This is a genomic window from Kocuria aegyptia, from assembly GCF_039530085.1.
Taxonomy (GTDB): domain Bacteria; phylum Actinomycetota; class Actinomycetes; order Actinomycetales; family Micrococcaceae; genus Kocuria; species Kocuria aegyptia.
Window position 1 is genome coordinate 219953 of sequence record NZ_BAAAOA010000046.1, and the last position, 55880, is coordinate 275832.

General features: G+C 72.2%; 51 protein-coding genes and 3 riboswitches (2 of these 54 running past the window's edge). Of the genes, 25 read left to right on the forward strand and 26 right to left on the reverse strand.

The features are described from left to right. A protein-coding gene (locus ABD220_RS15340; RefSeq protein ID WP_344124010.1) for a YidH family protein crosses the window boundary here: on the reverse strand, positions 1–117 show its start. Its footprint begins 270 nt before the window's first position; the window shows 117 of its 387 coding nt (coding positions 1–117); it begins with the start codon at positions 115–117; its stop codon lies beyond the left edge, outside the window. A gap of 126 nt (positions 118–243) precedes the next feature. On the opposite strand from ABD220_RS15340, the gene ABD220_RS15345 reads away from it, so the two are divergent. After that, positions 244–1050 carry a carbon-nitrogen hydrolase family protein gene (locus ABD220_RS15345; protein ID WP_344124012.1) on the forward strand — a complete coding sequence of 269 codons (807 nt, stop codon included), beginning with the start codon at positions 244–246 and terminating at the stop codon, positions 1048–1050. Between the two features lies 1 nt (position 1051). Beyond that, complete coding sequence (locus tag ABD220_RS15350) at positions 1052–2587, forward strand: DUF2142 domain-containing protein (RefSeq protein WP_344124014.1); 1536 nt, start codon at positions 1052–1054, stop codon at positions 2585–2587. 81 nt (positions 2588–2668) lie between these two features. Here ABD220_RS15350 and ABD220_RS15355 read toward each other — a convergent pair whose 3' ends face one another. The 7 genes from ABD220_RS15355 to paaA all read right to left on the reverse strand — a co-directional run bounded on the left by ABD220_RS15355 (position 2669) and on the right by paaA (position 9655). Next, positions 2669–4651 (reverse strand): M13 family metallopeptidase, encoded by a 1983-nt coding sequence (locus ABD220_RS15355; RefSeq protein ID WP_344124016.1) that lies wholly within the window; start codon positions 4649–4651, stop codon positions 2669–2671. A gap of 175 nt (positions 4652–4826) precedes the next feature. Further along, positions 4827–5603: an enoyl-CoA hydratase/isomerase family protein gene (locus ABD220_RS15360; protein ID WP_344124018.1), complete on the reverse strand. Its 777-nt coding sequence runs from the start codon at positions 5601–5603 to the stop codon at positions 4827–4829. Positions 5604–5781: 178 nt separating this feature from the next. Then, positions 5782–6942 (reverse strand): 1,2-phenylacetyl-CoA epoxidase subunit PaaE, encoded by a 1161-nt coding sequence (paaE, locus tag ABD220_RS15365; protein ID WP_344124020.1) that lies wholly within the window; start codon positions 6940–6942, stop codon positions 5782–5784. Then, the gene (paaD, locus tag ABD220_RS15370; RefSeq protein WP_344124021.1) at positions 6942–7487 is read right to left on the reverse strand and encodes a 1,2-phenylacetyl-CoA epoxidase subunit PaaD; all 546 of its coding nucleotides are present in this window, start codon (positions 7485–7487) and stop codon (positions 6942–6944) included. The genes paaE and paaD overlap by 1 nt, the downstream gene beginning before the upstream one ends. A gap of 7 nt (positions 7488–7494) precedes the next feature. Further along, positions 7495–8322, reverse strand: a complete 828-nt coding sequence (paaC, locus tag ABD220_RS15375) for a 1,2-phenylacetyl-CoA epoxidase subunit PaaC (protein ID WP_344124023.1) — start codon at positions 8320–8322, stop codon at positions 7495–7497. Continuing rightward, positions 8319–8636: a 1,2-phenylacetyl-CoA epoxidase subunit PaaB gene (gene paaB, locus ABD220_RS15380; RefSeq protein WP_017833090.1), complete on the reverse strand. Its 318-nt coding sequence runs from the start codon at positions 8634–8636 to the stop codon at positions 8319–8321. Before paaB ends, paaC begins: the two co-directional genes overlap by 4 nt. Positions 8637–8638: 2 nt before the next feature. Further along, the gene (paaA, locus tag ABD220_RS15385) at positions 8639–9655 is read right to left on the reverse strand and encodes a 1,2-phenylacetyl-CoA epoxidase subunit PaaA (protein WP_344124030.1); all 1017 of its coding nucleotides are present in this window, start codon (positions 9653–9655) and stop codon (positions 8639–8641) included. A 211-nt stretch (positions 9656–9866) separates the two neighbouring features. Here paaA and ABD220_RS15390 point away from each other — a divergent pair, with 211 nt between their 5' ends. From ABD220_RS15390 to ABD220_RS15400, 3 genes are all read left to right on the forward strand, one after another. Continuing rightward, positions 9867–10358, forward strand: coding sequence for a hotdog fold thioesterase (locus ABD220_RS15390; RefSeq protein WP_344124032.1), 492 nt, complete (start codon positions 9867–9869; stop codon positions 10356–10358). 2 nt (positions 10359–10360) lie between these two features. After that, positions 10361–11704: a phenylacetate--CoA ligase family protein gene (locus ABD220_RS15395; protein ID WP_344124034.1), complete on the forward strand. Its 1344-nt coding sequence runs from the start codon at positions 10361–10363 to the stop codon at positions 11702–11704. Between the two features lie 105 nt (positions 11705–11809). Beyond that, complete coding sequence (locus tag ABD220_RS15400) at positions 11810–12433, forward strand: TetR/AcrR family transcriptional regulator (protein ID WP_344124036.1); 624 nt, start codon at positions 11810–11812, stop codon at positions 12431–12433. 181 nt (positions 12434–12614) lie between these two features. Here ABD220_RS15400 and paaZ read toward each other — a convergent pair whose 3' ends face one another. After that, complete coding sequence (gene paaZ, locus ABD220_RS15405; RefSeq protein WP_344124038.1) at positions 12615–14705, reverse strand: phenylacetic acid degradation bifunctional protein PaaZ; 2091 nt, start codon at positions 14703–14705, stop codon at positions 12615–12617. Positions 14706–14855: 150 nt separating this feature from the next. Here paaZ and ABD220_RS15410 point away from each other — a divergent pair, with 150 nt between their 5' ends. Continuing rightward, a complete protein-coding gene (locus tag ABD220_RS15410) occupies positions 14856–15308 on the forward strand; it encodes a hotdog fold thioesterase (RefSeq protein ID WP_344124040.1) in 453 nt (150 codons plus the stop codon). Positions 15309–15342: 34 nt separating this feature from the next. Here ABD220_RS15410 and ABD220_RS15415 read toward each other — a convergent pair whose 3' ends face one another. The 4 genes from ABD220_RS15415 to ABD220_RS15430 form a co-directional block, all read right to left on the reverse strand. Continuing rightward, entirely contained in the window at positions 15343–15984 is a 642-nt protein-coding gene (locus ABD220_RS15415) for a tyrosine-protein phosphatase (RefSeq protein ID WP_344124041.1), read from the reverse strand. 298 nt (positions 15985–16282) lie between these two features. Next, a complete protein-coding gene (locus ABD220_RS15420; protein WP_344124043.1) occupies positions 16283–17152 on the reverse strand; it encodes a 3-hydroxyacyl-CoA dehydrogenase family protein in 870 nt (289 codons plus the stop codon). A gap of 13 nt (positions 17153–17165) precedes the next feature. Then, entirely contained in the window at positions 17166–17951 is a 786-nt protein-coding gene (locus ABD220_RS15425) for an enoyl-CoA hydratase/isomerase family protein (protein WP_344124045.1), read from the reverse strand. Further along, the gene (locus tag ABD220_RS15430; RefSeq protein WP_344124047.1) at positions 17951–19159 is read right to left on the reverse strand and encodes a thiolase family protein; all 1209 of its coding nucleotides are present in this window, start codon (positions 19157–19159) and stop codon (positions 17951–17953) included. Before ABD220_RS15430 ends, ABD220_RS15425 begins: the two co-directional genes overlap by 1 nt. Positions 19160–19416: 257 nt before the next feature. On the opposite strand from ABD220_RS15430, the gene ABD220_RS15435 reads away from it, so the two are divergent. The 3 genes from ABD220_RS15435 to ABD220_RS15445 all read left to right on the forward strand — a co-directional run bounded on the left by ABD220_RS15435 (position 19417) and on the right by ABD220_RS15445 (position 22670). Next, a complete protein-coding gene (locus ABD220_RS15435) occupies positions 19417–20385 on the forward strand; it encodes an MBL fold metallo-hydrolase (protein WP_344124048.1) in 969 nt (322 codons plus the stop codon). 101 nt (positions 20386–20486) lie between these two features. Next, positions 20487–22211 (forward strand): FAD-dependent monooxygenase, encoded by a 1725-nt coding sequence (locus tag ABD220_RS15440; protein ID WP_344124050.1) that lies wholly within the window; start codon positions 20487–20489, stop codon positions 22209–22211. Between the two features lie 78 nt (positions 22212–22289). Beyond that, a complete protein-coding gene (locus tag ABD220_RS15445) occupies positions 22290–22670 on the forward strand; it encodes a DUF1622 domain-containing protein (RefSeq protein WP_344124051.1) in 381 nt (126 codons plus the stop codon). Between the two features lie 25 nt (positions 22671–22695). Here ABD220_RS15445 and ABD220_RS15450 read toward each other — a convergent pair whose 3' ends face one another. The 5 genes from ABD220_RS15450 to ABD220_RS15470 all read right to left on the reverse strand — a co-directional run bounded on the left by ABD220_RS15450 (position 22696) and on the right by ABD220_RS15470 (position 29304). Next, positions 22696–22968, reverse strand: coding sequence for a hypothetical protein (locus ABD220_RS15450; protein ID WP_344124053.1), 273 nt, complete (start codon positions 22966–22968; stop codon positions 22696–22698). A gap of 348 nt (positions 22969–23316) precedes the next feature. After that, entirely contained in the window at positions 23317–24987 is a 1671-nt protein-coding gene (locus ABD220_RS15455; protein WP_344124054.1) for a thiamine pyrophosphate-binding protein, read from the reverse strand. Positions 24988–25124: 137 nt separating this feature from the next. Continuing rightward, complete coding sequence (locus ABD220_RS15460; protein ID WP_344124056.1) at positions 25125–26534, reverse strand: MFS transporter; 1410 nt, start codon at positions 26532–26534, stop codon at positions 25125–25127. 300 nt (positions 26535–26834) lie between these two features. Beyond that, complete coding sequence (locus ABD220_RS15465) at positions 26835–28052, reverse strand: cobalamin-independent methionine synthase II family protein (protein ID WP_344124058.1); 1218 nt, start codon at positions 28050–28052, stop codon at positions 26835–26837. Between the two features lie 49 nt (positions 28053–28101). Then, positions 28102–29304, reverse strand: coding sequence for a cobalamin-independent methionine synthase II family protein (locus ABD220_RS15470; protein WP_344124060.1), 1203 nt, complete (start codon positions 29302–29304; stop codon positions 28102–28104). Between the two features lie 13 nt (positions 29305–29317). Continuing rightward, positions 29318–29421, reverse strand: a riboswitch (SAM riboswitch). Positions 29422–29591: 170 nt separating this feature from the next. Between ABD220_RS15470 and ABD220_RS15475 the strand changes: the two genes are divergently transcribed. Then, positions 29592–30347, forward strand: coding sequence for a 3-hydroxybutyrate dehydrogenase (locus ABD220_RS15475; RefSeq protein ID WP_344124062.1), 756 nt, complete (start codon positions 29592–29594; stop codon positions 30345–30347). 98 nt (positions 30348–30445) lie between these two features. On the opposite strand, the gene ABD220_RS15480 is transcribed toward ABD220_RS15475, so the two are convergent. Beyond that, positions 30446–31225 (reverse strand): IclR family transcriptional regulator, encoded by a 780-nt coding sequence (locus tag ABD220_RS15480; protein ID WP_344124063.1) that lies wholly within the window; start codon positions 31223–31225, stop codon positions 30446–30448. A 142-nt stretch (positions 31226–31367) separates the two neighbouring features. On the opposite strand from ABD220_RS15480, the gene ABD220_RS15485 reads away from it, so the two are divergent. From ABD220_RS15485 to ABD220_RS15495, 3 genes are read left to right on the forward strand one after another with little or no spacing between them, the layout of a single operon-like run. Next, positions 31368–32105 carry a CoA transferase subunit A gene (locus ABD220_RS15485; RefSeq protein ID WP_344124065.1) on the forward strand — a complete coding sequence of 246 codons (738 nt, stop codon included), beginning with the start codon at positions 31368–31370 and terminating at the stop codon, positions 32103–32105. After that, on the forward strand, positions 32102–32803 hold the full coding sequence (locus tag ABD220_RS15490; RefSeq protein WP_344124067.1) for a CoA transferase subunit B: 702 nt from the start codon (positions 32102–32104) through the stop codon (positions 32801–32803). Before ABD220_RS15485 ends, ABD220_RS15490 begins: the two co-directional genes overlap by 4 nt. Continuing rightward, on the forward strand, positions 32800–33990 hold the full coding sequence (locus ABD220_RS15495; RefSeq protein WP_344124069.1) for an acetyl-CoA C-acetyltransferase: 1191 nt from the start codon (positions 32800–32802) through the stop codon (positions 33988–33990). Before ABD220_RS15490 ends, ABD220_RS15495 begins: the two co-directional genes overlap by 4 nt. A gap of 234 nt (positions 33991–34224) precedes the next feature. Here the strand turns inward: ABD220_RS15495 and ABD220_RS15500 are convergent, their stop codons facing one another. After that, positions 34225–34821: a MarR family winged helix-turn-helix transcriptional regulator gene (locus ABD220_RS15500; RefSeq protein ID WP_344124071.1), complete on the reverse strand. Its 597-nt coding sequence runs from the start codon at positions 34819–34821 to the stop codon at positions 34225–34227. A 98-nt stretch (positions 34822–34919) separates the two neighbouring features. Between ABD220_RS15500 and ABD220_RS15505 the strand changes: the two genes are divergently transcribed. From ABD220_RS15505 to fahA, 3 genes are all read left to right on the forward strand, one after another. Beyond that, entirely contained in the window at positions 34920–36146 is a 1227-nt protein-coding gene (locus ABD220_RS15505) for a homogentisate 1,2-dioxygenase (RefSeq protein WP_344124073.1), read from the forward strand. Then, entirely contained in the window at positions 36143–37015 is an 873-nt protein-coding gene (locus ABD220_RS15510) for a hypothetical protein (RefSeq protein WP_344124075.1), read from the forward strand. The genes ABD220_RS15505 and ABD220_RS15510 overlap by 4 nt, the downstream gene beginning before the upstream one ends. A 102-nt stretch (positions 37016–37117) precedes the next feature. Then, positions 37118–38350 (forward strand): fumarylacetoacetase, encoded by a 1233-nt coding sequence (gene fahA, locus ABD220_RS15515; RefSeq protein ID WP_344124077.1) that lies wholly within the window; start codon positions 37118–37120, stop codon positions 38348–38350. A 117-nt stretch (positions 38351–38467) separates the two neighbouring features. On the opposite strand, the gene ABD220_RS15520 is transcribed toward fahA, so the two are convergent. From ABD220_RS15520 to ABD220_RS15535, 4 genes are all read right to left on the reverse strand, one after another. Beyond that, positions 38468–39070 carry a hypothetical protein gene (locus ABD220_RS15520; RefSeq protein WP_344124079.1) on the reverse strand — a complete coding sequence of 201 codons (603 nt, stop codon included), beginning with the start codon at positions 39068–39070 and terminating at the stop codon, positions 38468–38470. 39 nt (positions 39071–39109) lie between these two features. Further along, entirely contained in the window at positions 39110–40258 is a 1149-nt protein-coding gene (locus ABD220_RS15525; RefSeq protein ID WP_344124081.1) for a zinc-dependent alcohol dehydrogenase, read from the reverse strand. A 109-nt stretch (positions 40259–40367) separates the two neighbouring features. Next, positions 40368–40661: a hypothetical protein gene (locus tag ABD220_RS15530; protein ID WP_344124083.1), complete on the reverse strand. Its 294-nt coding sequence runs from the start codon at positions 40659–40661 to the stop codon at positions 40368–40370. Positions 40662–40951: 290 nt separating this feature from the next. After that, positions 40952–42478, reverse strand: coding sequence for a gluconokinase (locus tag ABD220_RS15535; protein WP_344124085.1), 1527 nt, complete (start codon positions 42476–42478; stop codon positions 40952–40954). Positions 42479–42707: 229 nt separating this feature from the next. Between ABD220_RS15535 and ilvD the strand changes: the two genes are divergently transcribed. From ilvD to ABD220_RS15550, 3 genes are all read left to right on the forward strand, one after another. Beyond that, positions 42708–44540 carry a dihydroxy-acid dehydratase gene (gene ilvD / locus ABD220_RS15540; protein ID WP_344124087.1) on the forward strand — a complete coding sequence of 611 codons (1833 nt, stop codon included), beginning with the start codon at positions 42708–42710 and terminating at the stop codon, positions 44538–44540. A 214-nt stretch (positions 44541–44754) separates the two neighbouring features. Continuing rightward, positions 44755–46233, forward strand: a complete 1479-nt coding sequence (locus ABD220_RS15545) for an alanine/glycine:cation symporter family protein (RefSeq protein WP_344124089.1) — start codon at positions 44755–44757, stop codon at positions 46231–46233. Between the two features lie 79 nt (positions 46234–46312). Beyond that, positions 46313–46816 carry an OsmC family protein gene (locus tag ABD220_RS15550; protein WP_344124090.1) on the forward strand — a complete coding sequence of 168 codons (504 nt, stop codon included), beginning with the start codon at positions 46313–46315 and terminating at the stop codon, positions 46814–46816. A gap of 97 nt (positions 46817–46913) precedes the next feature. On the opposite strand, the gene ABD220_RS15555 is transcribed toward ABD220_RS15550, so the two are convergent. Both ABD220_RS15555 and ABD220_RS15560 read right to left on the reverse strand, forming a co-directional pair. Continuing rightward, a complete protein-coding gene (locus tag ABD220_RS15555; protein ID WP_344124091.1) occupies positions 46914–47408 on the reverse strand; it encodes a CoA-binding protein in 495 nt (164 codons plus the stop codon). Further along, complete coding sequence (locus ABD220_RS15560) at positions 47405–48832, reverse strand: O-acetylhomoserine aminocarboxypropyltransferase/cysteine synthase family protein (protein ID WP_344124093.1); 1428 nt, start codon at positions 48830–48832, stop codon at positions 47405–47407. The genes ABD220_RS15555 and ABD220_RS15560 overlap by 4 nt, the downstream gene beginning before the upstream one ends. Before the next feature lie 82 nt (positions 48833–48914). Next, positions 48915–49013: riboswitch (SAM riboswitch) on the reverse strand. 106 nt (positions 49014–49119) lie between these two features. After that, a riboswitch (SAM riboswitch) is annotated at positions 49120–49234 on the forward strand. An 84-nt stretch (positions 49235–49318) separates the two neighbouring features. Here ABD220_RS15560 and ABD220_RS15565 point away from each other — a divergent pair. The 6 genes from ABD220_RS15565 to ABD220_RS15590 form a co-directional block, all read left to right on the forward strand. Further along, complete coding sequence (locus tag ABD220_RS15565; RefSeq protein WP_344124095.1) at positions 49319–51280, forward strand: acetoacetate--CoA ligase; 1962 nt, start codon at positions 49319–49321, stop codon at positions 51278–51280. Next, positions 51277–52458 carry a thiolase family protein gene (locus tag ABD220_RS15570; protein WP_344124097.1) on the forward strand — a complete coding sequence of 394 codons (1182 nt, stop codon included), beginning with the start codon at positions 51277–51279 and terminating at the stop codon, positions 52456–52458. The genes ABD220_RS15565 and ABD220_RS15570 overlap by 4 nt, the downstream gene beginning before the upstream one ends. After that, positions 52455–52913: a Zn-ribbon domain-containing OB-fold protein gene (locus tag ABD220_RS15575; RefSeq protein WP_344124099.1), complete on the forward strand. Its 459-nt coding sequence runs from the start codon at positions 52455–52457 to the stop codon at positions 52911–52913. The genes ABD220_RS15570 and ABD220_RS15575 overlap by 4 nt, the downstream gene beginning before the upstream one ends. Continuing rightward, positions 52910–54037 (forward strand): thiolase family protein, encoded by a 1128-nt coding sequence (locus ABD220_RS15580; RefSeq protein ID WP_344124101.1) that lies wholly within the window; start codon positions 52910–52912, stop codon positions 54035–54037. Before ABD220_RS15575 ends, ABD220_RS15580 begins: the two co-directional genes overlap by 4 nt. A 38-nt stretch (positions 54038–54075) precedes the next feature. Next, the gene (locus ABD220_RS15585; protein ID WP_344124103.1) at positions 54076–55404 is read left to right on the forward strand and encodes an MFS transporter; all 1329 of its coding nucleotides are present in this window, start codon (positions 54076–54078) and stop codon (positions 55402–55404) included. A 114-nt stretch (positions 55405–55518) separates the two neighbouring features. Then, a protein-coding gene (locus ABD220_RS15590; RefSeq protein WP_344124105.1) for a tartrate dehydrogenase crosses the window boundary here: on the forward strand, positions 55519–55880 show its 5' end (the start). 706 nt of this gene lie beyond the right edge of the window; only the first 362 of its 1068 coding nucleotides appear in the window; its start codon is at positions 55519–55521; the stop codon falls past the right edge of the window.

Consider the following 55880-nt stretch of genomic DNA (forward strand, 5'->3'; position numbering starts at 1 on the left):
CCAGGCGAGGAACGTGCGTTCGTTGGCCAGCGTGAACCGGGGGTCGGGAGGGACCCCGTCACCGAGCACGCGGTCGCTCAGCCGGCGTCGTCCCGGGGTCTCGGACCGCTCGCCCATCGCCTGCCCTTCGCTCGCCCGGTCGTATCGTCCCCATCCTGTCACGGGGCCGAGGTGCGGTCCGCGGCGCGGGCCGGCCGCGGATACAGTGGAAGCCTCAGCCGCGACCCGTCGAGGAGGACACCCGTGAAGATCGCCGTCGGACAGTTCGCGCCCACCGCCGACACGGCCGAGAACCTGCGCACCATGCGCCGGCTGGCCGAGCAGGCCGCGGCCGGCGCGGCGCAGCTGGTCGTGTTCCCGGAGGAGGCCATGTTCTCCGAGCGGCTCATCGGGGAGGACTTCGAGGAACTGGTCCTGCGCGGCTGGTCCGGGTTCGTCCAGCAGCTGTCCTTCCTGGCCGCGGAGACCGGGCTCGCCGTGATCGCGGGCGGCTACGAGGGCTCCGCCGACGGGCGCCCCTACAACACGCTCGTGGCCGTGGACGCGCACGGCGCGATCCTCGGCACGTACCGCAAGCTCCACCTCTACGACGCCTTCAGCCACCGCGAGTCCGACCGGATCCGCCCGGGGGACAAGGGCGTCACGGCGGTGCGGATCGGGGAGCTCACCGTCGGCATGATCACCTGCTACGACCTGCGCTTCCCCGAGATCTGCCGCGCCGTGGTCGACGCCGGGGCGGACCTGCTCACGGTGCCCGCCGCCTGGTTCGCGGGCGAGCACAAGGTGGACCACTGGCAGGCGCTGCTCAAGGCCCGCGCGATCGAGAACACCGTCTGGGTCGCGGCCGCGGACACCTGCTCCGAGCACACGGTGGGCCGCTCCGCGGTCCTCGACCCGCTCGGCGTGGTGGTCGCCGAGGCCGGGGAGGACGAGACCGTGCTGTCCGCCGACGTGACGCGTGAGCGGATCGCCGAGGTGCGGGAGACCGTGCCCGTGCTCGCGAACCGGCGTTTCGGCCCCGGGGAGCTCCTGCCCGCGGACGAGGGCTGAGGTGGCCACCGCTGTCCTGGCGCCCGATCGGGCCCCCGAGCACGTCCACCGCCCGAGCCTGCGCCCCCGCGGCGTGGTGGCCCTGTTCGCGGGGCTGTCCCTGCTCTTCGGGGCGGTCTTCGCCGCCATGGTGCCGGCGGCCTGGGGCCCGGACGAGAGCTCCCACTTCAAGCGCGCCTACCAGGTCTCCCAGGGGGGCTTCGCCCCCGAACGGCTGCCGGACGACGGCCCCTACCCGGTCTACGGCGGGTCCGTCCCGGCTGCCGCGGCGGCGCTCATGTCCGGCCACGGCGGACCGCCCCGGACGAAGGAGCGCGGTTCCGACCCCCTGTTCGTCCCGTCCGAAGCCCGCGAGCAGGCGCTCGCGGCTCCCCTGGGGGACGAGCACGTGCAGACCTCGTTCGCCAACACCGCGGCGTACTCGCCCGTGCCCTATCTGCCCTCGGCGCTCGGGGCGCGGATCGGCACCGCCGCAGACCTCAGCGTGGGCAGCACCTGGGCCCTGATGCGCGTCCTGCAGGTGCTCTCCTACACGGCGGTGGTCGCGGTGGGGCTCTGGGCCCTGCGGCACTCCCGGTTCCTCTGGGTCGGGTTCTGCGTGGCGCTGGTGCCCACCGCGCTCTACCAGTCGGCGGTGATCTCCGCCGACTCCGTGACCAACGCCGTGGTGTTCACCTTCGTCGCGCTCGTGCTGCGGGCCACGGTGCTGAACCGCTCCGAGGAGCCCTTCTCCCGGTTCGAGCTGGCGGCGGTGCTCGCGTGCGCGGGCGCCCTGCCGCTGATGAAGCCGACCTACGTCATCCTCTCGCTGCTGCTGCTGGCGGTCCCGCTGCGGCGGTATCCGCTGCCCTGCCGCGCCGGGGGGCGGCCGGTTGCGGCTGCGCTGGTGCTGGCCGCCTGCCTGCTGCTGACCCTGCTGGGCTTCGCGGTGTGGATGTCGCTGGCCGCGGGCACGACCGAGGCGATGGGCATCCTCCGGGGCCCGGAGGAGCGGCACATGGTGCGCCCCGACGACCAGCTGGCCTTCGTGCTCGGCGAGCCGGTCGCCGTCCTGGGCGTGGCGGCGCGGACGATCCTGACCCTGGACTGGCAGTACGCGGCAGGCGTCGTGGGGCAGATGGGCTACGGGCCGGGCGGGAACATCAACGGGCCGTTCGTCGGCGCGGTGTGCTGGCTCGTCGCCGTGGGCGCGGCCTTCTTCCACGGACCCCGCGGCCGGGCCGCACGCCGGGTCGTCGTCTGGTTCGCGGTGGTGCTGCTGCTCAACGTCGCGGCCGTCTTCGGGACGCTGTACCTGAGCTTCGCCCCCGTGCAGTCCGGGATCGTCAACGGGGTGCAGGGCCGCTACTTCGTGCCGCTCGCCCTGCTGCTGCTGGGCACGCTCGTCCCGCTGGTGAGCGCACGGTTCCCCGCCACCCCGCAGTCGCTGCGCAGGGTGGACACCACCGTGCTCGTGCTCGTGCCGCTCTCGGCCGCGCTGGCCGTGGCCGGCTACGCCACCGTGGTGCACGTGACGGGCCACTACGCGCTGCCCTGACCGGCCCGCCGGCACCCTTCCGGCCGCCGGGACCCGGAGCGCCCGTGGACGGCGGCCGCTCCGGGCGCCCGCCGCGCCGGGTCACCAGATGCTGACGCGCTCCACCTCCGGCAGCCACAGCGCGTCCGACTCCGCGACCCCGAACGCCTCGTAGAAGGCGGGGACGTTGCGCACCACCTGGTTCGCCCGGAACTCGTTGGGGGAGTGCGGGTCGGTGGCGATGCGGTGGCGCAGCGCCTCGTCGCGGGACTTCTGCTGCCACACGTAGGCCCAGGACAGGAAGAGGCGCTGCTCGGGGCTGTAGCCGTCGATCAGTTCCCCGGGGCCGAAGGCGCTGCCGGTCTCGCGGGACATCCGCCACGCCTTGTGGGCGATGGTGAGCCCGCCCAGGTCACCGATGTTCTCGCCCAGGGTGAGCTCGCCGTTGACGTGCGTGCCCTCGTCCGCCAGCTGCTCCGGGACCAGGCGGTCGTACTGGCGCACCAGCTCCGCCGTGCGCTCCTCGAAGGCCCGCCGGTCGGCGTCGGTCCACCAGTTGCGCAGCCGGCCGTCGCCGTCGCACGTCGAGCCCTTGTCGTCGAAGCCGTGGCCGATCTCGTGGCCGATCACGGAGCCGATCGCGCCGTAGTTCACGGCGTCGTCGGCGTCCTCGTCGAAGAACGGGGGCTGCAGGATCGCGGCCGGGAAGACGATCTCGTTGCGCAGTGGGTGGTAGTACGCGTTGACCGTCTGCGGGGTCATGAGCCACTCGTGCTTCTCTACCGGGTTGCCGGCCTTCCGGACCAGCTCGGCCAGCCGGAACCCCGTGGTGCGGACCCGGTTGCCCACCAGGTCCTCGGGGTCGATCCGCAGGGAGGAGTAGTCCTTCCACAGCTCCGGGTAGCCGATCTTCGGGGTGAACTGGGAGAGCTTCTTCAGCGCCTCCTGACGGGTCTCCTCGGTCATCCAGTCCAGGCCCGTGATGGAGACGCGGTAGGCCTCCAGGAGGTTGGCCACGAGCTCGTCCATCCGCTCCTTGGCGGTGGGGGAGAAGTGCGCCGCGACGTAGAGTTCGCCCACGGCCTCGCCGAGGACCCCGTTGACGAGCTCGACCCCGCGCTTCCAGCGGTCCTTGAGCCGCGGGGTCCCCGAGAGCACGGTGCCGTAGAAGGCGAAGTCCTCCTCGACGAACGCGGAGGACAGGTAGGAGGCGCGCGCGGAGACCAGGTGCCAGCGGGCCCAGGACCGCCACGCGGGCAGCAGCTCGTCGACGAGGAGCTCCTCGACCCCGGTGAAGAAGGACGGCTGGGCGTTGACCACGGTGCGCAGCGCCGTCACGGGCAGCTCCGCGCCCTCGGCCAGGAGCCGCCAGTCGAGGACCGTGGTGGAGGCCGCGAGCTCCTCGAAGCCCATGGGGTTGTACATCTTGGTGAGGTCGCGGACCGTGACCTTGTCCCAGTGGTGCGAGGCGATCCGGGTCTCGAGCTCCATCACCGCGCGGGCCTGCTCCTCGGCGTCCTCGAACCCGGCCAGGGACAGCATGGTCCGCACGTGCTCCAGGTACTTCCCGCGGATCTCGGCGTGCTGGTCCTCCCGGTAGTACTCCTCGTCGGGCAGGCCCAGCCCCGACTGCCCCACGAACACGAGCTGGCGCTCGGGGTCGCCCGGGTCCGCGTCGACGTCCACGCCGACGAGCCCGCCCGCACCGCGGCGGATCATCCGGCCCAGGTGGCGCACCAGCCCGGGCACGTCCGCCACGGCCTCGACCTCCGCGAGGTCCGGGGCGAGGGGCGAGGCGCCGAGCGCCTCGATGCGCTCCTCGTCCATGAAGGACGCGTAGAGGTTCGCGATCTTGGACTCGACGGCCTCCGGGTCCCCGGCCCGGGCCCGGGTGATGAGCTCGCGCACCGCGGCCTCCGCCTGGTCCCGCAGCTCGATGAAGGCGCCCACGGACGGCTTGTCGTCGGGGATCTCGGTCCCGCGCAGCCACGAGCCGTTGACGTGGCGGTAGAGGTCGTCCTGGGGGCGGACGGAGCGGTCGAATCCGGAGAGGTCGAACACCGAAGAGGTCACCGTAGATGTCATGCCCACCACATTAACCGGCTGCCGGGGGAGCGGGCGGGCTGTTCCCCGACCGCTTAACCCCTGCCGCCCGGGGGCTCGCTCCCGGCACCGCCCCCGTGGGCGCCGTTCCCGGCGGCACCGTTGCCGACGGGACGGCCCCCGGCGGGACGGCCCCCGGCGGGACGGTGCCGACCGGTCAGCCCCGCGTCCCGGTGAACCGCGGCGTGCGCTTCTGCTGGAACGCGGCGAAGCCCTCGGCGTAGTCGGCGCTGCGGCACAGCTCGCCCTGCACCCGGTTCTCGTTGTCCACGGACTCCCACAGGCCCAGGCGCTCGTCGCGGATCTGGGCCACCAGCTCGCGGGAGGCCAGGAACGCACCGGTCGCGCCCTCGGCCACGGCCGCCGCCTTGGCCCGGGTGAGTTCGAGCAGCTCGCCGGCGGGCACCGAGCGGCTGAACAGGCCGGAGCGCACGGCCTCCTGGCCGCTCATCAGCTCGGCCGTGTAGATGAGGTCCAGGGTCCGGTGGGCGCCGAGCCGCTCGGTGAACAGGGCGTGCCCGCCCGAGTCCAGTGTCGCCCCCAGACTGGCGAATGGGGAGCCGATCCTCGCGCTGTCCGCGACGTAGACCACGTCCGTGGCGATCGCGAGGCCGAGCCCCACGCCCAGGCACGGGCCCTGCACCGCGGCGAAGGTGGGGGCGGGGAATCGGGTCATGGCGCGCAGCAGCGGGGTGACCTTCCCGGCCAGGTAGCCGTGGGCGTCGTCGGTGGCGGGGTCCACGGCGGAGATGTCGCGGCCGGCGCAGAAGCCGCGGCCCTCGCCGCGCAGCACGAGGGCCCGGACGCCGGCTCGTGCGGCCTCGGCGTAGGCGTCGCCGAGCTCGGTCAGCGCGGCCTCGTCCAGGGCGTTCATCCGCTCGGGCGCGTTCAGCACCACTTCGGCCACGGATCCGTCGATGGTCAGGTCGATCACTGCTGCTCCTCGGTGAGCTCGGGGACTGGGTGCGGGACTTGTTGCGGGGACCGGGCGGCCGGGGCCCGTGCCGCGGCCCGGGCGGGACGGCCCTGGACGGCTCGGGGCGGAACGGCTCGGGGCGGAACGGCCCCGGGACCCGGCACCGCGCAGGTGCCGGGCCCCGGGGCCGGGCGGGTCAGGCGTCGAAGTCGACGACGAGCCGCTCCGAGGTGGGACGGGTCTGGCAGGTGAGCACGTAGCCCTTCTCGATCTCGTCCTTCTCGAGGGCGTAGTTCTCCTCCATCACGAACTCCCCGGAGACGACCTTCGCGCGGCACGTGCCGCACACCCCGCCGGCGCACGCGAACGGGACGTCGGGGCGGACCCGCAGGGCGGCGTTGAGGACGGTCTCCTGGGCGTTCTTCGGGGAATTGGTCGAAGAGGAGAGCCCGTCCAGGTTGAATGTGATGTCGTAGCTCTCGCCCGAGGGGTCCGCCGGGACCACGCGTCCCTGCTGCCCCTGCGGGGCCTCGGGGCGGCCGGTGCTGAACAGCTCGAAGCGGATCTTCTCCTCCGGCACGCCCCGCTCGGCGAGGGTGTCCCGGCACAGCTGGACGAGCTCGAACGGCCCGCACAGGAACCATTCGTCCGTCCGGTGCACCTGGAGCACCTCGTCCAGGATGTCCTGGAGCTTGTCGGCGTCGATCCGCCCGGACATCAGCGGGCTGATCCGCTGCTCGCGGGAGAGCACGTGGTGGACCGCCAGGCGGGCCGGGTACTTGTCCTTGAGGTCCCCGAGCTCCTCGGCGAACATCACCTCCATGGCGGAGCGGTTCGCGTAGACCAGGTCGAACGTGGAGGACTCGGAGGCGCGCAGCACGGCCTTGGCGATCGCCATGATCGGGGTGATCCCGGAGCCCGCGGCGAAGGCCACGAGGTGCACCGAGGCGTTCTTCGCGACCTCCTCCGCGGCGAGCTTCTCGGGGTCGTTCATGCTGGTGAGCCCGAGCTTGGAGGTGAACGCGCCCTGCGGGTTCATGACGTCGAGCGTGTCGCCGGCCTTCAGGGAGCTGTTGGCCCAGGTGGAGAACACCCCGCCGATGTCCTGCTTGATCGCCACCCGGATCTCGCCCGGCTTCGGCTCCGCGCAGATCGAGTAGGACCGGCGGACCTCCTGCCCGTCGATCCGGGCGCGCAGCGCCACGTACTGCCCGGGCAGGTAGTCGTAGTCGTCCACGAGCTCGGGGGGCACCGCGAAGGCGACCTCCACGGAGTCCGCGGTGAGCTTGCGGACCTGGGAGACCTCCAGGGTGTTGAACGTGGCCCGGCGGCGGGCCGGGGCGGTGATCTCGGTCATCAGTGCACCTTGAAGTAGTCGAAGGGTTCCAGGCACTCGTTGCAGACGTGGAGCGCCTTGCAGGCGGTGGAGCCGAAGCGGGTCAGCTCGCGGGTGTCCAGCGAGTGGCAGCGCGGGCACTTGACGGTGAGCCCCAGCCGGACGGGGCCCGCGGCGGCCCGGCCGCTGGGCGGGGCGATGCCGTACTCGTCGAGCTTGCGCCTGCCGTCCTCGCTCATCCAGTCCGTGGTCCACGCCGGCTGCAGCACGAGGTCGACCCGCACGTCGTCGTAGCCCTGCGCGTTGAGCGCCCGGGTGACGTCCGTGGTGATGGTCTCCATCGCGGGGCATCCGGAGTAGGTCGGGGTGATGACGACGACGGCGCGCCCGCCCTCGACCCGGGCGTCCCGCAGGATGCCGAGATCGGCGATGGAGAGCACGGGGATCTCCGGGTCGTTCACCTCGGCGGCGACGTCCCAGACGCGGCCGGCGGCCTCGTCCCGGGGGCGCAGCTCCCGGCCGGTCACCCGGGTGGGGCCCGTCTGCTCGTGCCCGGTCATCGTCATCGTCTCCTCACCAGGTGGCGCCGGGGTGCTGACGGGCCAGCACCTGCATCTCGGCGAGGATGTGGCCCCGCTGCTCGCTGAACTGCCCGGAGCGGTCCCCGCCGTAGGCGCCCAGGACCTCGGGGACCGACAGCCCCGCCTCGTCGAGGATCGCCGTGATTCGCCGGTCGAAGTCGGCGCGCAGGGAGGACGGGCGCACGGCGACGTCCCCGAGGGAGTCGATGAGCTCGTCGTCGTGGAACAGCTCGTCCACGTAGGGCCACATGTAGTACAGGCCCGCCTGGACGCGGCGCCTGGACTCCTCCGTGCCGAGGCCCAGGCGCAGGATCCACTGGCTCGCGTGGTCCTGGTGGTACTCGATCTCCTTGAGCGCCTTGTCCGCGACGGCCGCGAGCGTCGGGTCGGCGGAGCGGACCAGGCGGCGGTAGAGCTCGTACTGGTAGTAGGAGAAGATCAGCTGCCGGGCGATGGTCTGCCCGAAGTCGCCGTTCTCCTGCTCCACGAGCCGGCAGGAGCGGAACTCCTCCTCGTCGCGGAAGTAGGCGAGGTCGTCCTCGGTCTTCCCCCACGCGGTGCCCGCGTAGGTGAGGAGGAAGCGGGCGTGCCCGAGCAGGTCCAGGGCGATGTTCGCCAGCGCGATGTCCTCCTCGAGCTCCGGGGCCCGGGCGATCCACCAGCCCAGGCGCTGGGCGAGCATCAGGGCGTCGTCGCCCAGGTACAGGGCGTAGCGGGCCACGTCCTCGGGGGCCTTCGCGCCGCCGGCCTGAATGTCCTCCGCGGTGATCGCCTCGCCGGCGCTGATCCGGGTCGCGGACTCGTGGGATGCGAAGCTCACAGGTGCTTCACCCCTTCGCTCTTGGTGTAGTACGTGGCGTGGCGGTAGCTCTTGCCCTGCGCGGACTCGAAGAACCCGCCCTTGGAGTCGGGGTCCGAGGCGGTGATGGCCGCGGAGGGAACGACCCACACGGAGGTCCCCTCGTTGCGGCGGGTGTAGAGGTCCCGGGCGTTGCGCACGGCCATGGTGGCGTCCGGGGCGTGCAGGGATCCGGCGTGGACGTGGGAGAGCCCGCGCGAGGACCGCACGAACACCTCCCACAGGGGCCACTCGTCCGAGGGCGCGCCGATCGGGCTCACGGTGTTCTCGCTCATGCTCAGGCTCCGATGAGTTCGGCGGAGGCGCGCTCCGCGGCGGTCTTGCGGGCGTAGGCGGCGGCGGCCTCGCGGACCCAGGCGCCGTCCTCGTGCGCGGTGCGGCGGCGCTGCATGCGCTGGAGGTTGCACGGGCCGCGGCCGCCGACGACGGCCTTGAACTCGTCCCAGTCCAGCGGGCCGTAGTCGTAGTGGCCGCGCTCCTCGTTCCACTTCAGCTCCGGGTCCGGCAGGGTCAGGTCCAGGGCCGCGGCCTGCTCGACGATCATGTCCACGAAGCGCTGGCGCAGCTCGTCGTTGGAGAAGCGCTTGATGTTCCAGGACATGGACTGCTTCGAGTTGGGCGAGTCGTCGTCCGGAGGGCCGAACATCTGCAGGGAGGGGCCGTAGAAGCGGTTCACGGCGTCCTGGGCCATCTGCTTCTGGGCGGGCGTGCCGTGGGAGAGCTCGTAGAGGATCTCCCAGCCCTGGCGCTGGTGGAAGGACTCCTCCTTGCAGATGCGCACCATGGCCCGGCCGTAGGGGCCGTAGGAGGCCCGGCACAGCGGGACCTGGTTGGCGATCGCCGCGCCGTCCACGAGCCAGCCGATGGCGCCCATGTCGGCCCAGGTGCGGGCGGGGTAGTTGAAGATCGAGGAGTACTTGGCCCGGCCGTCCAGCAGCTGCTGGTTGAGCTCGGAGCGGGGGGTGCCCAGGGTCTCGGCGGCGGAGTAGAGGTACAGGCCGTGGCCGGCCTCGTCCTGGACCTTGGCCATGAGGATGGCCTTGCGCTTGAGGGACGGCGCCCGGGAGATCCAGTTCCCCTCCGGCTGCATGCCGATGATCTCGGAGTGGGCGTGCTGCGAGATCTGGCGCACCAGCGTCTTGCGGTAGGCGGCGGGCATCCAGTCGCGCGGCTCGATCCGGGAGTCCTCGGCGATGATGCGGTTGAAGTGCTCCTCGCCCGCGCGGTCCAGCTCCGCCTGCTCGGCCGCGTCCGCGGCGGGCACGGCGTGGAGTCCCGTGTTCTGCGTAGTCATGGTGTCCCTCTTCCGACGAGATGGCGCCGCGGTGCGGGGGGACCGCATGCGACTAACTGACCGTTCGTTCAGGATATAAGTCCGCCGGGGTGGCGTCAACAGGCGGCGAGCGGGGTCAACCCGCGCCCTCCGCCGGGTGGCGCGGGTTGACAGGGGCGGCGGAGTGGGATTGTCTACTGAACATTCGGTCGTGAACTGTGAGGAGAGTTACATGTCCCAGGGCCATCCGATCCTCGCGGGAGACCACACCTCGCGCTGGATGGGCATCACGGTGGACCGTGCCGAGTACGGCCACGCCCAGATCCGCATGACGCTGCGGGAGGAGATGCTCAACGGCTTCGGCATCGCCCACGGCGGGATGGTCTTCGCCTTCGCGGACACCTGCTTCGCCCTGGCCTGCAACGACCCCGCCGGTGACGGCAGCACCATCACGGTGGCCGCGGGGGTGGACATCAACTTCCTCGCCTCGGCCTACCGCGGGCAGGAGCTCACCGCCGTGGGGACCGTGCGCGCCCAGGCGGGGCGCAGCGGCGTCTACGACATCCAGGTCCTGGCCGAGGGCCGGCTCATCGCCGAGTTCCGCGGCCGCAGCCGCACCATCCCGAACCCCGCCCTCCGCGCGGCGACGCCCGCGCAGCCGCCGGCCGGCGACCCGGCCGCGCAGCCCGTCCTGCAGCCCGCCCAGCAGCCCGAGGAAGTCTGACAATGACCGAGTGCTCCGTCCAGAACCCCTACACCCCCGCACCCGCCCCCGCGGACCGGTCGCAGCCGGACCCCGAGGAGATGATGAGCCGGGACCAGATCGAGTCCCTGCAGGTCGAGCGGCTGCGCTGGAGCCTGCACCACGCCTACGAGAACGTGCCCGCCTACACGGAGCTCTTCGACGGCCACGGCGTGCACCCCGGTGACTTCAGGGAGCTCGAGGACCTGCGGCTCTTCCCGTACACGGACAAGGAGTTCCTGCGGAAGGCGTACCCGTTCAAGTCCCTCGCGGTGCCGATGAGCGAGGTCCGGCGGATCCACGCCTCCTCGGGCACCACCGGGCAGCCCACCGTGGTGGCCTACACCCAGAACGACATCGACACCTGGGCGGGCCTCGTGGCCCGCTGCTTCCGGCTCTCGGGCGTACGGCCCGGGGACAAGGTGCACAACGCATACGGCTACGGGCTGTTCACGGGCGGACTCGGCGCCCACTACGGCGCCGAGCGCCTGGGCTGCGCCGTGATCCCGATGTCCGGTGGGCAGACCGAGAAGCAGGTCCAGATGATCCGGGACTTCGAGCCCCAGGCCGTCCTCTCGACCCCCACGTACCTGCTGACGATCGCCGACGGCTTCAGGAAGCTCGGCCTGGACCCGCGGGAGACGTCGCTGCGCACCGCGGTGCTCGGGGCCGAGCCCTGGACCGAGCAGATGCGCCGCGAGATCGAGACGGCCTTCGACGTCGACGCGTGCGACATCTACGGTCTGTCGGAGGTGATGGGCCCCGGGGTGGCCGGGGAGTCCGCGGCGTCCAAGGACGGCTCCCACATCTGGGAGGACCACTTCCGCCCCGAGGTGATCGACCCGTTCACGGACGAGGTCCAGGAGACCGGCCGGCCCGGCGAGCTCGTGTTCACGGCGCTCACCAAGGAGGCCCTGCCCATCATCCGCTACCGCACCCACGACCTGACCCGCCTGCTGCCGGGCACGGACCGGCCCGGGCACCGCCGGATGGGCCGGATCACGGGCCGCACCGACGACATGATCATCCTGCGCGGGGTCAACCTGTTCCCCTCCCAGATCGAGGAGCTCGCCCTGCAGGTGCCCGAGCTGAGCCCGCACTTCACGCTCGAGATCACCCGCCCGCACCGGATGGACCAGATGACCATCAACATCGAGCGGCGCGAGCAGGTGAGCGTCGAGGCCGCCGAGGCCGGCGGCCGGCAGCTCCTGCACGCCATCAAGACGAAGATCGGCTCCTCCGCCTCGATCCGGATCGCCGAGCCGGGAACCCTCGCCCGGTCCTCCGGCAAGCTGCGCCGCGTCTACGACCACCGCAAGGACGTGTGACGTCCCGCGCCGACCCGCGTGCCGCGGCCGGCCCCCGACACCGCTGGGGGCCCGTCCCGGCATAAGATCGTTGTCCTGTCCCTCCCCACCCGGATCGAGGTCCCCATGACGCACGCACCGGCGCCCGCTCCCCCGGACGGCGCGGCCCCGCGCCGTGGCCGGCCCGGCTACGACCGCGAGACGCTGCTCGACGTGTGCGTGGAGGTCTTCAACGTCCACGGCTACGACGCCACGTCGATGGGCACGCTGTCCAAGCACCTGGGGATCTCCAAGTCCGCGATCTACCACCACGTGGAGTCCAAGGAGGAGATCCTCAAGCAGGCGCTCAGCCGGGCCCTCGACGCGCTCGAGGCGGTCCTGGGCACCGCCGAGCGGACGGACGCCCCGGCGGTCGAGCGGCTCGAGCAGGTGATCCGCGGGACCGTCCACGTGCTCGTGGAGAAGATGCCGTACGTGACCCTGCTGCTGCGGCTGCGGGGCAACTCGGAGGTCGAGACCCGGGCGCTCGAGCGCCGGCGCACGGTCACCCGCCGGGTGGGCGCGCTCATCGAGCAGGCCCAGGCGGAGGGGGACCTGCGCCGCGACCTCAGCGGCCGCTCCGCCTCACGGCTGCTCCTGGGCATGATCAACTCGATCGTCGACTGGTACCGGCCGGACCCGGAGAAGACCGACGACGGGCTGGCCGACACCGTGGTGGCGCTCGCCTTCTCGGGGCTGCGAGCCCCCTGACCCGCCGGCCGGTCCTCCATCGAGTCCCCATCGTTGGGGTCGGCAGCCCGTCGAGTCCCCAGGGCGTACGCGATCCCCCACGCCGTTGCGTGGGGGATCGCGCCGTTGCTGGGGACTCGAGCGGGGCCCTGCGGGACCCGGGGCCCTGCGGGGTCGGGGGACCATCGAGTCGGCCAGGTGGTCAGGCGGCGGGCCAGGTCTTCGCGACGAGGGTCAGCACGTCGTAGGTGGCGACGACCTCGTCGTGCTGGTTGTGCAGGATCGCGTCCCAGCAGACCTCGCCGTACTCGTCGGTCACCCGCGGGGTGACCTGCTTGGCGGTGAGGGTCACGCGGATGCGGTCGTCGTAGGTCACCGGCGTGAGAAAGCGCAGGTTCTCCAGCCCGTAGTTCGCCAGGACGGGTCCGGGGGCCGGCTCCACGAACAGACCGGCGGCCCAGGAGACCAGCAGGTAGCCGTGGGCCACCCGGCGCGGGAAGAACGGGTTGGCCGTGGCGGCCTCCTCGTCGGTGTGCGCGTAGAAGGTGTCGCCGGTCTTCTCGGCGAACTCGGCGATGTCCTCGAGGGTCACGGTGCGCAGCTCGGAGGCGAACTGGTCGCCGATCCGCAGGGTCTCCAGGGACTTGCGGAACGGGTGCTCGGCGGTGCCGTTCTCGACGGCCTCGCGGGTCACGGTGTTCGCGGCCGCGCCCCGGTGCCACACGCCGGTCACCGCCGTGAGGATGTCCGGGGGTCCCTGGATCGCCGTGCGCTGCATGTAGTGCTTGACGCCGCGCACGCCGCCCAGCTCCTCCCCGCCGCCGGCGCGGCCGGGGCCGCCGTGGACCAGGTGCGGCATGGGGGAGCCGTGGCCGGTCGAGGTGCGGGCGTCCTGGCGGTTGAGGAAGTGCACGCGCCCGTGGTGGGAGCCGATGCCGGCCGTGAACCGGGCGGCGGTCGCGCCGTCGTTCGTGCACACGGTCGCCACGAGCGAGCCGCCGCCGAGCGCTGCGAGCCGCACGGCGTCGTCGACGTCGCTGTAGCCCAGCACGGAGGTCACGGGGCCGAAGGCCTCGACGAAGTGCACCTCGGGGGTGTCCGGGTCGTCGAAGGACAGCACGGTGACGGGGAAGAACGCGCCGGCCTCGGTGTCGGCGTCCCCCACGGGGGCGTCCGGACCGCCCAGGCGGACGGTGCCGCCGGCGGCGACCAGGCGCTCCACGGCCTTGCGCACCTCGCCCTGCTGCTCCTTGGAGGCCAGGGCTCCCATGGTGACGCCCTCGGTGCGGGGGTCGCCGATGACCACGCGCTGCTGCACGCGCTCGGCGACGGCCGCCACGACGTCCTCCACGCGCTCCTGCGGGACGATGACGCGCCGGATGGCCGTGCACTTCTGCCCGGCCTTGGACGTGATCTCGACGAACACCGCCTTCACGAACGCCTCGAACTCCGGGGTGTCCGGGGTGGCGTCGGGGCCGAGGATCGCGGCGTTGAGGGAGTCCGTCTCGGCGGTGAAGCGCACACCGCCGTTGATCACGTTGTCGTGCTGGCGCAGCGACCGGGCGGTGTCGGCGGAGCCGGTGAAGGCCACGTGGTCGCGGTAGTCGAGGTGGTCGAGGAGGTCCCGGGCGGAGCCGGAGACCAGCTGGAGGGAGCCCTCGGGCAGGATGCCGGAGTCGAGCATGAGGCGCACGCAGGCGGCCGTGACGTAGCCGGTCGGCGTGGCCGGCTTCACCACGGTCGGCATGCCCGCGAGGAACGCGGGGGCGAACTTCTCGAGCATGCCCCACACCGGGAAGTTGAACGCGTTGATCTGCACGGCGACGCCGGGCATGCGGGTGTAGATGTGCTCGCCCAGGAAGGACCCGTCCTTGGAGAGCTGCTCCACCGCGCCGTCCACGATGACGTTGGCGTTGGGCAGCTCGCGCCGGCCCTTGGAGGAGAACGTGAAGAGGGTGCCGATGCCGCCGTCCACGTCGAAGAAGTGGTCCTTCAGAGTGGCTCCGGTGGAGTAGGAGACGTCGTAGAGCTCCTGCTTGTGCTCGGTGAGGTACTGGGCGAGCTCCTTGAGCTTGAGCGCGCGCTGGTGGATGGTGAGCTCCCCGAGGGAGCGCTGGCCCACGGTCCGGCCGTGGTCCACGGCGGAGGCGATGTCGATGCCGTCCGTGGACACGAGCGCCACGACCTCGCCGGTCGAGGCGTCGGCGACCTCCGTCACCTTCTGCGGGTTCTCCGGCGCCCACCACCGGCCGCTCAGGTAGCTGGGGAGGATGGTCCGGGTCTGTGCTGCCACGGTGCGTGGTCCTTTCGCTCGGGTGCGTGCGGGTGGTCCGTCACCCGCATCCTGACCGATCGTTCGGTATTATGACCACGATAACCTACGTCACACCCCGGGACCACTGCCCCACGGTGGTCCCCTCACGCAGAGTTCCCGAGGAGTGCCATGACCACGTCCGATACCCATAGGCCCGGGTCCCATGAGACCTGGCGCATCGTCCTGGGCGAGCTCGACGAGAAGATGGGCGTCACCGTGCTCGAGGAGTCGGCGGAGCGCGTGGTCGCCTCGATGCCCGTCGAGGGCAACCGCCAGTCGCTGGGCCTGCTCCACGGCGGCGCCATGGTGGCCCTCGGCGAGGCCGTGGGCTCCTGGGCCGCGGTGATCCACGCGTCCACGATGGGCAAGGTCGCCGTGGGCGTGGACGTCAACGCCACCCACCACCGGTCCTGCCGTACCGGCACCGTGACCGCTACGGCCACCGCCCTGCAGCTCGGCCGGTCCCTCACGTGTCACGAGGTGGTCCTCGAGCACGAGGACGGCGCCCGGCTGTGCACCGTGCGGATCACGAACTTCCTCAAGGACGAGCCGCGGCAGGCGGGGACCCCGACCGCGAGCTAGACCGGTGCCGGACCGGGAGGCCGGCCGGGACGGATCAGGACGGGTGGGCGAGCCGCCGGCGCAGCGCGGCCAGCTCCGCGGGCGTCAGCCCGGCGTCCACGAGCCAGCGCTCGGCGTCGAAGCCGGTCAGCAGCTCCTCGAGGGCCGCGCGGCGCTCCGCGAGCAGTGCGGTGAACTCGACCTCGGGGTGGTGGCGCTCCACCGGATGGGGGACGGGGGAGACGCGGTGCCACTCGTTGATCCCGCGTGCAGCGGCCTCGTCCTCCGCGACGAGGCGCTCCGGGGGTGCTCCGGTCAGGCCCAGGAGCAGCAGGGCGAGCACCCCGGTGCGGTCGCGCCCGGCCGAGCAGTGCACGACCACGGCGCCCTCGGCGGCCGCCACCGCTCGCACCGCCTCCGCCAGGAATCCCGGGAACAGCCGCAGGTAGTCGCGGTAGCCGTGCGGGTGGTTGAGATAGGGCGTGCCCACCAGCCGGAACTGGGGGTGAGCGGGGTCCTCGGTGGGGCGGTGCAGCACGGTGATGCCGGCGCGGGCGGCCGGCTCGTCGACCGGGTCCGTGGGCCGGCGGCGCCTCTCGTCCGCGTTGCGCAGGTCCACGACCGTGCGCACGCCGTCCGCCGCCGCGGCGCGCCACCCCGCGGGGCTCAGCCGCTCGGAGCGGCCCATCCGCCACACGTCGCCCGCCAGGCGCCGGGCGTTGAGCGCTCCGTCCCACGTGGCGGGGGCCCGGGCTGTGCGTGCATGCCCCCACCATAGGGCCCGCGTCCGACGGCAGCCTCTCCCGCGCACGCACTCCTCCCGCACGCGACCCCTCCGGCACACGCGAACTCACCGGTGGTGCGCATGATGCGGGCATCGATCATGCGGTCTCGGGCGGAGCGGTGAGCCCGGCGGAGGAGTGCAGGCCGGAGCGATGGGTCCCGCGGAGGAGGGCGGGCCGGAGCGATGGGTTCGGCGGAGGGTGGGTGGGTGCTCACTGGTCGTAGGCGAAGAAGCCCCGGCCGGTCTTGCGGCCGAGCTCGCCCCGGGCCACCATGTCCCGCATCAGCTGCGGGGGAGCGAAGCGCGGGCCGAGCTGCGACTCGAGGTACTCGGCGATGCCCAGGCGCACGTCCAGTCCCACGATGTCCGTCAGGGCCAGCGGGCCGACCGGGAACTTGTAGCCCAGCACCATGGCGTTGTCGATGTCGGCGGGCGAGGCCACGCCCTCCTCGACCATGCGGATCGCCTCGAGGGCGATCGCCACGCCCAGCCGCGAGGAGGCGAAGCCGGGGGCGTCGTTGACGACCACCGGGGTCTTGCCGAGGCCCTCGACCCACTGCACCGAGCGCCGCTTGAGCTCCTCTCCGGTGTGCTTCGAGTTCACGACCTCCACGAGCTTCGAGGCCGGCACGGGGTTGAAGAAGTGCAGCCCGCAGAACCGCTCGGGGCGTCCCAGTTGCTCGGCCAGCCCGTCCACGGACAGCGAGGAGGTGTTGGTGGCCAGCCACGCCGTCGGGCCCAGGTGGCGCTCGACCTCCTGCAGGGCCGAGACCTTGAGGTCCCACACCTCGGGGACGGCCTCGACGACGAGCTCGCACGGCGCGAGGTCGGCGTGGTCGAGGGAGACCGTGAGGTTCCCGGCCCACTGGTCCAGGTTGCCGTCCACGCTCCCGCGCTCCAGGGACTTGGCCAGGTCCCGCTCGATCCGCTCCCGCGCGGCCTCGGCGGCCTGCCCGTCCCGCTCCACCACGGTCACCCTCGCCCCGGCGAGCAGGAAGGCGTGGGCGATGCCTGCCCCCATGCGGCCTCCGCCCAGGACGCCGACGACGGTGGGAACGGCCAGCGCGTGCTTCTCGGTCATGGTCCGGGTGCTCCTACTTCTTGTTCTTCTTGCGGTCCAGGAAGGCCTGCATGCGGTCGAACTTCGCCTGCGACTCGAAGAGCACGGCCTGGGCCAGCTCGTCGATGTGCGGGTGGGCGGACGGCGGGGCGGCGAAGACCCGCTTGGAGATGCGCACGGCCAGGGGGTCCTGGGCGGCGATCCGGTCGGCCAGTGCGTGCGCGGCTCCCACCAGCTCGGCGGGCTCGTGCAGCTCGGTGACGAGGTGCAGGGCCAGGGCCTCGTCCGCGTCGAGGATCCGGCCGGCGAGCAGGATGTCCAGGGCGATCGGTTCCCCGACCAGTTCCTTGAGCCGCCACAGCCCGCCGGCGGCGGCGATGATCCCCAGGTTCGTCTCGGGCTGGCCGATCTTCAGCTGCGGGGTGGCGATGCGGAAGTCCGCGGCGTAGGCCAGCTCCGCGCCACCGCCCAGGGCGTAACCGTCCACCGCGGCGATCACGGGCAGGGGCAGCCGGTGGATCCGGTCGAAGATCCTGGAGTTGATCCCGGCCAGGGCGTCGTCGCGGCGCCGTTCGCGCAGCTGCGCGATGTCCGCCCCGGAGGCGAAGACGCCCTTGCCGTTCACCTCGGTGCCCGAGAGGATCAGGATCTTGGGGTGCTGCTCGAGGTAGCCGCACACAATGTGGAGCTCCTCGACCATGGCCGCGTCGATGGCGTTGCGCACGGCGGGGCGGTCCAGGACCACGTGCAGGCGGTCCTCGCGCTCCTCGAGCCGCAGAGCGGTGAACTGCGCGCCGAGGATCTCGCTGGGGCCCACCATCAGAGCTTCTCCACGAGCATCGCGGTGCCCTGGCCCACGCCCACGCACATGGTCGCGAGGCCGCGCTCCGCGCCCTCGCGCTCCATCCGGCCCAGCAGGGTCACGACCAGCCGGGAGCCGGAGGAGCCCAGGGCGTGGCCCAGGGCGATGGCCCCGCCGTCGTTGTTCACGATCCCCTCGTCGAGGCCCAGGCGGCGGATGCAGGCCAGGGACTGGCTGGCGAAGGCCTCGTTGAGCTCGACCGCGCCGAGGTCGCCGATGCCCCACCCGGTGCGTTCGAGGACCTTCTGCGTGGCGGGAACGGGGCCGAGGCCCATGATCTCCGGGGCCACCCCGGCCGAGGCACCGTCGACGATCCGGGCCCGAGCCGTCAGCCCGTACTTCTCCGCGGCCCGCTCCGAGACCACGAGGATCGCCGAGGCCCCGTCGTTGAGGGAGGAGGAGTTGCCGGCGGTGACGACCGAACCGTGCGTCACCACGGGGCGCAGCTTGGCCAGCACGTCCATGGTGGTGCCCGGACGGGGCCCCTCGTCGGTGTCCACGACCCTCTCCGCGCCCTTGCGGCCCTTGACGGTCACCGGCACGATCTCGTCGGCGAAGCGCCCGGCGTCGATGGCGGCGATCGCCCTCTCGTGGGAGGCCACGGCGAACGCGTCTGCGTCCTCGCGCGAGATCCCGTCGACGACCGCGACCTCCTCGGCCGTCTCCGGCATCGAGTAGGTCATCTTGTCGTGCTTCTTGAACTCGGGGTTGGTGAACCGCCAGCCGATGGACGTGTCGAAGACCTCGCCCGGCTTGGCGAAGCCCTTCGTGGGCTTCTCCATCACCCAGGGGGCGCGGGACATGGACTCCACGCCGCCGGCGACGACGACGTCCGCGGCCCCGGCCTTGATCATGTGCGAGGCCATGATGACGGCGGACAGGCTCGAGGCGCACAGCCGGTTGACCGTGATGCCGGGGACGGTGTCGGGGAAGCCGGCGAGCAGCCAGGCCATGCGGGCGATGTTGCGGTTCTCCTCGCCGGCGCCGTTGGCGTTGCCCAGGATGACCTCGTCGACGTCGTGCGGGTCGATCCCGGCGTCGGTCACGGCGCGGCCGACGACGAGGGCGGCGAGGTCGTCGGGGCGCACGCCGGAGAGCGCGCCGCCGTACCGGCCCACCGGGGTGCGCGCGCCTCCGACGAGGAAGGCCTGAGGGGCTGGGGACATGGGGGATCTCCTGTCGCGACGGGAAGTGGCCGGCATCCGGGCGCCGTCGCCCAAATTTACTGACCGATCGTTCATCAAACCATCCCACGCGTGCGCCCACGGGGTCAACAGATCCCGCGGCCGCAACGAGCTGTGGCCTGCTTCACAAATCGGCGTCCGGGAGTTACCGTGGAACTAATACAACATTTGACTATTCCGGGCGGGCCGCGCCCGGTCCCCGACCCGGGCCCGGACGGGCCCCACGAAGGAGACGGCACATGAGCACCACCAAGTCGTTCGCGTCCTCGGCGGACCTCGGCGAGAAGCAGAAGACCCTCGAGGTCCTGGCCGAGGGCGTCTACGCGCTCACGGCCGAGGGCGACCCCAACATCGGGGCGATCGAGGGGGAGGACTTCCTGGTCTGCTTCGAGGCCCTGGCCACCCCGGTGGTGGCCGCGGAGTGGCTGGCGGAGCTGCGCAAGCACACCGACAAGCCGATCCGCTACCTGGTGCTCTCCCACTACCACGCGGTGCGCGTGCTCGGGGCCTCGGCCTTCGGCGCGGAGACGATCGTGGCCCACGAGAACACCTACGACCTGATCGTGGAGCGCGGAAAGGAGGACTGGGCCTCCGAGTTCGGCCGGATGCCGCGCCTGGCCAAGGGCGCGGACACCGTCCCGGGCCTGACCTGGCCCACGGTGACCTTCCGGGACAAGCTGACCATCGACCTCGGCGGGGACCGCGGGGACCTGGTGCTCCAGCACTTCGGCCGCGGGCACACCGAGGGCGACATCGTGGCCTGGCTGCCGCAGCAGAAGATCCTCTTCGCCGGGGACCTCGTCGAGGCCGAGGCGGCCCTCTACACCGGCGACGCCTTCCACCGCGACTGGGCCTCCCACACCCTCGACGCCGTCAAGGCCCTGGGCGCGGAGCAGCTCGTGGGCGGGCGCGGGGCGGTCTCGAAGGGCCGGGAGGCCGTGGACGCGGCGATCGAGCAGACCCGCCGCTTCCTGGACGTCATGATCGAGGAGGTCGGGACCGTGCAGGAGAACGGTGGCACCCTCAAGGAGGCCTTCGAGGCCGTGCACACCGCCCTCTACGACGACTTCGGCCACTGGCCGATCTTCGAGCACTGCCTGCCCTTCGACGTCTCCCGGCTGTGGGACGAGCTCTCCGGCATCGAGCGGCCCGTGATCTGGACGGCCGAGCGCGACCGGCAGGTCTGGGACCAGTTGCAGAACGGCTGACTCGGTCCCGCCGGGGTCCCGGCCCCGTTCCCCTTTTTCTGTGCGCCCCGGGCCCCCACGACCGGCGGAGGGCCCGGGCGCGCTCGACCCGAGGAAGAGACATGCGACGTTTTGATTCCGGCCAGGTGCTGGTGCTGGGCAACGGGCCCGTGGGCCAGACCGCCGCACTGCTGCTGGCACGGTGGGGCATTCCCGTCACGATCCTGGACGCGCGCGCCGAGCGGGACCCGATCGGGTCCAAGGCCATCTGCCAGCAGCGCGACGTCCTGGAGATCTGGGAGGCCGTGGGCGTGGGCAAGCAGGTCGCCGCCGAGGGTGTCACCTGGGACACCGCGCGCACCTTCTACCGGGAGAAGGAACTGTTCGCCCAGCCCTTCCGGGACAAGGGCCGGTCCCCGTTCCCGCCGTTCGTGAACATCTCCCAGACCCGCACCGAGGAGCTGCTCGCACAGAAGATCGCCGCCGAGCCGCTGATCGAGGAGGTCTGGGGCCACGAGATCGTCTCGATCGACCAGGACGCTAAGTCCGTGACCGTGGTGTGCTCCTGCGTCAACGGTGAGCAGGCCGAGATCGTGGCCGACTACGCGATCGCCGCCCTGGGCTCCAAGGCGCGGGCGCTGCGCGACCAGCTCGGCGTCACCTTCGACGGCCGCTCCTTCGAGGACAAGTTCCTGATCTGCGACATCCGCGCCGACATCCCCGGCTGGGCCACCGAACGCCGGTTCTACTTCGACCCCGAGTGGAATCCCGGCCGGCAGGTGCTCATCCACCCCTGCCCGGACTCGACCTTCCGGATCGACTGGCAGGTCCCCGGCGACTACGACCTGGAGGCCGAGGAGGCCTCCGGGGCCCTGGACGCGAGGATCCGCCAGATCATCGGGGAGGACACCGACTACGAGATCGTCTGGAAGTCCGTCTACCGCTTCCACGCCCGGCTGGCCTCCCGGATGCGGGTGGGCCGGGTGCTGCTGGCCGGGGACTGCGCCCACATCGTCTCCCCGTTCGGCGCCCGCGGGCTCAACTCCGGGGTGACCGACGCGGAGAACGCCGCGTGGAAGCTGACCTCGGTGCTGCGCGGCAACGCCGACGAGGCCCTGCTGGAGTCCTACGACCTCGAGCGCCGGGCCGCGGCGATCGAGAACCTCGAGGTCACCGAGGCCACCATGGACTTCCTCGTCCCGCACAACGCCCAGCAGTGGGAGGACCGGCTCGCCAAGCTCGAACGCGCCCTCGGGGACCCGGCCGCCTCCACCTACGTGGACTCCGGCCGGCTGGCCGAGCCCTTCTGGTACGTCGACTCCCCGCTGACCACCCCACACCCCACCCGGACCTTCGCTGGGCGCCCGCCCAAGGGCGAGGTCCCCGACCCCGTCCCCGGCGTGCTGCTGCCGGACGTCCCGGTCGCCGTCCCGGGCGTCCGGGCCGACCGCGTCCGCGAGCTCGCCCGCTACGGGATCCTGCTGCTCACCGGCGAGGAGGTCGACCAGGAGCTCGTGCGCGAGACGGCGCTCGCGGCCATCAAGTCCCCGCTGCGTCTGCACGCCATCGCGGACATCGACACCACCGGCAAGCTCACCGAGGCGCTGAGGCCGGAGCCCACCGACGTGTGGGTCGTCCGCCCGGACTCGCACATCGCCGCGGTGGTGGACGGCACGGACCCGGGGGCGCTGAAGAGGGCCCTGCAGAACACCATCGCCGCGCCCGGCTCGGAAGCGGCCCGGGTCCTGGCCGAGCGCGAGGTCCCGCCCGGACCCCCGCGGCAACGAGGCCCCGCGCCGGGGACCGCGCCGGGGACCACGGCCCAGGAGGCCGTCGCCGCCGGATGACGGCGGTCCCGTGAGATCCTGGCCCCCTCATCGCAGACTCGAGCCGGCGCGTCCCGCCGGAGTCACCGGAGGTGCAGGATGTCGTTCCAGGAATCCATGGAGCTCGTCGGAGAGGCCGTCGACGTCGCCGGTGTCGTCGCCATCGTCATCGGCACGGTGGTGGCCAGCCTCCTGGCCGCGCGGGACCTGATGGGGCGCCGGGGCGGTGAGCGCGACACCTACGAGAGCTACCGGCAGCGGCTCGGCCGTTCGATCCTGCTGGGCCTGGAGCTGCTCGTGGCCGCGGACATCATCAAGACCGTCGCCATCACCCCCACGTTCGAGTCGGTGGGGGTGCTGGCGCTCATCGTGCTCGTGCGCACCTTCCTGAGCTGGTCCCTCGAGCTCGAGATCAGCGGGCGGTGGCCGTGGCAGAAGGAGCACGAGAAGCCCGCTCCGCGGCCCGAGCGGGCCGTGTAGGCTTCTCGGCCCCCCGGCGGGTCGGTCAGACCTCGGGCGGGTACTCCTCCGGGCGCAGATCACGGCTGCACGGGACCCGGTGGCCGGGCGCCAGCTGGTTGGCGGCCCTCGCGAGGCTGTCCCGGTGCCGGGGCGGCAGGTACAGGGCGTGGTGCAGGTAGGCGTCGAGCTCCAGCTCTCCCACCTCACCGCCCAGGCGGACGTACTGCAACCACAGGTCGCGCGCACCCAGCCCGGTGCTCGTCAGCGCGGTGCGGATCAACCTGGCCTGCGTCCTGGCGACCGTCCGATCGTCCATCTGACCCTTTCTGCCCGCTGCCACCAGAGTAGCCGGGGAACCGGGACAGGGGCAGAGCGCGCGGCCGTCCGGACCGGGCTCCCGGGGTGTCCGAGGCCACGCGTGGGGACCCGGCCTCCACGTGGGCGTGGTCGGCATCGAGCGCGGTGACGGCCCCGCCGCGGGCTCGACCGAGCACGGCCGGTGCGGGACCGGCCCGGCGGTGAACAGCCGGCATCAGCCACCGCCCGCAGGGCCCTCCCGGCGGGGCGGCCGCGCCGGCGCGCGGACGTCATGGCGACGGTCGAGCCGGACCGGAGGGCCGGTCCGGCCGTCGGATCCGTGCGGGGGCCACCGGCTCCGGTGGGGTCAGAGTCGGCGCCCGGCGGTGAGGGAGGCGGTCATGAACTCGGCGACGACCTGCTGGGAGATGGCCACGTCCAGGACGAAGACGCCCTCGTCGTGACCGGCCAGCCAGTCCTGCAGGGCGGTGAGGTCGGCGAGGGTGTGCGCCTTGGTCCCGGCCGCGCCCATCGCCCGGCCCACGGCGGCGAAGTCGACCTCGTCGATGAGCATCGCGGTGGGATCCAGGCCCTGGGAGGCGTACTGGTGCAGCTCGGCGCCGTAGGCCGAGTCGTTGAGCACCACGATCACCCCGCGGCGGGTGGCGCGGAGGAAGGTCTCCAGATCGGCCAGGCCCATGAGCCCGCCGCCGTCGCCGGAGAAGAACACGGTGGTGCGCTCCGGGCGGGCCACCGAGACCCCGGCCGCGGAGCCGAAGCCCAGTCCGATGGACTGGAAGGCGGTGCCGACCAAAACCATGGCCTGGGGGTCGGGCACGGACAGGTACATCGGGGCCCAGCCGATGAAGTGACCCCCGTCCATCACCACCGACCGCTCCTTCGGGAGGACGTGCTCCAGGGCCGCGACCACGGCCCGGGGGTTGAGCCGCCCGTCCGGGCCGAACTCGGCCGGGTCCTCGACCGGGGCCGAGGAGCGGAAGGCGTCCCCGGCGACCTCGGGGGCGGCCGCCCGCCAGGTGCGCTGCGGGTCGGCGGCCGGGGTGCGGGCCAGCAGCCCGGCCAGGGCCGTGGTCAGGTCGGCGCGGACGTAGTCGGTGACGGCCGGGTGGGCCATCGCCGCGGCGGGTTCGTTGTCGATGCGGATCATCCGGGTGCCGGGGGCGAAGAGGGTGCCGTAGCGGGACTGGAAGGCGTTCAACGACGCCCCCGCGACCAGGACCACGTCGGCCTCGCGGGCGGTCTCCAGGCGGTGGTCGCGGGTGAAGCCTCCGGCGATGCCCAGATTCCAGGGGGAGTCCACGGCGCCCACGGCCATCACCGAGGTCATGAACAGGGCCCCGAGCCGGTCTCCGAGCTCGGTCAGCGCTGTGGCGGCGTTGCCCAGGACCACTCCGCGTCCGGCCAGGAGCAGCGGGCGGGTGGCGCCGCGAAGTATGGCGGCGATGCGGTCGAGCTCCTCGGCCGGGGCATTCCAGGCCGGCCTGCCCGGCAGCGGGTCCAGCGCCGCCTGCTCGGTGAGCCGGGCGGTGGCGTGGTCGTAGGGGATCGCCAGCACCACCGGCTGGACGGTCTGGGCGGCCAGGTCGAAGGCCCGGTGGGTGATCGCGGTCGCGTTCTCCGGGGTCGCGACCAGGGTGGTGACCCCCACCGCCCGGGCGGCGCCGGTCTGGTCGACGTCGAAGGTCCGCCGCCCGGTGCTCGGGGCGTCACCGACGACCAGGACCAGCGGGATGCGGGCCATCCGGGCCTCGGCGAGGGCGGTGTAGGTGTTGGTGAAACCGGCCCCGTAGGTGGTCGTGGCGGCCCCGGTCCGCCCGGTGGCCCGGTGGTAGGCATCGGCCATGGCCACGGTGGCGGCCTCGTGCCGGGCGGACGTGAAACCGAAGCCGCGGGAGGTCAGCGAGCTGATCAGGTGCGCGTTGCCGTTGCCCATCAGCCCGAACAGGTGCTCGGTGCGCTCGGCCAGCACATCCGCCACCGCCGTCGAGACCGTGGGGAGCAGGGGATCGGTGGTCATGAGGAGTCCTTTCGGCGGGGCTCCGGTGGGAGCCCGGAGGTGGTGCGGGGTGTGCTCGAGGCGGTTCGCACGAGCGGAGCCGCCCGCCCGCACCCGTGGGTGCCGGCGGGCGGCTCGGTCGTGGGCCTCGGCGGCGATCAGTCGCGCTGCTTCTCGGCGGCCTCCGCGGCCGTGAGGATCTCGGCGGCCTCGGGGTGGGCGGCGAGGTAGTCCTGGTGGACCTCCTCGACGTGCAGGTCGATCTCCTGGATGTCCTTCGGGACCAGGGACACGGCGATGAAGGAGACGATCGCGATGCCGGCGATGTAGACGCCGATGGTCCAGGACATCCCCGTCTCATTGAGCAGCAGCTGCGCGATCATCGGGGCGAACGCACCGCCGATGATGGAGCCGAACGCGTAGCCGATCGAGACGCCCGAGTAGCGCACGCGGGCCGGGAACATCTCGGCGTAGAGCGCCGACTGCGGACCGTAGGACGGGCCCAGGCCCACGGTGAGGATCACGATCGCCAGGGCGAACAGCGGCAGGGACGCGGTGTCCAGCAGGAACCACATCGGCACCGCCCACAGGATGATGATGGCGTAGCCGATCTGGAAGGTGCGCACGCGCCCGATCCGGTCCGAGATCCAGCCGCCGAACATCGTGAACACGAGCCAGCCCACCCCGCCGATCAGGGAGGCGATGAGGGTCTGGGACCGGGGCATGCCCAGCACGTTGGAGCCGTAGGAGGCGAAGAACGCGATCACGAGGTAGCCGGCGGCGTTGTTCGCGGCGAAGATCAGGGCCGCGAGGGTGACCTGCTTGGAGTTGTGCTTGAACAGCTGGCCCAGGGGAGCCGAGGACTCCTTCTTGCGCAGCTGCATCTCCTTGAAGACCGGGGACTCGTCGACCGTCTTGCGGATCAGGTAGCCGACCACGATCAGCACCACCGAGGACAGGAACGGGATGCGCCAGCCCCACGCCTGGAAGTCCTCGGGCGACATCGTCGAGGTGAGGGCGAACATGAAGGACGTGGCCAGCAGCATGCCCAGCGGCACGCCGATCTGCGGGTAGGCGCCGAAGAGCCCGCGCTTGTTCCGCGGGGCGTGCTCCACCGACATCAGGGCCGCCCCGCCCCACTCGCCGCCGGCCGAGAAGCCCTGCATGATGCGCAGGACCACCAGGAAGATCGGGGCCCAGATCCCGATCGTCGCGTAGGTGGGGAGCATGCCGATCAGCATCGTCGCCGCGCCCATGCCCACGAGGGTGAGCACCAGGACGATCTTGCGGCCGTACTTGTCGCCGAGGTGTCCGGCGACCACCGCGCCGAGCGGGCGGAACAGGAAGCTGATGCCCAGGGAGGCCCAGGCGACCACCTGGGCCAGACCGGCGTTCTCCTGCCCCAGCGGCGCGAAGTACAGCGGGGCCAGGACGAAGGCCGCGGCCTGGGCGTAGATGAAGAAGTCGTACCACTCGATGGTGGTGCCCACGAGGGTGCCGGCGAGGACCTTGCGCTCCTCGTGCGACATCTCGTGCCGCCCGGCGGGGGCGGATGAAGTGCGCGCCATGGGATCTCCAGGGGAATCGGGGACGGCGACGTCCTCGGCGGAACCGAACAGGTCTGACCGAACGTTCGGTATTTCAGGAGAATACTACGGGCGGAAGTGATGCCTGTCACGCTCCGCGAAAATTGATCAAACCCTGTATCACTACTGTGACACAGACCACCCCGTAGGGGGAACCGGTGGCCGGCCGCGCGCCCCGGCCCGCGGTGCCCGCCCCCTCCCGCGCTCGTCCGCCGGGACGCCGCCGGGCCCGGCCCTCAGGAGGAGGACCGGGCCCGGCGGTTCGGCGGGGACGTCAGCGGCTCAGCGGTAGAGCCGCTCCGAGGCCAGGCGCGCGCCCGCCACGAGGGACTCGAGCTTGGCCCACGCGATCTGCGGGTGCAGGCGCCCGCCCAGTCCGCAGTCGGTCGAGGCGACGACGTTCTCGCGGCCCACCACGGAGGCGAACTGCTCGATCCGGTCCGCGACGAGCTCGGGATGCTCCACGACGTTCGTCGAGTGCGAGACCACCCCCGGGATGATGACGCGGCCCTCCGGCAGCTCGTGGTCCCGCCAGACCTTCCACTCGTGGGCGTGCCGGGCCGAGGCGCCCTCGAAGGTGTAGCCGCCGGCGTTGATGGTCAGCATCAGGTCCACGAGGTGCTTCAGCTCGAGGTCCGTGGTGTGCGGGCCGTGCCAGGACCCCCAGCACAGGTGGAAGCGGACCTGCTCCTCGGGGATCCCGCGCAGCGCGTGGTTGAGGGCCTCGACGCGCAGCCGGGTGAACGCCAGGTAGTCCTCGACCGTGGGCTCCGGGTTGACCTGGTCCCAGGACTCCGCGATGGACGGGTCGTCGATCTGCACGATCAGCCCGGCGCCCGTGATCGCCAGGTACTCCTCGCGCATCGCGTCGGCGCAGGCGTAGACGAGCTCCTCGTCGGTCCGGTAGTACTCGTTGGTCACGCGCGCCGCGGAGCCCGGGGACAGGGCGGCGACGAATCCGGTCTCCGCCCCCGTGGCCGCCATGGCGGCCCGCAGATGGCGGACGTCCGAGGCCACCGCCTCCTGTCCCGTGTAGGTCAGCGGCCCGGTGATCTTGGGCTGCTTGGTCGAGGAGCGCCCGGTGAGGATGCCCGACGCCGGGTCCTCGTAGGCCTCCCGGAAACGCTCGCGGTCCCGGCGGTCGGGGAAGCTGGTGAGCACGATGTTGCCGGGCGAGGAGCGCCTCTTCTCCGTGGACGCCCACCGGTCCTCGTCGGACGGGGTGAGACCGCCGAGGCGGGAGAAGGAGTAGTTCCACCACGCGCCGTAGTCGACCGCGCTGGACATGGTGTGCCCGTACTCGCCGTCGTTGACGACGTCCACGCCGATCTCGCACTGCCGCCGGACCACGTCCTGGACACCCACGGCGAGCTCGTCGGTGAGCTTCTCGAAGCTGATGGCGCCGTCGGCGTGCTGCTGGTTGGCCTCGAGCAGGCGCGGGGTGCGCGGCAGGGAGCCCACGTGGGTGGTCTGCACGTGGTCGGTGTTCTGCATGGTCATGCGTTGCCTCCTGGGGGGCTGCGGGAGCGGTGGGACGATCGCGGGCAGGTCAGGACCAGAGCCGGCGGGAGGCCAGCTCGGCCCCGCGGGCGAGGGTCTCGAGCTTGGCCTCGGCGATCTGCGGGTGGATCCGACCGCCCAGACCGCAGTCGGTCGAGGCGATGACGTTCTCGCGGCCCACCTGGCGGGCGAAGCGCTCGATCCGGTCGGCCACGAGCTCGGGGTGCTCCACGACGTTGGTGGCGTGGGAGACGATCCCCGGGATGATGACCTTGCCCTCGGGCAGCACGTGGTCCTGCCAGACCTTCCACTCGTGCTCGTGCCGGGCGTTGGCGGCCTCGAAGCTGTAGCCGCCGGCGTTGATGGAGAGCATGAGCTCCACCAGGTGCTCGAACCCGAGGTCCGTGGTGTGCGGGCCGTGCCAGGATCCCCAGCACAGGTGGAAGCGGACCTGCTCCTCCGGGATGCCCTCGAGGGCGTAGTTGAGGGCCTCGACCCGCTTGCGCGTGAACGCCAGGTAGTCCTCCACGCTGGGCTCCGGGTTGACCTGGTCCCAGTTCTCCGCGATGGACGGGTCGTCGATCTGCACGATCAGCCCGGCGTCGGTGATCGCCCGGTACTCCTCGCGCATGACCTCGGCGCAGGCGGTGAGGACCTCGTCCTCGTCCGCGTAGTGGGTGTTCTCCAGCCGGGCGCACGAGCCCGGGGACAGCGCGGCGAGATAGCCCTCGCTCGCGCCCGTGGCCTGCAGGCCCGCCTTGATGTTGCGGATGTCGGCCTCCAGCGCCGTGTGGCCCGTGTACTCCAGCCTCCCGGTGATCTTCGGGAACGGGGCCTGCTTGCCCGTGGTGATGCCCGAGGTGGGGTCCGTGTACGCCTCGTGGAAGATCCGGCGGTCCCGGCGGTCCCCGAAGCTCGTCAGCACCACGCGGCCGGGGGAGGAGCGCTGCGGCTCCTGCTCCCACAGGTCCACCTCGCCGGGGTTGAGGCCCGAGATCCGGGCGAAGATGTAGTGCCACCAGGCGCCGTAGTCGACCTCCGCGGCCATGACGTGGCCGTACTCGCCGTCGTTGACCACGTCGATCCCGAGCTCGTCCTGCCGGCGGACCACGTCGACCACCGAGTCCTGCAGGAGCCGGTCGTACTCGGCCTCCGGGACGCTGCCCTTCGCCCGGTTCGCCGCGAGCAGCGCCGGGGTCCGGGGGAGGGACCCGGCGTGGGTCGTGAGGATGCGGTCGGCGCTGTGCAGCATGGGACGTACGTCCTTTCCATCGGTCCTGGCGGTAGCACCGGAGGCGGGACGGGGGAACCGTCGCCCGGGTTGCTGCGGCGTCGTCGAGCCAGATCTCTCGGCCGCTCTGGATGGTGACCTCCCCATCCAAGCGCACCGGCGGGCGCCGCGCCATTCGGAACCCGCGTGACGGTCGTGACGGAATGTGACACGCGCGGTCATGCTCGCCGTCGTGGTCCGGATCACATACCGTGACGGTGACCGGTGCCCCGGACCCGGCGGGCACGCGGACGGAAGGAAGGATCCCCATGCTCCAGGACAACGGCCTCGAGGGACGCACCGCGCTCGTGACGGGCGGCGCGAGCGGCATCGGCCTCTCGGCCGCCCGAGCCCTTGCCGGCTCCGGCGCCCACGTGGTGGTGGCCGACGTCGACGAGGCCGGCGCGCAGCGGGTCGCCGGCGAGCTCGGCGGGCGGGCCTGGGCCGTGGACCTGCTCGACACCGGGGCCCTCGCCGGGCTGAGCCTCGAGGTCGACGTGCTGGTCAACAACGCCGGCATCCAGAAGGTGTCCCCGCTGCAGGAGTTCGATCCCGCGGACTTCCACCGCATCCTCGTGCTGATGCTCGAGAGCCCGTTCCTGCTGGTGCGCGCGGCGCTGCCGCACATGTACGCGAGGGGCTGGGGGCGCGTCGTCAACGTCTCCTCCGTGCACGGGCTGCGGGCGTCCCCCTACAAGAGCGCCTACGTCTCGGCCAAGCACGGGCTCGAAGGGCTCTCCAAGACCATTGCCGTGGAGGGCGCGGCCCACGGGGTGACCAGCAACTGCATCAACCCCGGCTACGTGCGCACCCCGCTCGTCGAGAAGCAGATCGCCGACCAGGCGAGGGTGCACGGGATCCCCCAGTCCGAGGTGGTGGAGCGGATCATGCTCGGGGAGACGCCGATCAAGAAGCTCGTGGACCCGGAGGACGTCGGCAGCCTCGTGGCGTGGCTGGCCGGACCGCACGCGTCCATGGTCACCGGGGCGTCCTACACGATGGACGGCGGCTGGACCGCGCGCTGAGCCACGCGCGGCGGTGCTGCGCCGCGGTACTGAGCCGCGGTGCTGAGCAGCGGTGCTGAGCCGCGGTGCCCCGTCGGCTCTCCCGGGGGCCGGGCCGCTCAGCGGTGGCCCAGCTCCCGGGAGAGCCGGTGGGCCTCCGTGAGCAGGGCCCGGCCCAGGGGCTGCCGGCGCTCCCCGGTGAACCGCGGTTCGATGCCCGTGAGGCTCAGCGCGTAGACCGGTGCGCCCGTCGCGTCGAAGACCGCGGCGGCCATCCCCCAGCTGCCCTCGACGATCAGCCCCGGGTTCACTGCGAAGCCGTCCCGCCGCACCTCGGCCAGCAGGTCCCGGATCCGCTCGGGCGTGTGCAGCGGGCCCCACCCGGCGCGGGCCCCGGCCGTGGCCGCGAGGACCCGCTCCACCTCCGCGTCCGGGAGGTGCGCCAGGATCGCCAGCCCCGCCGAGGCCACGCCGAGCGGCAGCCGCAGCCCCTCGTAGAGGACGTGGGAGCGGATCGGGAAGGCGCCCTCCACGCGCGCCAGGCAGACGGTCTCGAGCCCGCGGCGGGCCGAGAGGAACGCGCTCTCGCCGGTGGCCTCCGCGAGCCGGCGCAGCGATGGCCCGGCCAGCTCCCGGATCGGATAGCGGTGGGCGGCCACCGCGCCCAGCACGTACAGCTCCGGGCCCAGCTGCCAGGCCCCGGTCCCGGCGGTGCGGTCCACCAGGCCCTCCTCGGCCAGCCCCGTGAGCAGCCGGTGCACGGTGGGGCGGGTCAGCCCGGTCTCGGCCGCGAGCTCCGCGACCGTGCTGCCCTGCTCCCGCCCGGCGACGGCCCGCAGCAGCTGCCCCACCCGGTGGACCACCTGTGTTCCCGTGCCCGTCGTCCGCTCCTGCCCCATGGCTCCACTATATGGACAGTCGAGGCAGGAATGGTCGGATACTGAGGAGAACTGCCGCCAATCCGCCGGTTCTGTTGACCGCCATGTGGGGGCTCCCTAGATTGGGTGCTGAATCACAGCCGCAGGAGAAGGAGGGACGAGGGTGTCCAAGGTCAGAGACAACGCCGCCGAGCTGCTGGCGGAGAGCCTGCGGGACGGCATGACGCTCGCCGTGGGCGGGTTCGGGCTGAGCGGGATCCCCCGTGACCTCATCGAGGCGGTGCGGGACTCCGGGGTGACGGACCTCACCGTGGTCTCCAACAACATGGGCGTGGACGGCAAGGGCCTCGGGGTCCTGCTCGAGAACCGCCAGGTGAAAAAGGTCCTCGCCTCCTACGTGGGCGAGAACAAGCTCTTCGCCCAGCAGTACCTGGACGGCGAGCTCGAGGTCGAGTTCAACCCGCAGGGCACCCTCGCCGAGCGGCTGCGGGCCGGCGGTGCCGGCATCCCGGCCTTCTACACGAGGACCGGCGTCGGCACCCTCGTGGCCGAGGGCAAGCCGCACGCCGAGTTCGACGGCGAGACCTACGTGCAGGAGCGCGGCATCGTCGCCGACATCGCCCTGGTCCACGCGCACACCGGGGACTCCGACGGCAACCTCGTCTACCGCTACACCGCGCGCAACTTCAACCCGATCGTCGCGACCGCCGGGAAGGTCACCTTCGCCGAGGTCGAGCACGTCGTGGCGGTCGGCGGGATCGACCCCGACCACATCGTGACCCCGGGCGTCTTCGTCCAGCACGTCGCGCAGTACAGCGGCGCCCCCAAGGACATCGAGCAACGCACCGTCCGCCCCCGCCCGGCCGGGCGGGCCACCCAGCAGAACGGAGACCAGGCATGAGCTGGACCCGCGACGAGATGGCGGCGATCGCCGCCGTCGAGCTCTCCGACGGCGACTACGTCAACCTCGGCATCGGCATCCCCACCCTCGTGGCCAACAACCTGCCCGAGGGCGTCAACGTGGTGCTGCAGTCCGAGAACGGCGTGCTCGGCATGGGCCCGTTCCCCTACGAGGGCGACGAGGACCCGGACCTCATCAACGCCGGCAAGCAGACCATCACCCTGTTGCCCGGGGCCTCCATCTTCGACTCCGCCACCTCCTTCGGGATGATCCGCGGCGGCCACGTCAAGATCGCGATCCTCGGCGCCATGCAGGTCTCCGGCACCGGCGACCTCGCCAACTGGATGATCCCCGGCAAGATGGTCAAGGGAATGGGCGGGGCCATGGACCTGGTCGCCGGCACCCCGCGCGTCGTCGTGCTGACCGAGCACGTCACCAAGGACGGCTCCGCCAAGATCAAGACCGAGTGCGACCTCCCGCTCACCGGGGTGCGCGTCGTCGACCGCATCGTCACGGATCTGTGCGTGTTCGACGTCGAGGACGGCGGCCTCGTGCTGCGCAGCCTCGCCCCCGGCGTCACCGAGGACGAGATCCGCGAGAAGACCGAGGCGTCCTTCCGCACCGACCTGCAGGACGTCACCCCCGACACCGACCCCACCGAGACCGCCGCCCCCGGCGGCGCTGAGGAGAACCGATGAGCACCGCCACCGACGTCGTCGTCCTGTCCGGCGCCCGCACGCCCCAGGGCAAGATCCTGGGCCACCTGGCGTCCTTCACCGCGGCCGAACTGGGCGCCCACGCCGTCCGGGCCGCGCTCGAGCGCGGCGGGACCGCCCCCGAGCAGGTGGACTACGTGCTCATGGGCCACGTCCTGCAGGCCGGCGCCGGGCAGAACCCGGCCCGCCAGGCGGCCGTGGCCGCGGGCATCCCGCTGCACGTGCCCGCCGAGACCGTCAACAAGGTCTGCCTCTCCGGCCTCGTGGCCATCACCAACGCCGCCCGGATGATCCGCGCGGGCGAGGCCGAGGTCGTCGTGGCCGGCGGCCAGGAATCCATGACCAACACCCCGCACCTCGCGATGGGCGTGCGGCAGGGCAAGAGCTACGGCGACCTCAAGCTCGAGGACGCCGTGGCCAAGGACGGGCTCGTGGACGTCGCCGCGTGCGTGTCCATGGGCTCCCTCACGGAGTCCGGCAACAGCGAGCGCTCGATCTCCCGCGAGGAGCAGGACCGGGTCGCCGCCCAGAGCCACCAGCGCGCGGCCCGCGCCACGGAGGACGGCATCTTCCGCGACGAGATCGCCCCCGTGACCGTCCCGCAGCGCAAGGGAGACCCGCTGGTGGTCGACTCCGACCAGGGCGTCCGGCCGGAGTCCACGGCGGAGTCGATGGCGAAGCTGCGCCCGGCCTTCGCGAAGGACGGCACCATCACGGCCGGCAACTCCTCGCCGCTGTCGGACGGCGCGGCCGCCGTGGTCCTCACGAGCCGGGCGTACGCCGAGCGCCACGGCCTCGAGCACCTGGCCGTGGTCGGGGCCCCCGGCCAGGTGGCCGGGCCCGACACCTCGCTGCACTCCCAGCCGTCCCGGGCGATCGAGGCGGCTGTGGCGAAGGCCGGCTGGTCCGTGCAGGACCTCGACTTCATCGAGATCAACGAGGCGTTCGCGTCCGTGCTGATCCAGTCGCTGCGGGACCTCGACTACCCGCTGGAGCAGGCCAACCTGCACGGCGGCGCCGTGGCGCTGGGCCACCCCATCGGGGCCTCCGGGGCCCGGCTGGCCCTGCACGCGGCGTACGAGCTCTCCCGCCGCGGCTCGGGGAGGGCCGCGGTCTCGCTGTGCGGCGGCGGCGGGCAGGGCGAGGCGCTGCTGCTCTACCGCGACTGACCCCCGATCCGCCCACCGGCCCCGGGGCAGGACACCCGCCAGGGCCCGGGCGACCACGCGCAGTCGCGGTCTCGCCCCGGCCTTGACGGGTCAGCCGGTCAAAGGCGGCCCAGCGTTGCTGAGCCGTCAGGTCGAGCGCCGCCTGGGCGGCGGCGGGCTCGGGGCGGTCGATGGCCAGCAGCACGGCCTCGGCCAGGAACGGGAGCCTGGTCTCGTCGTCGGCGGCGCGCCGCACTACTTGCGGGCCCGTGCGCCGATCCGCTCGCGCTGCTCCATGAGCTTCTCCAGCAGGGTCACGAGCGTGTGCTGCTCCTCCTCGGTCAGTGCCTCGGCCCACTGGCTCTCCCGGTCGTTCTGGGCCCGGAACGCCGTGCGGATCTTCTCCTGCCCGGCCTCGGTCAGGTGCAGGGTCACGGAGCGGCCGTCGGCCGGGGACGCCTCGCGCCGGAGCAGGTCCTTGCCGACCAGCGTGCCGGTCAGGTTGGACACCGCCGCGCGGCTCATCCCGGTCAGGCGGGCGGCCTCGTGGGGATTGAGGGGGCCTGCCACCCAGAGGGCCAGGAGCAGGCGGAAGCTCGACCAGGTCCCGCCGGCGGGACGGTGGATCGAGGACTCGAAGTCGTAGACCGCGGTGGACGAGGACCGGTTGAGCGAGAGGAACATCCGGTTGGCCGCGAGGTCCGCGTCGGGGAACTCCTCGGAGATCCGGCGCTGGGCGGCCTGGACGAAGGACCAGTAGTCGGGCAGCGCGGCGGAGGACGTCCCGGAGGTGGTCCCGGAGGGCGACTCGGGGGACGTCCCGGAAGGTTCGGTGCGGTCGGCGAGGGGCATGGCGTCGATTCTAGGGGAGGGCTTGCCCCATATAGTACAACGCTTTACTATCTGGGGGGAGAGCTGGATCACAGACCGCCACATGCGAGGAGACGGCCATGGCCTACTACCGGCAGCTGGGCCCCGTGCCCCGGCAGCGCCACACCCTGTTCAAGGACGACGAGGGCAACATCCTCTACGAGGAGCTCATGGGGGAGGAGGGCTTCTCCTCCGACTCGTCGCTGCTCTACCACCGGCACATCCCCTCGGCGATCGTCGGGACCCGCGGCTGGGAGCTGCCCGACCAGACCCTGACCCCCAACGACCCGCTGCTGCCGCGGCACCTGAAGCTGCACGAGCTGTTCACCGAGGAGCAGGCCGCCGGGACGGATGCGGTGACCGGACGCCGGCTGGTGCTGGGCAACTCCGACGTGCGGCTCTCCTACGCGTGGGTCGGGAGGACCTCCCCGCTGTACAAGAACGCCGTGGGCGACGAGTGCGTCTACGTGGAGCGCGGCTCGGCGCTGGTGGAGACCCAGTTCGGCCCGCTCGAGGCCGTCGAGGGCGACTACGTGATGATCCCCCGGGCCACGATCCACCGCTGGGTGCTGCGGGAGGGCGAGACGGCCCGCCTCTACTTCGTCGAGGCCAACTCCCACATCACCCCGCCGCACCGCTATCTCTCCAGGTACGGGCAGCTCCTCGAGCACGCCCCCTACTGCGAGCGCGACCTGCACGGGCCCACCGGTGTGCTCCTGCGGGACGAGACCGACGTCGAGGTCTACGTCAAGCACCGCGGCCGCGGCCCCTCGGGCCTGGACGGGACGGTCCACCTCCTGCCGCAGCACCCCTTCGACGTGGTGGGCTGGGACGGGTGCCTGTACCCGTACACCTTCAACATCAAGGACTACATGCCGATCACCGGCAAGGTGCACCAGCCGCCGCCCGTGCACCAGGTCTTCGAGGGGCACAACTTCGTGGTCTGCAACTTCGTGCCCCGGAAGGTCGACTACCACGAGCTCGCCGTGCCCGTGCCCTACTACCACTCGAACGTGGACTCGGACGAGGTCATGTTCTACGTGGACGGGGACTACGAGGCGCGCAAGGGCTCGGGCATCGGCAAGGGCTCGGTCTCCCTGCACCCGGGCGGGCACCCGCACGGCCCGCAGCCCGGGGCGATCGAGAAGTCCCTGGGCGTGGAGTACTTCGACGAGACCGCCGTCATGGTCGACACCTTCCAGCCGCTGGCCCTGGGCGAGGCCGGACTGGCGGGCGACGACGGCAAGTACGTCACGTCCTGGACCCCGGGCCGGGAGTGGACCGGCGGTCTGTGGTCCAACTCGTGAGCGCCGCCCCGACCACGGGAACCGCCGGGGGGACCGTCCCGGCCCAGTTCGCCGGGTTCTTCGACGACGCCGCGACGTTCCCGCCCGGGCTCGCCCCGCTGGAGCGCGCGGTGGCGGACCACGTGGGGCGGTGGGCGAACCCGCTCGTCGCCGCGGTGGGCCCGGCGGTGCTCAAGCTCGAGGACCTGCCCGAGGCGCGGCGGATCGCCGCGGGCCTCGATCGCGGGGACCGGGCGGTCGAGGTCTCCGTCGTGACGCCGGCCGGGCAGCTGCAGGCCGCGCTGGAGGCCGCCGAGCAGGCCCGGCCCGAGCTGCGGGTGGTCGCGCTGGAGCTCAAGACCGACCCGTCCGACCAGGACGTGTGGGCTGCCCAGCTCCGGGAGGCCGCCGCGGTGGAGGAGATCCCGGTCTACGTGGAGCTGACCGCCGACCAGGTCCGCGGCGGGGCGCTGGAGCTGCTGGAGGGCACCGGGCTGCGCCTCAAGTACCGCACCGGGGGGATCGAGGCGCACCTGTTCCCGGCCCCGGAGCAGCTGGCCGCGGTGCTCACCGAGGCCGTGGCCGCGCGGATCCCGTTCAAGCTCACCGCCGGGCTGCACGAGGCCGTGCGCTGCACGAACCCCGCCACGGGCTTCAGCCACCACGGATTCCTCAACATCGCGCTGGCCACCGAGGCGGCCCGCGCCCACGAGCCCGCCGAGCGGGTGGCCCGGCTGCTCACCGAGACGGACCCGGAGCCGCTGGTCGAGCTCGCCCGGGCCTCCGACGGGTCCTGGCGCGGGTCGTTCGTCTCCTTCGGGACCTGCAGCGTCGGGGAACCCGCCGCGAGCCTCGAGCGCCTGGGCCTCTTCCCGCACGGTCTCGCCTGACGGGCGCGCCCTCCCGCCCCCGGAACGCCGGGGGCGGGAGGGCGCGCCCGTCGGCACCGTCGTCCCCCACGTCCGTTCCCCACGTCCGAGGAGATCCATCCTGTGAGCACCGCCGCCGACCGCTTCGCCACCGAGGGCTTCGGCCCCGAGAACCTGCCCTACGCCTCCTTCTCGCCCCCCGGCGGGGACCCCCGCCTCGGGGTGCGCCTCGGGAACCGGGCCATCGACGTGAACACGCTGGCCGCCGCGCTCGGCACCACCGGACCCGTGCTGCCCGCAGGCGCCCACCCCGCCGTGTCGGCGCCGACCCTGGACGTGCTCCTGGCCGCCGGCCACGAGACCTGGACCGCGCTGCGCTCCTGGCTGGTCGAGGTCGTGACCACCGACGGGCTCGACGAGGCGGTGGAGGCCTCCTCCCATCCGGTGGGAGAGATCGCCCTGCACATGCCCTTCACCGTGGCCGACTACGTGGACTACTACGCCTCCGAGCACCACGCCTCCAACGTCGGGAAGATGTTCCGCCCCGACCAGGCCCCGCTGCTGCCCAACTGGAAGCACCTGCCGGTGGGCTACCACGGCCGCGCCGGCACCGTGATCCCCTCCGGGCAGGACTTCCCCCGCCCCAAGGGCCTGCGCCCCGAGGCCGACGGCACCCCCAGCTTCGGCCCCTCCCGGCGCCTGGACATCGAGGCGGAGCTCGGTTTCGTCCTGGGCGGGTCCGCCCCGGCCGGAGAGGTCTCCCTGGACCGGGCCGCCGCCGAGCACCTCTTCGGGGTGGTGCTGTTCAACGACTGGTCGGCACGGGACATCCAGGCCTTCGAGTACGTCCCCCTGGGCCCGTACCTCGGGAAGTCCTTCGCGTCCTCGATCTCGCTGTGGGTCGTGCCGTGGGCGGCCCTGGCCGCGGCCCGCGTCGCCCCCCCGGCACGCGAGCACCCCCTCGCTCCCTACCTCGACGACGACGGCGAGGACCCGTGGGGTCTGGACATCACCCTGGGCGTGACCGTGGACGGGCAGACCGTCTCCCACCCCCCGGTGTCCACCATGTACTGGACCGCCCCGCAGATGGTCGCCCACATGAGCGTCAACGGCGCATCCCTGCGCCCGGGCGACTTCTTCGGCTCCGGCACCGTCTCCGGGCCCGAGCCCGGCCAGCGCGGGTCCTTCCTGGAGCTCTCCTGGGGCGGGAAGGAACCCTTCACCCTGCCCGACGGCACCGAGATGACGTTCCTGGCCGACGGCCAGACCGTGACCCTCACCGGCACCGCCCCGGGCCCCGGCGGCTCCGTCATCGACCTCGGCGAGTGCACCGCCACCGTCCTGCCCGCCACCTGAGCGCTGGGTCCCGTTCCCGCCGGTGACCACGGTCGCCCCCGCCGGCCACACCGTTCCGCGGCCCGCGGGGGAGGACGTGGCCGCTCCCGCGCCCGGAGGCCGCGGACGGGGCCGGCCTCAGCCGCGGCGCCGCGCCAGGGCCCGTGCCGCGGCGACCGCGGCGCCGCCCGCCAGGACCCACGGTCCCGCGACGACGACCGGGTCCAACCACGTGTGCGAGAGGTCGGCGCGCGTGGAGCCCAGCCGGGACGAGACGCCGTGCCGGGAGAACTCGCTGAGCACCCCGGTCTCGGTCACCGGGTTGTCCGGGCGCAGGCTCGCGAAGGAGACGAGGTGGCTCTCCCACGCGTCGACCCGGTCGGCGGCCAGCAGGATCAGCCAGTGCGCGGCCCGGCCCTCGCTGTACCTGCGGTAGGCGTGCTTGCGCAGCACCCCGGAGAGGCCCTTCGGCGGGCAGGAGGTGCCGAAGACGGGCGTGAGCCCGGCGTGCTCGATCGACCGCTCCCGCGGCCACTTCTCCTCCTGGCGCTCGGGGACCTCCCAGTGGGCCCCCGTCGCGCCCGGGTCGTAGCGCAGCTTCGGCACGGACGGGCGGTCGGCGGGGTCCAGGTCCACGCCCCAGCCGGGAATGCGGGCCCGCAGCGCCTCGCGGTCGACGGGGCGCACCGGTTCGCCGGCGGTGTACGGGGTGTGCTGGGAGGGATCGGGGGTGTTCGTCATGGTTCCTACCTTCCGGATCGGCCCCGCGGCCCTGCCGCCTCAGGAGGCGGCAGGCACGACGAGCGGCTTGAGGCAGCCGTCCAGCTTGGACGAGAAGATGTGGTATCCCTCGGCGATGTGCTCCAGGGGGATGCGGTGGGTCACGAGATCGCTCGGGGTGAGGTGGCCATTGCGGATGTGCTCGAACAGCCGCGGCCACTGCCGCTTCACGGGGCATTGGTTCATCCGCAGGGTCAGCCCCTTGTTGAGCGCGTCGCCGAACTTCACGGCGCTGAACATCGGCCCGTACGCCCCCATCACCGAGATGGTCCCGCCCTTGCGCGCGGAGTCGATCGCCCAGTTCAGCGCGATGGGGGACCCGCCCTGCAGCTTGAACTTGGCCGAGGTCACGTGCTGGATGAAGTTGCCGTCCGCCTCGGCCCCGACGGCGTCGATGACGACGTCCGCGCCCAGGTAGTCCGTGGTCCTCTTCATCTCCACCACGATGTCGTCGTACTCCGCGAAGTTGAACGTCTCGGCGTGGGCGAATTCCCGGGCCTTCTCGAGCCGGTACTCCAGGTGGTCGATCACGATCACCCGGCCGGCGCCCATCAACCAGGCCGACTTCGCCGCGTACAGCCCCACGGGACCGGCCCCGAGGACCACGACGGTGTCCCCCTCGACGATGTCGCCGAGCTGCGCCCCGAAGTAGCCGGTGGCGAGGGCGTCGGTGCACAGCACCGCGTCCTCGTCGCTCATCCACTCCGGGATGGGGGAGGGCCCCACATCGGCGAACGGGACCCGCACGTACTCGGCCTGACCGCCGTCGTAGCCCCCGCAGGTGTGGGAGTAGCCGTAGATGCCGCCCACCGCGGTGGCGTTGGGGTTCACGTTGTGGCAGTTCGAATACAGCCCACGGGCGCAGTACCAGCAGGACCCGCAGTACACGTTGAACGGCACCATGACGCGGTCGCCGGGCGCCAGGCGCTGCACCGACGGGCCGACCTCGTGGACCACGCCGACGAACTCGTGTCCGAAGGTCGTGCCGACCCGGGTGTCCGGCATCATCCCGTGGTAGAGGTGCAGGTCGGATCCGCAGATCGCCGCGAGCGTGACCCGGATGATCGCGTCGTTGGGATGCTCGATCCCCGGGATGTCCTTCTCCTCCACGCGGACCTTGTACGGCCCGCGGTACACCATCGCCTTCATTCGACCCGTCCCGATTCATCAGTGGACTTCCGATGTGGCTCAGCGTCCCACCGACCGGGAGGGGGGTCAACCCTCTGGGCGTTCCGGGTGGGCCCGGGGATCCGTCCGCTCAGGCGGTGCGCTCCGGGACGCAGTGGCCGGTCCTCCGGCGCCGGAGGTCGGCGCTCGACGGGACGCGCGGGTGGTACCGGCGGTCGAGCAGAGTGTTGGCCGCCCAGCTCAGCAGGTCCCGCTCGCGGGCCGGCAGGTCCAGACACTGGTGCAGGTAGGCCTCGACCTCGAGCTCGTCGGCGGTCCCGCCGAGGCCGAGATAGCGGACCCAGAGCCGGCGGCGCCCGATCGACGCCCGTTCGAGCGCCTGGTGCAGTCCGACGGCCTGTTCCCGGCCCAGGGAGTCGTCCATCGTGGTTCCTTCCGTGCTGCGCGGGGGCGGGGGACGGGTGCCCGTGCACCGGGTGGAGCGTGCACCGGGACCCACGGGCTCCACGCTAGGAAAGCGGCTGCGGCGGAGCCACGGTATTAGCGGAGGTACACCATTGTGTCCCTGTGTGAGGAAAGCCCAGGTCACACCCGAGCCGCGCGGAGGCGCGCCGCCGCAGGACCTCTCGGGCACCCGTCGCCGAACCCACCGCGGGCGCCCGAGAGGCCGGAAGCAGGCGCCGGGTCCCGGGCGCTCGCGGCGAGCTCGGCGGATCAGGGGCCGACGGCCCCTTCGTAGAGCTCCTCGAAGCGGGCGCGGGCGGCTCGGTAGTGCTCCGCGCGCCCGGGTACCGGCTCGTGCTCCGGCCCGTAGGGCGGGCGGGCCCGCTCCACGTCGGGGGCGAGGGTCTCGAGGGCGAGCAGGGCGGTGCCGCGCAGGGTCGCGCGCTTGAACTCGGCCCGCGCCACGGGCTTGCCCAGGGCGTCGGCGAGCAGCTGCAGCAACTCCGGCACGTCCTGCGACGCGCTGCCGGAGGCCACCACGCGGTCCACGCCGCCGGCGGCGTCCTCGAGCTGCTCGGCCACCCGGGCGTAGGAGATCGCGACGCCTTCGAGCACCCCGCGGGCGAGGTCCGCGCCGGTGCTCGAGGCGGACACGCCGGCGAGCACGGCCCGGGCGCCACCGGCCCAGCCGGTCGAGCGCTCACCCGTGAAGAACGGCAGGACCACGGGGGTGGGGCCGGCCACGTCCGCGGCGGCGACGTCCGCGAGCGTCGTGCCCTCCGGCAGGATCACCGTGCGCTCGAGCCAGTCGAGTGCCCGGCCGACGTCGTTGAGGGCACCGCCCAGCAGGCACCGTTGCGCGTCGATGCGGTAGCACCACAGCCCGGTCGGCACCCGCTCCGGGATCCGGTGCAGCAGCACGCGCGCGGCCCCCGACGTGGCGGTGGAGACGACCATCGTCGAGGCGTCGGTGCCGCCGGAGCCCAGGTTGGCGCTCAGCCCGTCGGCCACCGGCGCGAACCAGGCCGCGCCCTCGAGGGCGGGCCAGCGCTCGGCCACGGAACCCGCGACGCCGGGGATCGGCTCGTGCGGATCGGCGAGGGGGTTGAAGTGCTCGGCACCCAGACCGCAGGCCAGGAGCAGGGGCTCGTCCCACCGGCCCGTGCGGCGGTCCAGCATCCCGGTCCACGCGGCCGTGGCGGTCCCGGCGCGCGCGGTGCCCAGCAGGCGCAGGTGCACGTACTCGCCCAGGGACATCCACCGCCGGGCCCGTTCCCACGTCCCGGGGTCCGTCTCCCGGATCCAGCGCAGCCGCGGGGCCAGGTACGAGGTGTGCAGGCGGGCGCCGGTGCGCTGCAGGGCGGCGGGCTCGTCGAGCTCCTCGCGCAGCCCGGCCAGCTGCTCGGCGCACCGGGAGTCGGCGTAGGTGAAGCACGTGGTGACCGCTGCGCCGTCGGCCCCGACGCCCACCAGCGAGGACGCGAAGGTGTCCAGGGCGACGCCCGCCACCCGGCCGACCAGCGCAGGGTCGGCCAGGACGAGGTCGAGAACCGCCGAGAGCTCGTCCGTCACCTGGTCGGGGTCGATCACGGAGGTCCCGTCCGCCGCCGTGCTGAACTCGTGCTCGATCTTGTGCCGGTAGCCCCGCACCGGGGTCCCCGTGGCGTCGTGCAGACCGCCCCGGCTGCCCGTCGAGCCGACGTCGAGGGCCATCACCAGCGGGTCGACGGCGTCCTGCAGTTCCACGCTGAACGCGGCGCCGTCGTCCGGCCGTGGGGGCGTCGAGTGGTGGCTCATGGTCGGCTCCTTCTGAGGGCTGCGCGGCTGGCCCCAGTGTAGGAGGCGGCGCACATCGTCCGGTCACATCGTGAGACGCAGGTCCGCCCATCAGGATGTTGCGGTCGAGAAGCGTATTCTGGACGGCGGACCGCCGGCGGCCGGCCCGGGCGCTCCACGGCCCGTGGGCCGCCCGCCCGGCCACCGGACATCCACCGGACATCCTCGACCAAGGAGACGCAGCTCCGCCATGCCCCACCTCCGCTCCCGCACCTCGACCCACGGCCGCAACATGGCCGGCGCCCGCGCCCTGTGGCGCGCCACCGGCATGGGCGACGACGACTTCGGGAAGCCGATCGTCGCGATCGCGAACTCCTACACGCAGTTCGTGCCGGGTCACGTGCACCTCAAGGACATGGGCGACCTCGTGGCCTCCGCGGTCAAGGAGGCCGGCGGCGTGGCCAAGGAGTTCAACACCATCGCGGTCGACGACGGCATCGCGATGGGCCACGACGGCATGCTCTACTCCCTGCCCTCCCGCGACATCATCGCGGACTCCGTGGAGTACATGGTCAACGCCCACCGGGCTGACGCCCTGGTCTGCATCTCCAACTGCGACAAGATCACGCCGGGCATGCTGCTCGCCGCGCTGCGGCTGAACATCCCGGTGGTCTTCGTCTCCGGCGGGCCCATGGAGTCCGGCGAGGCGGTCGAGGGCGTCGTGGAGCACCGCCTGGACCTCGTGGACGCGATGTCCATGGCTGTCGACGAGTCCGTCACCGACGAACAGCTGGGCCAGATCGAGCGCAACGCCTGCCCCACCTGCGGATCCTGCTCGGGCATGTTCACCGCCAACTCCATGAACTGCCTCACCGAGGCCCTCGGCCTGTCCCTGCCCGGCAACGGCACCACGCTGGCCACCCAGGTGGCCCGCAAGGAGCTCTTCCTCGAGGCCGGCCGCCGGGTGGTGGACCTGTGCTGCCGGTACTACGAGCAGGACGACGAGTCCGTGCTCCCGCGCAACATCGCCACCAAGGCGGCGTTCGAGAACGCCATGGCCCTCGACATCGCCATGGGCGGGTCCACCAACACGATCCTGCACATCCTCGCCGCCGCCCAGGAGGGCGAGGTGGACTTCACCCTCCCGGACATCGACGCGCTGTCCCGCCGGGTGCCCTGCCTGTGCAAGGTCGCGCCGAACTCCACGCGGTTCCACATCGAGCACGTCCACCGGGCCGGCGGCATCCCCGCGCTCCTCGGCGAGCTGCGCCGCGCGGGCCTGCTCAACGAGGACGTGCACGCGGTGCACGCCCCGGACCTGGCCAGCTGGCTGGACGAGTGGGACGTCCGCAGCGGCCGCTCCTCGGAGCGCGCCCGGCAGCTCTTCCACGCCGCCCCCGGCGGGGTGCGCACCACGCAGGCGTTCTCCACGGCCAACACGTTCGAGTCCCTGGACCTCGACGGCGAGGACGGCTGCATCCGCTCGGTGGAGCACGCCTACACGCAGGACGGCGGCCTGGCGATCCTCTACGGCAACATCGCCGAGGACGGGGCGGTCATCAAGACCGCCGGCATCGACGAGGAGCTGTTCCACTTCGTCGGCAAGGCGTTCGTGGTCGAGTCCCAGGACGAGGCCGTCTTCGAGATCCTGTCCAAGAACGTCCGGCCCGGCGACATCGTGGTCATCACCCACGAGGGTCCCAAGGGCGGCCCGGGAATGCAGGAGATGCTCTACCCGACCTCCTACCTCAAGGGCCTCGGCCTCGGCCGGGAGTGCGCGCTCATCACCGACGGCCGCTTCTCCGGCGGCACCTCCGGTCTCTCGATCGGGCACATCTCCCCGGAGGCCGCGGCCGGCGGCGCCGTGGGCCTGATCGAGACCGGCGACGAGATCGAGATCGACGTCGCCCGGCGCCTGCTGCGCGTGAACGTGGACGACGCGGTCCTGGCCGCCCGCCGGCAGGCCAGGGGCCCGGCCCCGTGGTACCCCACGAAGCCGCGCGAGCGGCAGGTCTCCAAGGCCCTGCGCGCCTACGCCTCGATGGTCACCTCCGCGGACAAGGGCGCGGTGCGCGTGATCTGACCCCTTCTCCCACTGTTCTCCGAGGTCGCGGCAGACGGCGACCGGGCGCCGTCCGGTCACCGTCAGCCGCGACCTCGGCGCACCGGGACGGGCCGAGACGCCGGTCACTTCCACTAGAGTTCCGTCGGGGCGCGCAACCGCTGCGCCCGGTCGATCACGCGGGCCCCGCAGACCCCACGCCGGGGACCCGCGTCCGTCACAGTTCGGAGCTGCAATGGAACTCGTCACCGATCTCGTGGGCACCCTCGGCGGCTGGGTGTGGAACGTGGTCTTCGCCATCCTCATCGGGGTGGGCCTCTACCTGACCGTCCGCACCGGCGTGGTGCAGCTGCGGCTGGTCCCGGAGATGTTCCGGGTGCTGGGCGACAAGCCCGGCCTGGCCGAGGACGGCAGGAAGGGCATCTCCGCGTTCCGGGCCTTCACCGTCTCCGCCGCGTCCCGCGTGGGCACCGGCAACATCGCCGGCGTCGCGATCGCCATCAGCCTCGGCGGCCCCGGCGCCGTGTTCTGGATGTGGGTGATCGCCGGCATCGGCGCGGCCAGCGCGTTCACGGAGTCCCTGCTGGGCCAGCTCTACAAGATCAAGGCGCCGGCCGGCTACGTGGGCGGACCCGCCTACTACATGGAGCGCGGCCTCGGCGCGCGCTGGATGGGCCTGCTCTTCGCGGTCGTGATCACCCTGACCTACGGGTTCGTGTTCAACTCCGTGCAGTCCAACTCGATCGTGGACGCGCTGGGCGGCTCCCTCGGCGTGGACATCGCCGCGGCGGAGGCCCTGTGGTTCCGGATCCTGGTCGGCGCCGTGCTCGTGGGGCTGACCGCCGCGATCATCTTCGGCGGCATCCGCCGGATCTCCGCGGTCTCCGAGATCGTCGTCCCCGTCATGGCGGTGCTCTACATCGCCCTGGGCCTGCTCGTGGTCGTGCTGAACCTCGGCGCGGTCCCCGCGGTGCTCGGCCAGATCCTCGAAGGGGCCCTCGGGATCCGCGAGTTCGTCACCGGCGGGCTGATCGGCGTCATCATCCAGGGCATGAAGCGCGGCCTGTTCTCCAACGAGGCCGGCATGGGCTCGGCCCCCAACGCCGGTGCCACCGCGTCCGTGTCCCACCCGGCGAAGCAGGGCTTCCTGCAGGCGCTCGGCGTGTACTTCGACACCTGGCTGATCTGCTCGATCACCGCGTTCATCGTGCTCCTGTCCAACCCCGAGTTCGGCGGCCGAGAGGGCGCGTCCCTGACCCAGTCCGCACTGGCCCTGCAGCTGGGCAACTGGGCGGTGCACTTCCTGACCGTGGCGATCTTCCTGTTCGCCTTCACGTCCGTGATCGGCAACTACTACTACGGCGAGTCCAACATCCGCTTCCTCACGGGCTCGCCCGCGGCGATGACGGCCTACCGCGTGCTCGTGCTGGTGTTCGTCTTCGGCGGCGCGGTGCTGGCCCTGGACCTCGTGTGGTCCCTGGCCGACCTGTTCATGGCGGTCATGGCGACCATCAACCTCGTGGCCCTGGTGCTGCTCGCCGGCGTGGCCGTCCGGGTGCTCAGGAACTACGAGGCCCAGCGCAAGCAGGGCGTGGAGCCGATCTTCCACAGCGGCGACGTCCCGGGCCTGTCCGGGCTCGGGGCGTGGGACGGCACCGACGTGGTGACCACCCGCGCCTACTGGGAGGACCGGGCGGCCGAGCGCGTCCGCTGAGACCGCCCGGCGCGGGCGCCCCGCGTGGTGCCGTCCGCGCCGGACGCTCTACAGTGGCACCATGGAATCTCGAACCCAGATGACCGCTGCGGAGCTCCGGCAGCTCCAGGCGCCCCTCAAGGACCGCTACCGGGAGGACCCCGCGGCGGCCCGCACGCCCCTGCACTCCCACGGCGACTTCCGGGACCCCGGACTGACCTGCACGGTCGACACCTGGGCGGGTCCCGTGCGGGGCGGTCCGCACGCCGCCACCGGCGGGGACGGCAGCGATGCCTGCTCCGGGGACATGCTCCTCGACGCGCTGCTGGCCTGCGCCGGAGTGACCCTGCGCAGCGTCGCCACCGCCATGGGCGTGGAGGTGCGCTCGACCGAGCTGACCGCCGAGGGGATGTTCGACGCCCGCGGCACCCTGGGCGTCGACCGGGCCGTGCCCGTCGGGGTCCAGGACGTCGTCGTGACCGCCCGCGTGGACGCCGACCTCGACGACACCGGCCTGGAGCGCCTCGCGCGGGCCACGGAGCGCTACTGCGTGGTCAGCCAGAGCCTGAAGGCCGACGTGAGGTTCGTGCTCGAGCGCGTGTAACGACCCCGCACGCAGGACAGGGACGACCCCGCCCGCAGGACGGGAACGACCCCGGAAGCTCCAGGCTCCCGGGGTCGTTCGTCGTCCCGGGCCGGTCTCAGGCCAGGACCTGCCGCTTCGCCGAGACCACGCCGGTGTTGAAGCCGGCCAGGTGCAGGCCGCCGTGGAAGCGGGCGTGCTCGATCTTCACGCAGCGGTCCATGACCACGTTGAGCCCGCCCTCCTCGGCGATCCTGGCGGCCTCCTCGTGCCAGGAGCCCAGCTGCAGCCACAGGGTCCTCGCCCCGACCGCCACGGCGTCGCGGGCCACGCCGGGGAGGTCGTCGTGGCGCCGGAACGCGTCGACCACGTCGGGCGTCTCCGGCAGCTCCGCCAGGGACGGATAGACAGGCCGGCCCATGATCTCCTGCAGCACCGGGTTGACGAAGTACACCCGGTACGGCGAGGAGGACAGCAGATAGGTCGAGACGAAGTAGGAGGCACGGGACGGCTTGTCGGACGCCCCCACGATGGCGATCGACTCGGTGTCGTGCAGGATCTTCAGCCGCTCGGGCGCGCTCGGCCCCGTCCAGGTGCGGGTCTCGGGGGTCATCGGAGCACTCCTTCGGTCGTGGTCGCCGTGGCGGCCTCGGCAGTGACATCGGCGGTGACATCTGCGGTGACATCAGCAGTGACACCGGCCGGGGCACCAACAGCGGAGGCAGCATCCCGGGACAGGCCGGTGGCCGCGGTGAGGGCCTGGTCCAGGTCCCAGAGGATGTCCTCGACGTCCTCGAGGCCCACCGACAGGCGGATGAGGTCCTCCCGCACCCCGGCCTGGAGCAGCTGCTCGGCGCTCAGCTGCTGGTGAGTGGTCGAGGCCGGGTGCAGCACGAGGGTGCGGGCGTCGCCGATGTTGGCGAGGTGACTGGCCAGCTGCAGGTTCTCGATGAACCGGGCGCCGACCTCCCGCCCTCCGAGCCGGTCCGTGGGGGAGACCCCGAACGCGAACACGGCGCCGGGTCCGAGGGGCAGGTACTTCCGGGCGCGGTCGTGGTGGGGGTGGTCCGGCAGCCCGGCCCAGTTGACGTAGGAGACGCGCGGGTCCTCCGCCAGCCACCGCGCGACGGCGTGCGTGTTGGCCAGGTGCGCGTCCATGCGCTGCGGCAGCGTCTCCACGCCCTGAAGCAGGTTCCACGCGGACTGGGGGGCCAGCGCGGGGCCGATGTCCCGCAGCTGCTCGGTGCGCAGCCGGGTCAGGAACCCGTACTCCCCGAAGTTCCCCCACCAGGTGACGTCGTTGTACGTCGGCACCGGCTCCGTCATGGACGGGAAGTTGCCGTTCGCCCAGTCGAAGCGGCCGGACTCGACGACGACGCCGCCCAGCGTGGTGCCGTGCCCGCCCAGGAACTTGGTGGCCGAGTGGATGACGATGTCCGCCCCGTGCTCGATCGGGCGGACCAGGTACGGCGGGGTCATGGTCGAGTCGACGACCAGCGGCACGCCGGCCTCGTGCGCGACCGCGGCGAGGCCCTCCAGGTCCGCGACGTCGCCGGAGGGATTGGCCACGACCTCCGTGTAAACGGCCTTGGTGCCCGGGCGCACCGCGGCCCGGTAGTCGGCGGGGTCGGTGCCGGGCACGAACGTGGTCTCGATCCCGAACCGGCGGAGGGTGACGTCCAGCTGGGTGACCGTCCCCCCGTAGAGCTGGGCGGAGGCCACGATGTGGTCCCCGGCCTGGGCGAGCGCGGCGAACACGAGGAACTCGGCGGACATGCCGGAGGCGGTGGCCACCGCGCCGATGCCTCCCTCGAGGGAGGCGATGCGCTCCTCGAACGCCGCGACGGTCGGGTTGCCGATGCGGGAGTAGATGTTGCCGTACTTCTGCAGGGCGAACAGATTGGCGGCGTCGTCGGCGTCCTTGAAGACGAACGAGCTGGTCTGGTAGATCGGGACCGCCCGGGCGCCGTGCTCGGCGTCGGGGGTGCCCCCGGCGTGCAGGGCGCGGGTGCGGAACCCGAACTGGTGGTCGGCCATGGGGAGAACTCCTCGTGCAGGTGGTGCCGCTGGTCGGTCCCGGGCGAAGAGGTGCCCCCGGTGGGCGGCCCGGGAGTGCGCTGCTCCATCGGTCCTGGCGGTAGCACCGTGCGGTCTGCGACGTGGACCACGGTTGCTGCGGCGTCGTCGATCCAGGTCTCTCGGCCGCTCGGGATGGCTGCCTCCCATTGTCGTCGTCCGGAGTGTTTCGCGCCAACCGGGCCGCCACGGTTCGCCGATCTGACACGGACGGCTTCCCTGGCCTATCGTGAGAACGCATTCAGCACGATCACGAGACCCGGCGCGAAGCTCTGGCTGGCCGGGCGGCAACCCTCTCCCGTAGCGGGGTGCCCCAGATGAGGATCGGGCCGCAGGGCACACCGCCTGCGGCAAGTACGGCGCCCTCCGCGCCGGATCTGCGCAGCACCCCTGAACAAGGTGCCGGGCCACGGGGCAGATCAGCTCAGGAAAGGCGCGCCCCGCCCGATGACCCCGCACGGCCCTGCCACTCTCTGGACACCCCCGGACTCTGCCTACAGGGACTCCGCCATGAGTCGCTTCGCAGTCGCCAACGGGTTTGACCCCCGTCGCTACGACGAGCTGCACGGCTGGTCGGTGACCCGGCGGGACGAGTTCTGGAACGCGCTGTGGGACTTCACGGGCGTGCGCGGGGACAAGGGCGACGTCGTGGAGCAGGCGCCGCCGACCGGCGGCGCCGACCTCGAGCTGCTGCCCTCCCTGCGGCACGGACGCATGTTCGGGACCAGGTACTTCCCCGCCGGACGGCTCAACGTGGCCGAGAACCTGCTGCGGGGCGAGCCGCACCGGCTCGCGGTGCTCGCCGCGGATGAGACGGGGACCCACACGCGGCTCACCGTGGGGGAGCTGCGTGGACGGGTTGCGGCGGTCCAGGCGGGGCTGCGGGCGGCAGGGGTCGGTGAGGGAGACGTCGTCGCCGGCATCCTCCCCAACACCGTCGAGAACCTCACCACGATGATCGCCACCCTGTCCCTGGGGGCCGCCTGGGCGGGCTGCTCGCCGGACTTCGGGGTGGCCGGCCTGGTCGACCGGATCGGGCAGGTGCGCCCGTCGGTGGTGGTCGCCGCGCAGAGCTACGCCTACAACGGCCGCGACTTCGACGTGCGGGACAAGGCGGAGGAGGTCGTCGCCCGCCTGGCGACCACGTCCGATCTCGTCCTGGTCGGTTCCCCCCGGTGGGAGGACGAGTTCACGGACGAGACCTCACCCCTCACGCTCGAGCGCTTCCCGTTCGACGCCCCCGGCCTGATCATGTTCACCTCGGGCACCACGGGGCTGCCCAAGGCCATCGTGCACAGCGCCGGTGGCGTCCTGCTCCAGCACCTCAAGGAGCACGTCCTGCACGGGGACGTCCGTCCCGGCGACGTGCACTCCTGGTTCACGTCCACCGCCTGGATGATGTACGCGTGGGTCGTGTCCGTCCTGGCCGCGGAGGCGGCCGTGCTGCTCATCGACGGCCACCCCTCGCCCCGCCTCCCCGACGGCACCGCCGACCACGGACACCTGTGGCGGATGGCGGACGAGGCCGGGCTCACCCACTTCGGCACGAGCCCCCGGTACCTGACCGCTCTCATGGACTCCGCGTACGCGCCCCGGGAGCACCACGACCTGCGCGCCCTGCGATCGGTCCTCTCGGCCGGGGCGCCCGTCTCCCCGGAGCAGTACGACTGGCTGTATGCCGAGGTGAAGCAGGACATGGTCTTCGCCTCGATCTGCGGCGGGACGGAGATCCACGGCTGCTTCCAGCTCGGCTCCCCCCTTCACCCGGTGCGCCGGGGCGAGATCACCTGCATCGCCCTGGGGCACGCCGTCAGCGTGCTGGACGAGCGGGGAGCGCCGGTGGTCGGGGAAAAGGGCGAGCTCGTGTGCACCGAGCCCTTCCCGTCGATGCCTCTGACCTTCCTCGGGGAGGGGGGGCTGCAGCGCTACCACGACACCTACTTCGCCGAGCGCCCGGACGTGTGGACCCACGGCGACCTCGCCGAGATCACCCCGCGCCGCTCCGTCGTCGTCCACGGCCGCTCGGACACGACGCTCAAGCCCAACGGCGTGCGGATCGGCACCGCGGAGATCTACCGGGTGGTCGACCAGCGCCCCGAGGTCGCCGAGTCCCTCGTCTTCGGGCACACCGCCCGCACCGACGAGGAGGTCGTCCTCTGCCTCGTGATGGCCGACGGGCACGAACTGACCCCCGGCTTCACCGCGGAGCTGCGGGCGGACATCCGCACCCAGGCCTCGCCCCGGCACGTCCCCGCCCACGTCTTCGCCGTCGCCGAGGTCCCCTACACCCTCAACGGCAAGAAGGTCGAGGGCGCGGCCCGCCTCGCCGCCGGCGGCGAGGCCGTGAAGAACGAGGCGTCGCTGGCCAACCCCGGCTCCCTCGACGAGTTCCGGAGGCTGTTCGCATGAGTCGCGACCGGGGAACGGCGCGCGGCACGATCGTCGGCGTGGGCGAGCTCCCACCGACCCGCCGGACGGAGGACGCCACGACCATGGGCCTGCTGGCCCGGGCCGCGAAGCTCGCCGTCGAGGACGCCGGGATCGGCAAGGGCGAGATCGACGGGCTGCTGATGGGCCCCCAGGTCGGTGAGACCCCGCAGCACGTCCCGGCGATGCTCTCCGAGTACCTCGGCCTGCAGCCCCGGATGGCGAACGTGGTGGACCTCGGCGGGGCCACCGGGCCGGGCATGCTCTGGCGGGCGGCGGCGGCGATCGACGCGGGCATGGCGGACGTCGTGCTGTGCCTGGTCGGCAACCACCGCAATCCGGTGCCGCCCCGCTCGCCCAACCGCAACCCGATCCGCGAGTTCGACGTCCCGTTCGGGGCCTCGGGCGCCAACACCTCATACGCCCTGCTGAAGACCGCCCACATGGACCGGTACGGGACCACCGACGCCGACTTCGCGCGGATCGCCGCCGTCTCCCGGGCCCACGCCCAGCACAACCCCAACGCCATCTTCGCCGGCAAACCGGCCACGGTGCAGGACGTCCTCGACTCTCCATTCATCGCCGAGCCGTTGCACCTGCTGGAGATCGTGATGCCGGTGGCGGGGGCCACCGCGGCCGTCGTCGTCAGTCCCGAGCGGGCCGCGGCGATGGACCTCCCCCATGCTCCCGTGCACCTGCTCGGCGCGGGCGAGAAGCTGACCCACCGGGCCATGAGCCAGTCGCCCTCCCTCACGACCGGGCCGCTCAAGCCGGCCACGGCGCAGGCCTACGCACAGGCGGGGATCTCCCCGGCGGACCTCGACGTCCTGTCGATCTACGACTGCTACACCGTGCTGGCCGCCATCACCCTCGAGGACGCTGGGGTGTGCCGGCCCGGGGAGTTCGCGCAGTGGATGCAGGGCAGAGATCTCTCGCACACCGGTCCGGTGTCCTACAACCCCCACGGCGGCCAGCTGGGGTGCGGCCAGGCCGATCTCGCCGGCGGCATGAGCCATGCCATCGAGGCCGTCCACCAGCTGCGCGGCACCGCCCACGGGCGCCAGGCCGCCGACCCGCACCTCGCCCTCGTCACGGGCAACGGGGCGACCATGAGCGAGGCCGTCGCCCTGGTCATCGGCTCCCAGGAGGTCGCGCCATGACTCTGTCCCGCGAGAAGCAGGTGCTGACCGCCGCGCAACTGTCCGCCCTCACCGTGCCCCCGCCCGTCCCGACGGGAGAGACGCGACACTTCTGGGACGCCTGCGCCCGGGGTCGCTTCGAGCTCCAGCACTGCGCCGGGTGCGAGCGCTGGGTGTTCTACCCGCGCGCGCAGTGCCCGCACTGCTGGAGCCAGGATCTGCGCTGGCGGGAAGCCTCGGGGAAGGCCACCGTCCGCAGCTTCACCGTGGTGCACAAACCCGGGCACCCGGGCTGGGCCGACGCCGCCCCCTACGTCGTGGCGGTCCTGGTCCTCGCCGAAGGACCCACGATGCTGACCACCCTCTGCGACGTCGCCCCGGCGGACGTCGCCGTCGGCATGCCCGTCCGGATCTCCTTCACGCCCGTCGGGGAGTACACCCTGCCCACCGCGGTCCCGGCGGGAGCACCCCGATGAGCCCCGGCGCCTACCTGCTCGACGGGATCCGCGTCCCCTTCGGGTGCACCGGAAAGGCCCTCGCAGACCGGAGCGCCATCGAGCTCGGGGCCCTGCCGATCGCGAAGCTGCTGCGCCGCCACCCGGATCTCGCGCTCGACGCCGCCCTGCTGGGCGTCGTCGTTCAGGCCGGGCTCGGCCAGAATCCCGCGCGGACGGCGGCGCTGGCCGGCGGCGTGGACCCGGAGGTGCCCGCACTGACCCTCAACAGCGTCTGCCTGGCGTCCCTGGAGGCGGTGTGCGACGCCGCGCGGCGGATCACGGTGGGGGAGGGCGCCGCCTATCTCGTGGGCGGGTTCGACTCGATGTCCACCGGTCGACGGCTCGGAGGGGACGTCGACGCCGTCCTCCACGACGGGCTGCTGGACGCCGCCTCCGGCCGGTCGATGGGGGTCGTCTCGGACCGGGTCAACGCCGAGCTCGGCATCAGCCGCGAGGACCAGGACGCCTGGGCCCACGGCTCCCATGCCCGGGCCCTGGCCGCGCGCGACTTCCTGCGCGGCGAGACCGTGCCCGTGCCGCTGCCGGACGGCAACGTGCACACCGACGACCAGGGCGTGCGGGCGCAGTCGTCGATCGAGGCCCTCGCCGGCCTGCGTCCGGTGTTCACTCCGGACGGGACCATCACCGCGGGCAACGCCTCCCAGACGGCCGACGGCGCGAGCGCCGGCCTGGTCGTCTCCGAGGAGGTCCTCGACCGTACGGGTGCCGTGCCCCACGCGCGGATCGTGGACTGGGCGTTCGTGGCCGGTCCCGACACCAGCCTGCACCTGAAACCGGCCCGTGCCGTGCGCCGGGTGCTCGACCGCCAGGGCCTGGTCCCCGCGGACGTCGACGTCTACGAGATCAACGAGGCGTTCGCAGGGGTCGCGATCGCCTCCGCCCGGGACCTCGGGGTGCCCGGCGAGGTCGTCAACGTCCACGGCGGGGCCGTCGCCGTGGGGCACCCCCTGGGCGCCAGCGGCTTCCGGCTGGCACTGACCGCGGCCCGGACCCTGCAGGTCCGCAACGGCCGCCGTGCTGTCGCGACCCTGTGCGGCGGCGGAGGACAGGGCCTCGCGGTCCTCCTCGAAGCCGTCTCCTGAACGATCACTCCCTTCCCGCACCGAGAGAAAGACCACCCATGAGCACCACCACGTCACCGCCCCCCGCCGCCCCGCCCGGCCGAGTCGTCCTGGACACCCGGAAGGAGTCCCGCAAGGTCGCCGTCGGCAGCTTCGTGGGCACCACCATCGAGTGGTACGACTACTATCTCTACGGCACCGCCGCCGCGCTCATCTTCCCGGCCGTGTTCTTCCCCGAGGACGACCCGGCCATCGGTGTCGTGAAGGCCTTCGCCACCTACGCGGTGGGTTTCGCGGCCCGCCCCCTCGGTGGCTTCATCTTCGGTCACTACGGCGACCGCATCGGCCGCAAGACCATGCTGATGCTCTCCCTCATCCTCATGGGCGTCAGCACGTTCCTGATCGGGCTGCTGCCCTCCTACGACGCCATCGGTCTGTGGGCCCCCGCGTTGCTCTGCCTCATGCGCCTGATCCAGGGCTTCGCCGTGGGCGGGGAGTGGGGCTCGGCCGTGGTGATGGCCGTCGAGCACGCGCCGAAGGGCAGGCGCGGACTGTTCGGCAGCTTCCCCCAGCTGGGTGTACCCGCGGGACTGCTCATCTCGTCCGGCGTCTTCGCGCTGATCAGCAACGGACTGGGCCAGGAGGCGTTCACGGCCTGGGGCTGGCGCATCCCGTTCCTGCTCTCGGCCGTGCTCATCATCGTCGGGATCGTGATCCGGATGGCCGTGGCCGAGTCCCCCGTCTTCCAGGAGCTCCTGGACACGGACACCCGGGCCGAGAAGCCCTCTCGGGAGGTCATCGTGCACCACTGGCGCAACCTGCTGCTGACCATCGGCATGAAGATGTTCCAGAACGCCGTCTTCTACATCTACACCGTGTTCATGCTCGCCTACATCAGGGACTCCCTGGAGATGGACTACCAGGTGGGGCTCAACGCTGTGATGATCTCCTCGGTGGTGGGCTTCCTCACCATCCCGGGTTGGTCCTGGCTCAGCGACAAGGTGGGACGCAAGCCCGTCTACCTGGCCGGATGCGTGCTGGGCACCCTCTACTTCCCGTTCATCTTCGTCATCGCGGACACCCACAGCGTCCTGTGGGTGACGCTGGGCATGGTCATCGGCGCGAACTTCCTGCACGACATGGTCTACGGCCCGCAGGCCGTGTACTTCTCCGAGCTGTTCGGCAGCAAGGTCCGGCTCTCGGGCGCCTCGATCGGATACCAGGTCGGGGCGATGCTCTCGGGCGGTCTGGCGCCGCTGATCGCTGCCTCGCTGCTGGCCGCGCAGGAGGGCGCGACCTGGGGCATCAGCCTCTACATCGTGGCACTCGGCGTGATCTCGACCGTGTGCACGCTGCTCGCACGGGAGACCTTCCGCGAGAAGTTCTGACGCCTGTCCGGCCGCCGGGGCGGACCGTCACGGGCCGCCCCGGCGGGCTATGCTCGGCACCAGCTGCGGAACGCGCCCGCCTCCGCGGTCCGGACGAGGTTGCGGAGGATCCCTGTGACAGGCCAACGGCACTACACGATTGACGTGATCGCCGGCGACGGCATCGGCCAGGAGGTCATGCCGTCCGCGCTGCGCTGCGTCGACGCGCTGGCGCAGGCGCACGGCTTCGCCGTCGAGTGGCGCGAGCGCCACTGGGGCTCCGACCACTACCGGGCCCACTCCCGGATGATGCCCGTCGACGGCATCGAGCAGCTCGCCTCGGGCGACGCTGTCCTGCTCGGGGCGGTCGGCGCCCCGGACATCCCCGACGACGTCACCCTGTGGGGCCTGCTGATCCCGATCCGCCGCGAGTTCCACCAGTACGTCAACCTCCGGCCGATCCGGATCCTGCCCGGCGTCACCTCTCCGCTGCGCGG

Coding starts and splice junctions, on each gene's coding strand:
- ABD220_RS15355 (WP_344124016.1), bottom strand. CDS start 4,651: ATGACATCTACGGTGACCTCTTCGGTGTTCGACCTCTCCGGATTCGAC.
- ABD220_RS15560 (WP_344124093.1), bottom strand. CDS start 48,832: ATGGCCGACCACCAGTTCGGGTTCCGCACCCGCGCCCTGCACGCCGGG.
- ABD220_RS15545 (WP_344124089.1), top strand. CDS start 44,755: ATGGAACTCGTCACCGATCTCGTGGGCACCCTCGGCGGCTGGGTGTGG.
- ABD220_RS15395 (WP_344124034.1), top strand. CDS start 10,361: ATGACCGAGTGCTCCGTCCAGAACCCCTACACCCCCGCACCCGCCCCC.
- ABD220_RS15430 (WP_344124047.1), bottom strand. CDS start 19,159: ATGTCCCCAGCCCCTCAGGCCTTCCTCGTCGGAGGCGCGCGCACCCCG.
- ABD220_RS15465 (WP_344124058.1), bottom strand. CDS start 28,052: ATGACCATGCAGAACACCGACCACGTGCAGACCACCCACGTGGGCTCC.
- paaE (WP_344124020.1), bottom strand. CDS start 6,942: ATGACCGAGATCACCGCCCCGGCCCGCCGCCGGGCCACGTTCAACACC.
- ABD220_RS15505 (WP_344124073.1), top strand. CDS start 34,920: ATGGCCTACTACCGGCAGCTGGGCCCCGTGCCCCGGCAGCGCCACACC.
- ABD220_RS15475 (WP_344124062.1), top strand. CDS start 29,592: ATGCTCCAGGACAACGGCCTCGAGGGACGCACCGCGCTCGTGACGGGC.
- paaD (WP_344124021.1), bottom strand. CDS start 7,487: ATGACGATGACCGGGCACGAGCAGACGGGCCCCACCCGGGTGACCGGC.
- ilvD (WP_344124087.1), top strand. CDS start 42,708: ATGCCCCACCTCCGCTCCCGCACCTCGACCCACGGCCGCAACATGGCC.
- ABD220_RS15570 (WP_344124097.1), top strand. CDS start 51,277: ATGAGTCGCGACCGGGGAACGGCGCGCGGCACGATCGTCGGCGTGGGC.
- paaB (WP_017833090.1), bottom strand. CDS start 8,636: ATGAGCGAGAACACCGTGAGCCCGATCGGCGCGCCCTCGGACGAGTGG.
- ABD220_RS15390 (WP_344124032.1), top strand. CDS start 9,867: ATGTCCCAGGGCCATCCGATCCTCGCGGGAGACCACACCTCGCGCTGG.
- ABD220_RS15490 (WP_344124067.1), top strand. CDS start 32,102: ATGAGCTGGACCCGCGACGAGATGGCGGCGATCGCCGCCGTCGAGCTC.
- ABD220_RS15450 (WP_344124053.1), bottom strand. CDS start 22,968: ATGGACGATCGGACGGTCGCCAGGACGCAGGCCAGGTTGATCCGCACC.
- ABD220_RS15575 (WP_344124099.1), top strand. CDS start 52,455: ATGACTCTGTCCCGCGAGAAGCAGGTGCTGACCGCCGCGCAACTGTCC.
- ABD220_RS15425 (WP_344124045.1), bottom strand. CDS start 17,951: ATGGTGGGCCCCAGCGAGATCCTCGGCGCGCAGTTCACCGCTCTGCGG.
- ABD220_RS15440 (WP_344124050.1), top strand. CDS start 20,487: ATGCGACGTTTTGATTCCGGCCAGGTGCTGGTGCTGGGCAACGGGCCC.
- ABD220_RS15555 (WP_344124091.1), bottom strand. CDS start 47,408: ATGACCCCCGAGACCCGCACCTGGACGGGGCCGAGCGCGCCCGAGCGG.
- ABD220_RS15580 (WP_344124101.1), top strand. CDS start 52,910: ATGAGCCCCGGCGCCTACCTGCTCGACGGGATCCGCGTCCCCTTCGGG.
- ABD220_RS15420 (WP_344124043.1), bottom strand. CDS start 17,152: ATGACCGAGAAGCACGCGCTGGCCGTTCCCACCGTCGTCGGCGTCCTG.
- ABD220_RS15470 (WP_344124060.1), bottom strand. CDS start 29,304: ATGCTGCACAGCGCCGACCGCATCCTCACGACCCACGCCGGGTCCCTC.
- ABD220_RS15495 (WP_344124069.1), top strand. CDS start 32,800: ATGAGCACCGCCACCGACGTCGTCGTCCTGTCCGGCGCCCGCACGCCC.
- paaA (WP_344124030.1), bottom strand. CDS start 9,655: ATGACTACGCAGAACACGGGACTCCACGCCGTGCCCGCCGCGGACGCG.
- ABD220_RS15525 (WP_344124081.1), bottom strand. CDS start 40,258: ATGAAGGCGATGGTGTACCGCGGGCCGTACAAGGTCCGCGTGGAGGAG.
- ABD220_RS15565 (WP_344124095.1), top strand. CDS start 49,319: ATGACCCCGCACGGCCCTGCCACTCTCTGGACACCCCCGGACTCTGCC.
- ABD220_RS15520 (WP_344124079.1), bottom strand. CDS start 39,070: ATGACGAACACCCCCGATCCCTCCCAGCACACCCCGTACACCGCCGGC.
- ABD220_RS15435 (WP_344124048.1), top strand. CDS start 19,417: ATGAGCACCACCAAGTCGTTCGCGTCCTCGGCGGACCTCGGCGAGAAG.
- ABD220_RS15455 (WP_344124054.1), bottom strand. CDS start 24,987: ATGACCACCGATCCCCTGCTCCCCACGGTCTCGACGGCGGTGGCGGAT.
- ABD220_RS15500 (WP_344124071.1), bottom strand. CDS start 34,821: ATGCCCCTCGCCGACCGCACCGAACCTTCCGGGACGTCCCCCGAGTCG.
- ABD220_RS15445 (WP_344124051.1), top strand. CDS start 22,290: ATGTCGTTCCAGGAATCCATGGAGCTCGTCGGAGAGGCCGTCGACGTC.
- ABD220_RS15460 (WP_344124056.1), bottom strand. CDS start 26,534: ATGGCGCGCACTTCATCCGCCCCCGCCGGGCGGCACGAGATGTCGCAC.
- ABD220_RS15400 (WP_344124036.1), top strand. CDS start 11,810: ATGACGCACGCACCGGCGCCCGCTCCCCCGGACGGCGCGGCCCCGCGC.
- ABD220_RS15480 (WP_344124063.1), bottom strand. CDS start 31,225: ATGGGGCAGGAGCGGACGACGGGCACGGGAACACAGGTGGTCCACCGG.
- ABD220_RS15585 (WP_344124103.1), top strand. CDS start 54,076: ATGAGCACCACCACGTCACCGCCCCCCGCCGCCCCGCCCGGCCGAGTC.
- ABD220_RS15535 (WP_344124085.1), bottom strand. CDS start 42,478: ATGAGCCACCACTCGACGCCCCCACGGCCGGACGACGGCGCCGCGTTC.
- ABD220_RS15410 (WP_344124040.1), top strand. CDS start 14,856: ATGACCACGTCCGATACCCATAGGCCCGGGTCCCATGAGACCTGGCGC.
- ABD220_RS15550 (WP_344124090.1), top strand. CDS start 46,313: ATGACCGCTGCGGAGCTCCGGCAGCTCCAGGCGCCCCTCAAGGACCGC.
- ABD220_RS15530 (WP_344124083.1), bottom strand. CDS start 40,661: ATGGACGACTCCCTGGGCCGGGAACAGGCCGTCGGACTGCACCAGGCG.